Source organism: Actinomadura violacea, assembly GCF_017573465.1.
Classification (GTDB): Bacteria; Actinomycetota; Actinomycetes; order Streptosporangiales; family Streptosporangiaceae; genus Spirillospora; species Spirillospora violacea.
Window position 1 is genome coordinate 1 of record NZ_JAGEPF010000044.1, and the last position, 56752, is coordinate 56752.

At 72.9% G+C, this 56752-nt stretch carries 54 protein-coding genes; 23 read left to right on the forward strand and 31 right to left on the reverse strand.

Annotation, left to right across the window (positions count from 1 at the left end):
- The coding region (locus J4709_RS47625; protein ID WP_208252116.1) for a GlnX family signal transduction membrane protein at nt 1–1294 on the forward strand (1294 nt) is incomplete at its 5' end.
- 17 nt (nt 1295–1311) lie between these two features.
- Nucleotides 1312–2163: a glutamate ABC transporter substrate-binding protein gene (locus J4709_RS47630; RefSeq protein WP_208252117.1), complete on the forward strand. Its 852-nt coding sequence runs from the start codon at nt 1312–1314 to the stop codon at nt 2161–2163.
- 4 nt (nt 2164–2167) lie between these two features.
- Here J4709_RS47630 and J4709_RS47635 read toward each other — a convergent pair whose 3' ends face one another.
- On the reverse strand, nt 2168–2521 hold the full coding sequence (locus J4709_RS47635; RefSeq protein ID WP_208252118.1) for an STAS domain-containing protein: 354 nt from the start codon (nt 2519–2521) through the stop codon (nt 2168–2170).
- A 455-nt stretch (nt 2522–2976) separates the two neighbouring features.
- On the opposite strand from J4709_RS47635, the gene J4709_RS47640 reads away from it, so the two are divergent.
- The gene (locus tag J4709_RS47640) at nt 2977–3654 is read left to right on the forward strand and encodes a lysophospholipid acyltransferase family protein (protein ID WP_307802118.1); all 678 of its coding nucleotides are present in this window, start codon (nt 2977–2979) and stop codon (nt 3652–3654) included.
- 128 nt (nt 3655–3782) lie between these two features.
- Here the strand turns inward: J4709_RS47640 and J4709_RS47645 are convergent, their stop codons facing one another.
- Nucleotides 3783–4355 (reverse strand): hypothetical protein, encoded by a 573-nt coding sequence (locus J4709_RS47645; RefSeq protein WP_208252119.1) that lies wholly within the window; start codon nt 4353–4355, stop codon nt 3783–3785.
- Nucleotides 4356–4513: 158 nt separating this feature from the next.
- Complete coding sequence (locus J4709_RS47650) at nt 4514–5566, reverse strand: DUF4267 domain-containing protein (protein WP_232385163.1); 1053 nt, start codon at nt 5564–5566, stop codon at nt 4514–4516.
- A 126-nt stretch (nt 5567–5692) separates the two neighbouring features.
- Here J4709_RS47650 and J4709_RS47655 point away from each other — a divergent pair, with 126 nt between their 5' ends.
- The 7 genes from J4709_RS47655 (at nt 5693) to hisC (ending at nt 13882) form a co-directional block, all read left to right on the forward strand.
- The gene (locus tag J4709_RS47655) at nt 5693–8917 is read left to right on the forward strand and encodes an ATP-binding protein (RefSeq protein WP_208252120.1); all 3225 of its coding nucleotides are present in this window, start codon (nt 5693–5695) and stop codon (nt 8915–8917) included.
- Between the two features lie 73 nt (nt 8918–8990).
- Nucleotides 8991–9692 (forward strand): hypothetical protein, encoded by a 702-nt coding sequence (locus tag J4709_RS47660; protein ID WP_208252121.1) that lies wholly within the window; start codon nt 8991–8993, stop codon nt 9690–9692.
- A gap of 122 nt (nt 9693–9814) precedes the next feature.
- On the forward strand, nt 9815–9997 hold the full coding sequence (locus J4709_RS47665) for an NfeD C-terminal domain-containing protein (protein ID WP_151599708.1): 183 nt from the start codon (nt 9815–9817) through the stop codon (nt 9995–9997).
- Between the two features lie 170 nt (nt 9998–10167).
- Complete coding sequence (locus J4709_RS47670) at nt 10168–11517, forward strand: SPFH domain-containing protein (RefSeq protein ID WP_232385164.1); 1350 nt, start codon at nt 10168–10170, stop codon at nt 11515–11517.
- 106 nt (nt 11518–11623) lie between these two features.
- Nucleotides 11624–12298 carry an NUDIX hydrolase gene (locus tag J4709_RS47675; protein ID WP_208252122.1) on the forward strand — a complete coding sequence of 225 codons (675 nt, stop codon included), beginning with the start codon at nt 11624–11626 and terminating at the stop codon, nt 12296–12298.
- A 132-nt stretch (nt 12299–12430) separates the two neighbouring features.
- Nucleotides 12431–12718 carry a DUF6401 family natural product biosynthesis protein gene (locus J4709_RS47680; protein WP_173097376.1) on the forward strand — a complete coding sequence of 96 codons (288 nt, stop codon included), beginning with the start codon at nt 12431–12433 and terminating at the stop codon, nt 12716–12718.
- Nucleotides 12719–12802: 84 nt separating this feature from the next.
- Entirely contained in the window at nt 12803–13882 is a 1080-nt protein-coding gene (gene hisC / locus J4709_RS47685) for a histidinol-phosphate transaminase (protein WP_208252123.1), read from the forward strand.
- Between the two features lie 75 nt (nt 13883–13957).
- Here the strand turns inward: hisC and J4709_RS47690 are convergent, their stop codons facing one another.
- Nucleotides 13958–14587 carry a hypothetical protein gene (locus tag J4709_RS47690; RefSeq protein ID WP_208252124.1) on the reverse strand — a complete coding sequence of 210 codons (630 nt, stop codon included), beginning with the start codon at nt 14585–14587 and terminating at the stop codon, nt 13958–13960.
- A gap of 723 nt (nt 14588–15310) precedes the next feature.
- On the opposite strand from J4709_RS47690, the gene J4709_RS47695 reads away from it, so the two are divergent.
- The 4 genes from J4709_RS47695 to J4709_RS47710 all read left to right on the forward strand — a co-directional run bounded on the left by J4709_RS47695 (nt 15311) and on the right by J4709_RS47710 (nt 17915).
- Nucleotides 15311–15793, forward strand: a complete 483-nt coding sequence (locus tag J4709_RS47695) for a MarR family winged helix-turn-helix transcriptional regulator (protein ID WP_208252125.1) — start codon at nt 15311–15313, stop codon at nt 15791–15793.
- A 99-nt stretch (nt 15794–15892) separates the two neighbouring features.
- Nucleotides 15893–16654, forward strand: a complete 762-nt coding sequence (locus J4709_RS47700) for an FAD-dependent oxidoreductase (RefSeq protein WP_208252126.1) — start codon at nt 15893–15895, stop codon at nt 16652–16654.
- A complete protein-coding gene (locus J4709_RS47705) occupies nt 16651–16986 on the forward strand; it encodes a hypothetical protein (protein WP_208252127.1) in 336 nt (111 codons plus the stop codon). The genes J4709_RS47700 and J4709_RS47705 overlap by 4 nt, the downstream gene beginning before the upstream one ends.
- A 20-nt stretch (nt 16987–17006) precedes the next feature.
- Nucleotides 17007–17915, forward strand: a complete 909-nt coding sequence (locus J4709_RS47710) for an LLM class flavin-dependent oxidoreductase (protein ID WP_232385165.1) — start codon at nt 17007–17009, stop codon at nt 17913–17915.
- Nucleotides 17916–17963: 48 nt separating this feature from the next.
- Here J4709_RS47710 and J4709_RS47715 read toward each other — a convergent pair whose 3' ends face one another.
- The 3 genes from J4709_RS47715 to murA form a co-directional block, all read right to left on the reverse strand.
- On the reverse strand, nt 17964–19127 hold the full coding sequence (locus tag J4709_RS47715; protein WP_208252129.1) for a DUF4185 domain-containing protein: 1164 nt from the start codon (nt 19125–19127) through the stop codon (nt 17964–17966).
- A 169-nt stretch (nt 19128–19296) separates the two neighbouring features.
- Entirely contained in the window at nt 19297–20625 is a 1329-nt protein-coding gene (locus J4709_RS47720) for a transcriptional regulator (protein ID WP_192809019.1), read from the reverse strand.
- A 781-nt stretch (nt 20626–21406) separates the two neighbouring features.
- Nucleotides 21407–22693: a UDP-N-acetylglucosamine 1-carboxyvinyltransferase gene (murA, locus tag J4709_RS47725; RefSeq protein ID WP_208252181.1), complete on the reverse strand. Its 1287-nt coding sequence runs from the start codon at nt 22691–22693 to the stop codon at nt 21407–21409.
- A 272-nt stretch (nt 22694–22965) separates the two neighbouring features.
- Here murA and J4709_RS55270 point away from each other — a divergent pair, with 272 nt between their 5' ends.
- Complete coding sequence (locus J4709_RS55270) at nt 22966–24009, forward strand: suppressor of fused domain protein (protein ID WP_269757661.1); 1044 nt, start codon at nt 22966–22968, stop codon at nt 24007–24009.
- Here J4709_RS55270 and J4709_RS47735 read toward each other — a convergent pair.
- From J4709_RS47735 to purD, 3 genes are all read right to left on the reverse strand, one after another.
- A complete protein-coding gene (locus tag J4709_RS47735) occupies nt 24006–24788 on the reverse strand; it encodes an MOSC domain-containing protein (protein WP_208252130.1) in 783 nt (260 codons plus the stop codon). The genes J4709_RS55270 and J4709_RS47735 overlap by 4 nt on opposite strands.
- A gap of 15 nt (nt 24789–24803) precedes the next feature.
- Nucleotides 24804–26114 carry an adenylosuccinate lyase gene (gene purB, locus J4709_RS47740; protein WP_208252131.1) on the reverse strand — a complete coding sequence of 437 codons (1311 nt, stop codon included), beginning with the start codon at nt 26112–26114 and terminating at the stop codon, nt 24804–24806.
- A 353-nt stretch (nt 26115–26467) separates the two neighbouring features.
- Nucleotides 26468–27715, reverse strand: a complete 1248-nt coding sequence (gene purD / locus J4709_RS47745; RefSeq protein WP_208252132.1) for a phosphoribosylamine--glycine ligase — start codon at nt 27713–27715, stop codon at nt 26468–26470.
- Between the two features lie 435 nt (nt 27716–28150).
- Between purD and J4709_RS47750 the strand changes: the two genes are divergently transcribed.
- Nucleotides 28151–29251 (forward strand): magnesium and cobalt transport protein CorA, encoded by a 1101-nt coding sequence (locus J4709_RS47750; protein ID WP_173097364.1) that lies wholly within the window; start codon nt 28151–28153, stop codon nt 29249–29251.
- Nucleotides 29252–29431: 180 nt separating this feature from the next.
- Here J4709_RS47750 and J4709_RS47755 read toward each other — a convergent pair whose 3' ends face one another.
- The 6 genes from J4709_RS47755 to J4709_RS47780 form a co-directional block, all read right to left on the reverse strand.
- Nucleotides 29432–30073, reverse strand: coding sequence for a hypothetical protein (locus J4709_RS47755; RefSeq protein WP_232385166.1), 642 nt, complete (start codon nt 30071–30073; stop codon nt 29432–29434).
- Nucleotides 30074–30336: 263 nt separating this feature from the next.
- Nucleotides 30337–31212, reverse strand: a complete 876-nt coding sequence (locus tag J4709_RS47760) for a glycerophosphodiester phosphodiesterase family protein (protein ID WP_307802115.1) — start codon at nt 31210–31212, stop codon at nt 30337–30339.
- A gap of 74 nt (nt 31213–31286) precedes the next feature.
- A complete protein-coding gene (locus tag J4709_RS47765; RefSeq protein WP_208252133.1) occupies nt 31287–32570 on the reverse strand; it encodes an adenylosuccinate synthase in 1284 nt (427 codons plus the stop codon).
- A 133-nt stretch (nt 32571–32703) separates the two neighbouring features.
- Nucleotides 32704–33123, reverse strand: a complete 420-nt coding sequence (locus J4709_RS47770) for a DUF3151 domain-containing protein (protein WP_208252134.1) — start codon at nt 33121–33123, stop codon at nt 32704–32706.
- 92 nt (nt 33124–33215) lie between these two features.
- Nucleotides 33216–33926: a hypothetical protein gene (locus tag J4709_RS47775; RefSeq protein WP_208252135.1), complete on the reverse strand. Its 711-nt coding sequence runs from the start codon at nt 33924–33926 to the stop codon at nt 33216–33218.
- A 28-nt stretch (nt 33927–33954) separates the two neighbouring features.
- Nucleotides 33955–35154, reverse strand: coding sequence for a trypsin-like serine peptidase (locus tag J4709_RS47780; protein WP_208252136.1), 1200 nt, complete (start codon nt 35152–35154; stop codon nt 33955–33957).
- A gap of 155 nt (nt 35155–35309) precedes the next feature.
- Here J4709_RS47780 and J4709_RS47785 point away from each other — a divergent pair, with 155 nt between their 5' ends.
- On the forward strand, nt 35310–35576 hold the full coding sequence (locus tag J4709_RS47785; RefSeq protein WP_208252137.1) for a helix-hairpin-helix domain-containing protein: 267 nt from the start codon (nt 35310–35312) through the stop codon (nt 35574–35576).
- Nucleotides 35577–35588: 12 nt separating this feature from the next.
- Here J4709_RS47785 and J4709_RS47790 read toward each other — a convergent pair whose 3' ends face one another.
- The 3 genes from J4709_RS47790 to fbaA form a co-directional block, all read right to left on the reverse strand.
- Nucleotides 35589–36125 carry a GNAT family N-acetyltransferase gene (locus J4709_RS47790; RefSeq protein WP_232385167.1) on the reverse strand — a complete coding sequence of 179 codons (537 nt, stop codon included), beginning with the start codon at nt 36123–36125 and terminating at the stop codon, nt 35589–35591.
- Between the two features lie 80 nt (nt 36126–36205).
- On the reverse strand, nt 36206–36655 hold the full coding sequence (locus tag J4709_RS47795; protein ID WP_208252139.1) for a winged helix-turn-helix transcriptional regulator: 450 nt from the start codon (nt 36653–36655) through the stop codon (nt 36206–36208).
- Between the two features lie 228 nt (nt 36656–36883).
- The gene (fbaA, locus tag J4709_RS47800; RefSeq protein WP_208252140.1) at nt 36884–37903 is read right to left on the reverse strand and encodes a class II fructose-bisphosphate aldolase; all 1020 of its coding nucleotides are present in this window, start codon (nt 37901–37903) and stop codon (nt 36884–36886) included.
- Nucleotides 37904–38091: 188 nt separating this feature from the next.
- Between fbaA and J4709_RS47805 the strand changes: the two genes are divergently transcribed.
- A complete protein-coding gene (locus tag J4709_RS47805) occupies nt 38092–38817 on the forward strand; it encodes a DedA family protein (RefSeq protein ID WP_208252141.1) in 726 nt (241 codons plus the stop codon).
- Between the two features lie 105 nt (nt 38818–38922).
- Nucleotides 38923–39291 (forward strand): hypothetical protein, encoded by a 369-nt coding sequence (locus J4709_RS47810; RefSeq protein ID WP_232385168.1) that lies wholly within the window; start codon nt 38923–38925, stop codon nt 39289–39291.
- Between the two features lie 13 nt (nt 39292–39304).
- On the opposite strand, the gene pyrE is transcribed toward J4709_RS47810, so the two are convergent.
- Nucleotides 39305–39841 carry an orotate phosphoribosyltransferase gene (gene pyrE / locus J4709_RS47815; protein WP_208252143.1) on the reverse strand — a complete coding sequence of 179 codons (537 nt, stop codon included), beginning with the start codon at nt 39839–39841 and terminating at the stop codon, nt 39305–39307.
- Nucleotides 39842–39912: 71 nt separating this feature from the next.
- Here pyrE and J4709_RS47820 point away from each other — a divergent pair, with 71 nt between their 5' ends.
- Nucleotides 39913–40431 (forward strand): hypothetical protein, encoded by a 519-nt coding sequence (locus J4709_RS47820; protein WP_208252144.1) that lies wholly within the window; start codon nt 39913–39915, stop codon nt 40429–40431.
- 17 nt (nt 40432–40448) lie between these two features.
- On the opposite strand, the gene J4709_RS47825 is transcribed toward J4709_RS47820, so the two are convergent.
- The 9 genes from J4709_RS47825 to J4709_RS47865 all read right to left on the reverse strand — a co-directional run bounded on the left by J4709_RS47825 (nt 40449) and on the right by J4709_RS47865 (nt 51871).
- On the reverse strand, nt 40449–42026 hold the full coding sequence (locus tag J4709_RS47825; RefSeq protein ID WP_208252145.1) for an MFS transporter: 1578 nt from the start codon (nt 42024–42026) through the stop codon (nt 40449–40451).
- Between the two features lie 17 nt (nt 42027–42043).
- Nucleotides 42044–43411 (reverse strand): alpha/beta fold hydrolase, encoded by a 1368-nt coding sequence (locus J4709_RS47830; RefSeq protein WP_208252146.1) that lies wholly within the window; start codon nt 43409–43411, stop codon nt 42044–42046.
- 123 nt (nt 43412–43534) lie between these two features.
- Complete coding sequence (locus J4709_RS47835) at nt 43535–44374, reverse strand: PaaX family transcriptional regulator (RefSeq protein WP_232385169.1); 840 nt, start codon at nt 44372–44374, stop codon at nt 43535–43537.
- A 41-nt stretch (nt 44375–44415) separates the two neighbouring features.
- Nucleotides 44416–45057, reverse strand: coding sequence for a tetratricopeptide repeat protein (locus J4709_RS47840; RefSeq protein ID WP_307802116.1), 642 nt, complete (start codon nt 45055–45057; stop codon nt 44416–44418).
- Nucleotides 45058–45149: 92 nt separating this feature from the next.
- Nucleotides 45150–46682, reverse strand: a complete 1533-nt coding sequence (locus J4709_RS47845; RefSeq protein ID WP_208252147.1) for an NYN domain-containing protein — start codon at nt 46680–46682, stop codon at nt 45150–45152.
- Nucleotides 46683–46923: 241 nt separating this feature from the next.
- The gene (locus J4709_RS47850) at nt 46924–48306 is read right to left on the reverse strand and encodes a sigma-70 family RNA polymerase sigma factor (protein WP_208252148.1); all 1383 of its coding nucleotides are present in this window, start codon (nt 48304–48306) and stop codon (nt 46924–46926) included.
- A 269-nt stretch (nt 48307–48575) separates the two neighbouring features.
- Entirely contained in the window at nt 48576–50204 is a 1629-nt protein-coding gene (locus tag J4709_RS47855) for an alkaline phosphatase D family protein (RefSeq protein WP_208252149.1), read from the reverse strand.
- 49 nt (nt 50205–50253) lie between these two features.
- Nucleotides 50254–51246, reverse strand: a complete 993-nt coding sequence (locus J4709_RS47860) for an NAD-dependent epimerase/dehydratase family protein (RefSeq protein ID WP_208252150.1) — start codon at nt 51244–51246, stop codon at nt 50254–50256.
- 58 nt (nt 51247–51304) lie between these two features.
- On the reverse strand, nt 51305–51871 hold the full coding sequence (locus J4709_RS47865; RefSeq protein WP_307802117.1) for a TetR/AcrR family transcriptional regulator: 567 nt from the start codon (nt 51869–51871) through the stop codon (nt 51305–51307).
- A 104-nt stretch (nt 51872–51975) separates the two neighbouring features.
- Between J4709_RS47865 and J4709_RS47870 the strand changes: the two genes are divergently transcribed.
- Nucleotides 51976–52761, forward strand: a complete 786-nt coding sequence (locus J4709_RS47870; RefSeq protein ID WP_208252152.1) for an SDR family oxidoreductase — start codon at nt 51976–51978, stop codon at nt 52759–52761.
- Between the two features lie 19 nt (nt 52762–52780).
- Nucleotides 52781–53473, forward strand: coding sequence for a hypothetical protein (locus J4709_RS47875; protein WP_208252153.1), 693 nt, complete (start codon nt 52781–52783; stop codon nt 53471–53473).
- On the opposite strand, the gene J4709_RS47880 is transcribed toward J4709_RS47875, so the two are convergent.
- Entirely contained in the window at nt 53463–54407 is a 945-nt protein-coding gene (locus J4709_RS47880) for a S16 family serine protease (protein WP_208252154.1), read from the reverse strand. The two genes, J4709_RS47875 and J4709_RS47880, sit on opposite strands and share 11 nt — an antisense overlap.
- A 68-nt stretch (nt 54408–54475) precedes the next feature.
- On the reverse strand, nt 54476–55249 hold the full coding sequence (locus tag J4709_RS47885; RefSeq protein ID WP_208252155.1) for a hypothetical protein: 774 nt from the start codon (nt 55247–55249) through the stop codon (nt 54476–54478).
- 430 nt (nt 55250–55679) lie between these two features.
- Between J4709_RS47885 and J4709_RS47890 the strand changes: the two genes are divergently transcribed.
- Nucleotides 55680–56576: a sigma-70 family RNA polymerase sigma factor gene (locus J4709_RS47890; protein WP_208252156.1), complete on the forward strand. Its 897-nt coding sequence runs from the start codon at nt 55680–55682 to the stop codon at nt 56574–56576.
- Nucleotides 56577–56752 lie beyond the last annotated feature (176 nt).

Below are 56752 nucleotides of genomic sequence, written 5' to 3' on the forward strand. Positions count from 1 at the left end.
GCGCGACTCCGTCCAGACGATCGGGCACGACGCGGGCCCGCAGGTCGTCGCGACCAGCTCGCTGTACTTCGCGCTGAGCGACATGGACGCGCAGGTCTCCAACATCCTGCTGATCGGCCGCCAGCACGACCTCGGCAGCGGCTACGACCAGATGGTCGGCGCCTACGAGCAGCGCCGCGCGGACGCCGACGCCGCCGCGGTGCAGGCCGCGCAGCTCGCGGGGCGCGACCCGGCGCTGCGGCAGACCGTCCAGGACGTCCTGGACGGCCTCGGCCGCTACGAGCGGCTCGTCGGGTCGGCGATGCAGCTGAACCAGCAGGCCGACCACCCGGCGGGGGAGCCGCCGAAGGAGGTCGTCGACGCCTACCGGCAGGCGACCGACCTGATGAAGCTGGAGCTGCTGCCGAAGGCGTACAACATCACCCTCGACACCGGCGCGCACGTCCGGCAGGCGTACGAGTCGAAGCGGTCGTCGGTGCTGGCGGGCCGCGACTGGGTCATCGCCGCCGGGGTGGTCGCGCTGCTGCTGCTGGTCGCGACGCAGCTGTACCTGGCGCGGACGTTCCGGCGCCTGCTGAACCCGGCGCTCGTCCTGGCGACGCTCGGGACGATCGCGCTCGCCGCCGCCGGCGCCGGCCTGCTGTCCGCGCAGGCCGGGCACATCAGGAAGGCGAAGGAGGACGGCTTCGACTCCGTCCTGTCGCTGTCGCGGGCGCGGGCGATCAGCCACAGCGCGTTCGCCGACGAGAGCCGCTACCTCCTCGACCCCGGCCGCGCCGACACCTACGAGCAGACCTACCTCGACAAGTCCCTCTCCGTGGTCTATCCGGACATCGGCGACAAGCCGCTGAACCTGGAGAACTACTACGCGGGCCTGGAGCAGAAGGTATCGACGTACAGGCCGGACAAGGGCGCGGTGCCGTTCCTCGGCTTCTTCGCCGACGAGGCCGCCTCGGCGCGGAGCGCGCGCGAGGCCGGCGCCGTCGAGCGGACGCTGCGCGCCTACGTCGTCGTGCAGCGCGACGACCAGCGGATGCGGTCGCTCGCGAACTCCGGCGACCGCACCGGCGCGATCAACCTGCGGATGGGCCGCCGGTCCGGCGCGATCCGCGACTTCGACGCCTACGACGCCGCGCTCGGCTCGCTGATCGGCGCGCACCAGGACGCGTTCACCAAGCAGATCAAGGACGCGGACGGCGGGCTGCGCGCCTGGAAGGCCGTCCCGCCCGCCGCCGCCGTCATCGCCCTGCTGATCATCGCGGGGGTCCGTCCCCGGCTGGCCGAGTTCCGCTGACCGGAGGAGACGAACCGATGCGCGCCACCCGCCCCGTCCGCCCCGCATTCGTGCGCGGCGCCGCGCTGCTCTGCACCGTCCTGTCCGCCGCCGGGACGCTGTCGGCGTGCGGGCTCGGCGGCGCGGACAAGCCGACCATCGCGCACAAGCACTCGCTGACCATCGGGGTGAAGGAGGACCAGCCGAGCCTCGGCGTGAAGGGCAAGGACGGGACGTACCAGGGCTTCGACGTCGACGTCGCCACCTACATCGCGGGCCGGCTCGGCGTGCCGAAGAGCCGGATCCGGTGGCGGACGACGAACTCGTCCGTCCGGGAGAAGGCGCTCGCCGACGGCACCGTCGACATGATCGTCGCGACGTACTCGATCACCGCCACGCGCAAGCGCGTCGTCACGTTCGCGGGCCCCTACTACGTCGCGCACCAGGACACCCTGGTCGCGCCGGGCAACACCACGATCCACAACGTCCGGGACCTGAAGGGCCGCAAGATCTGCGCGGTGACCGGGTCGAACTCGTGGCGGCGGGTGATCGAGGAGCGCAAGATCGCCGCGGTTCCGGTGCAGGCGCCGACCTACGGGGCCTGCATGAGCGATCTCGCGGACGGCAAGCTGGACGCGGTGTCGACCGACGACCTGATCCTCGCCGGCTTCGCCGCCGGCCACCCCGGCAAGATCATCAACGCGCCGTTCACCGACGAGAAGTACGGCGTCGGCCTCAAGAAGGGCGACCTGGAGGGCTGCGAGCAGATCAACCGCGCCATCACCGCCATGTACCAGGACGGCACCGCCGCGCGCCTGCTCCGCAAGTGGTTCGGCACGTCCGGGCTCAAGCTCACCACGAGCGTCCCGCAGTTCGAGGGCTGCAGCTGACCCCTCAGGACGTGGTGGTGGACGGCAGCGCGCCGATCGCCTCCCGCAGCGTGTCGTAGATCGGGACGAACTTGTCGATCCCGGTGATGCGGAAGACGCGCTGCACCCGCGGCGGCAGCGCCACCAGCGCCACCGTGCCGCCGTGCTCCCCGGCGCGCCGGTTCGCCGCGACGATCGCGTTCAGGCCGGTCGAGTCGCAGAACGTGACCTGCCGCATGTCGACGACCATGGGCTCGCCCGCGTCCACCACCTCGAACAGGGCCTCCTCGAAGCGCGCCCGGGACACCACGTCGATGTCGCCCTGCACCCGGACCAGCGTGCAGCGTTCGTCCTTCATCAGGTTGATGTCGAAGTCCATGGCCACCTCTCGCCCCGGCTCCAAGGGGCACCCCGGTCCCACGCACCTGGTGCTCCACCTCAGGTGACTCCTCAGGATTGCGCACCCGTGCCCGCAATCCAAGCACTTCCAGGGATAAGGACCGGGTCGCCCTCCCGCGTCCCGGACCGTAACACCCCTTCGCACCGGGGCCGCGCGGGCCCCGCCCGCGTTCCCCGGCGTGCCGCGCCCGCGTCCGCGAATAACTTACTCCAGAGAAACTTACTGGATGGTAAGAAATGCTTTCACGATTGCCGCACCCTCCCAATGTGACCGAAGTCCCACCCCCGGATCAAGTCCCCCAATAGTCCACCGGCGCCCCCCGTGACCAGCGGTTGAACCATTTCTTACCTGCCGGACGGCGGGAAAAGCGGGTGCTGACCCGAGCACGGATCGGCACAGAGGTTACAGTGGCGGTGCGAATGACAGGAGGCTGGGTGTTCTACACGTTCATGACGCGAGTGGTGCGTCCGATCCTCTGGCTGCTATTCCGCCCGAAGGTGGTCGGAGGGGACAACGTGCCCGCCTACGGGCCGCTCATCGTGGCCAGCAACCACCTGTCGTTCATCGACAGCTTCATCATCCCGCTGGCCGTCCCGCGCCCGGTGACCTACATCGCCAAGGCCGACTACTTCACCGGCGGCGGCCTCAAGCGCGGCTTCGTCCGCTGGTTCCTCACCAACCTCGGCCACGTCCCCGTCAAGCGCGGCGCCCGCCGCGCCGCCATGGGCGCGCTCGAGCAGGCCGGCGACGTCCTCGCCAACAGCGGCGCCTTCGCCATCTACCCCGAGGGCACCCGCTCGCCCGACGGCCGCCTCTACCGCGGCCGCACCGGCGTCGGCTGGCTCGTCCTCGCCTCCGGCGCCCGCGTCCTGCCCGTCGCGCTGGAGGGCACCGAGAAGATCCAGCCGATCGGCGCGTCCAAGCCGCGCATCTTCGGCCCGCGCCCCACCGTCCGCATCGGCCCGCCGATGGACTTCTCCCACTACCGCGACCTGCCCCCGGCCAAGGCCCGCCGCGCCATCACCGACGAGATCGTCGAGACCATCCAGAAGATGTCCGGCCAGGAGTACGCCCCCGAGTACAACGAGCGCGCCAACCAAGAGAACCAGTAGCGCCGCCCTCGCTCCGCTCGGGCGGCGCGGTGCGGCTCGTCGCGCATTGTGCTCGGTGCCTTGCCGCCGCTCGGGCGGCGGGCCCTGGGCCCCGGGCCCGGGGGAGGTGGGCCCGGGGCGGTGGGGCGTCAGCCGCCGAGGTTGGGCGTCTTCTCGGTGATGTTCGTGCCGGCCTGGTTCTTGGCGTCGGACTTCATGCCGTCGACCGCCGAGCCCACCGAGCCGATCTCCGACGGGTCGAGCTGCCCGGACTTGAACTTGCCGGCCAGCGAGCCGAACATCGCCGACACCTTCTCCGCCGGGACCTTCAGCGCCTTGCACAGCTTCGGGTCGGAGCCGATGAGCTTGCGTGCGGCGTTGACCCGGTTGGCGGCGAACAGGCCCGCCGCGGCGGCCTTCGCGAACGCCTTCGTCCGGCCGTTCGCGCCCTGCTTGAAGGAGCCCGCCTGGTACGGGTTCCAGATGTAGCGGTGGAACGCGCCGAACGCGAGGCCGGCGTCGGCGGCGAACCGCGTCTTGGCGAAGTGCTTGGTCGTCGAGGTGGGGCAGGACGACGGCGACGCGGCCGGCGACGACGCCGCCGGGCTCCGGCCCGCGGCGACGCGGGCGCTGCTGTCGTCGGCCTTCTTGCCGCCGCCGCACGCGGACGCGCCGACCAGGGTCACCAGCAGGACCGGCAGCACCAGTACTTTGCGGAACATTCTGTGTTCTTCTCTCTGGTGGGGCTCATGCACCCGTGTCCCGGGCGCCACGCCGTACCCACTACCCCGATGAACGCGGTCGGTCACCAGATGAACGCGGACGGTAGCGACAGGTGGCGGCCCGGTGACCTCGCCGGGTCACCGGGCTCGTCCGCCGGTCAGCGGCGGCGGGCGGCGCGCAGGAGCAGCAGGCCCGACGCGAGGACGGCCGCGGCGGTCGCGCCGTGCACGCCGAACGCGGTCGCCTTGGAGCCGTGGTGGGCGAGGATCGTCAGCATGTCGCCGGCCGGGATCGTCGAGAACGCGAGCATCACCAGGCCGAGCGCCTCCCGCTTGCCGCGGGCCATCAGCGTGAGGACGGTGAGGCCGGTGCCGAGGTCCCGGACGCCCTTGATGTTCAGCCAGGCGGTGGCGTCGCCGGACGGCACGGCCGGCAGCCCGAAGCCCTGCGCGGTGCCGGTCGGGTCGAGGAGGTAGGAGAGCCCGACGTAGCCGATGCCGACGCCGGTGAGCAGGGCGAGGGCGCTGCCGGTGCGGGACGTGCGGACGTCCTCGCGGAGCCGCCGCATGCGGGCGGCGTGGTGGCGCGCGCCGTACAGCCGCCAGAACCCGCGGGCCGGGGCGGGCAGCCCGGCGAGGAACTCGGCGCGCTCGTCCGGCGTCGCGTCCTCCAGGACGACGCCGAGGAGCGTGAGGATCTTCGTCTTGGGGGTGTGCTCGACGAAGTGGTCGCCCTGGGCGTTCCACTCGGCCTCGGTGAGGTGGCGTTCGGCGAGCGGCAGCAGGTTCTCCTCCTCGTCGTCGAGGTGCTCGACGAGGACGGCGTGGTGCTCGCTGAGCGCGGCGGCGAGGGCGTCGCGGCCGGCGGCGTCCGCGGTGCGGGCCCAGGGACCGGCGAGCTCGTGCAGCCGGGCGATGGTGGCGGCGACCTTCTCGTGCTGGGCCTCCATCCGCAGGACGATGTCGGCGTCCAGGTCCACCCGGGACAGCAGCAGCGGCCAGATCAGCTCGTCCTCGCCGTGGTGGTGGTTGTGCAGGCCGGTCAGGTAGTCGTCGAGGTGCGCGGTGAGGGTGCGGGCGCGGCGGCGGTCGCCGGGCCGGGTCGCGGCGATCAGCTCGGCCAGCAGGCGCGACTCGCGGCGCATGCCGCGGTGGATGACGATCATGGAGCGGGTGAAGGTGAGGGCGGTCTGCGCGGTGTCGGTGCTCATGTGGACCAAGGTGCCCGCGGCCTCTTGGAACCGGCTTGGAGCGCCGCTTGGAGCACGGCTTGGAGCACGGCTTGGAAGGCGGCTCCGGGGCACCGGCGCGGGGGCCGGTGGCTACGATCGCCGGTAATGGTGCGGATTCGGGTGCTCGGGGCCTTCGAGGCCGAGGTGTCGGGCGTGCGGGCGGCGCTGGGCGGGCCGCGGCAGCGGGCCGTGCTGGCGCTGCTGGTCGCCGCGCGCGGCGAGGTCGTCCCGGTGGACCGCCTGATCGAGGATCTGTGGCGCGGCGAGCCGCCGGCGCAGGCCGTCACGTCCTTGCAGGCTTACGTCTCGAACCTGCGCAAGCTGCTGGAGCCCGAGCGTCCGCCGCGCGCCCCCGCACGGGTGCTGGTCTCCGCCGCGCCCGGCTACGCGCTGCGGCTGCCGGACGAGGCCGTGGACGCCTGGCACTTCGCGGCGCTCGCCCGCGACCCCGAGCGTCCGGCGGAGGCGCTGAAGCTGTGGCGCGGCCCGGCGTTCGCCGAGTTCGCGGACGAGGAATGGGCGCGGACCGAGACCCGGCACCTGAACGAGCTGCGCCTGGCGGCCCGCGAACGGCACGTCGCGGCGCTGCTGCGGGCGGGCGGCGCCGCCGTCGCCGTGCCGGAGGCGGAGCTCCTCACCCGTGACGAGCCGCTCCGCGAGGAGGGGTGGCGGCTGCTGGCGCTGGCGCTGTGGGGGTCGGGACGGCAGACCGACGCGCTCGCCGCGCTGCGCGAGGTCCGCGAGGTGCTCGCCGGCGAGCTCGGCCTCGACCCGAGCCCCGCGCTGGCCGACCTGGAGACGGCCATCCTGCAGCAGCGCACCGAGGCGTTCGATCTGCCCGTGCCCGAACCCGTCCCGCCGCCCGCACCGGTTCCCGCCCCGGCGCCCGCGTCCGCCGCCGAAGGCCCGGCCTTCCTGGGACGCGGCGACGAGCTGGCCGCCCTGACCGGGCTGGCGGCCGGGGGCGGGCTGCGCGTCGCGCTCGTCACCGGCGAGGCCGGGCTCGGCAAGACCGCGCTGCTGACCCGGCTGGCCGGCGTCCTGGAGCGGGAGGGCCGGCTCGTCGTGACGGGCCGCTGCCCGGAGAGCGAGAGCGCGCCCCCGGCGTGGGCGTGGACGGAGGCGCTCACCGAGCTGGCGCGGCACGTCCCGGCGCCCGCCGAGGCGGAGCCGCTGCTGCGGGACGCGTCCGCCGCCGAGCCCCGCGACACCACCGCCGGCCGCTTCCGCCTCCACCGCGCCGTCTGGTCCTGGCTGGAGGACGCGGCCCGGCGGCGCCCGCTGGCCGTCATGCTCGACGACCTGCACTGGGCCGACGCCGAGACCCTCGCGCTGCTGGCGGCCCTGTCCGGCGACGCGTCGCTGCTCGTGGTGGCGGCGTTCCGCGCCGACGAGGCGGGCGCGCGCCTCACCGAGACCCTGGCCGTCCTCGCCCGCCGGTCCCCGCTGCGGCTGCCGCTGGACGGCCTCCCCGAACCGGCGGTCGCCCGGCTCATCGCCGCCGAGTGCGGCGGCGTGGACGCGGCGACGGTCTCCGCGCTCGCCGAGCGCACCGGCGGCAACCCGTTCTACGTGCGGGAGAGCGCGCGGCTGCTCAGCTCCGAGGGCGCGCTCGTCGCGACCTCGGAGGTCCCCGAGGGCGTCCGGGACGTGCTGCGCCGCCGCCTCGCCCGGCTGCCCGAGCCGGCCGTCGCCGTGCTGCGGCTCGCCGCGCTCGCCGGCCGCGAGGCCGACGTGGACGCGCTCGTCCTCGCCGCCGACGCGGGCGAGGACGCGGTGCTGGACGCGCTGGACGCCGGGCTCGTCGCGGGCCTGCTCACCGAGCGGGCCCCGGGCCGGGTCCGGTTCGCGCACGCGCTCGTCCGGGACACGATGGTCGCCGACCTCAGCGCGCTGCGCCGCACCCGCATGCACGCGCGGCTCGGCGCCGCCCTGGAGCGGCTGGCCCCGGACGACGTGCCCGCGCTGGCGTACCACTTCCACCGCGCGGCGTCCGCCGCGACCGCCGCCAAGGCCGTCGAGTACGCCGTCCGGGCCGCCGACCTCGCGGAACGCCGGTACGCGCACGAGACGGCGGTCGAGCTGCTCACCCAGGCGCTGGAGTCGTTCGAGCGGGTGCCGGGCCGCGACGACGCGGACCGCATCGACCTGCTGGGCCGCCTGCTGCGCGCCCAAGCGCGCGCGGGCGCCGTCCAGGACGCCCGCGCCACCCGCAGCCGCGCCGTCGGCCTCGCCGAGGAGGCCGGGCGCGACGACCTGCTCCTCGCGGCGTTCACCGCGTGGACGGAACCGGCGCCCTGGCAGCTGCGCCCGTACGGGGCCGTCGACGAGCACCTCGTCGGCCTGCTGTCCCGGCTCCTGGACCTCGGCGGCCTCGCGCCGGACGTGCGGTGCCGCCTCCTCGACGCCTACGCCGCCGAGCTGTCGGGCTCCGGGGACCCGCGGGCGCGGGCCGCCGCCGAGGAGGCCGTCGAGATCGCGCGGAGCCTGGGCGACCCGCAGCTGCGCGTGCTGACGCTGTTCACGCTCGGCCGCGAGGTCGACTACCGCGACGCGCGCCGCAAGGCCGCGGACGCCCGCGAGCTGCGCGCCCTGGGCACCGACCACGACATCCCCGCGGCGCTGTGGTCCGGCACGTTCACCCTCGCCGTCATCGCCCTGGGCGAGGAGCGTCCGGACGAGGTGCGCGCCCGCGTCGCCGAGGCCGCCGAGCTGGCGCGCCGCTACCGGATGCCGGAGGCGAGCGTCGTCTGCGAGATCGCCGAGGCCGCGCTCGACCACGCCGACGGACGGCTCGAAGACGCCGAACGCCGCTACGCCGCCGCGGTCCGGGCCATGGCCGCGCAGGGCTCGCTGCACACCGCCGGGTTCGAGCTGGTCGCGCGCGCGACGCTGGCGGTGACGCGCGGCACGCTGGCCGCGTTCGCCGACGACGAGCAGGCCCTCGCGCCCGAGATGCGGCCGCTGGTCGCCGACGTCCTCGCCGCCGCGAACGCCGCCGCCGGCCGGCTCGGGGAGGCGCGCCGCCTGTACGCGTCCGCGCAGCCGATCCAGCCGGACTACTACTTCACGATGTTCTGCACGTTCCGCGGCATGACCGCGATCGCGCTGGGCGACGGGCAGGGCGCGGCGGAGCTGTACGCGGCGCTGCTGCCGTACCGGGACGGGCCGCCGGCCGGGCTGGAGAGCCTGTCGGTCGTCCTGCCGCCGCCCGCCCGCACCCTCGCCGGCCTCGCGCCCCTCGCCGGCGAGGACCCCGCCCCGCACCTGCGGCGCGCCGCCGAGATCGCGGCGCTGTGGAACGTCCCGCAGTGGGCGCCCGCGGGCTGACCGGGACGCCGTCGCCGCCCCCGCAGCGTGTCGCCGGGGCCGCCGGGCGGGCCTTCCGCCTAGGGTCGCGGGCATGGCCCACAGGCTCCTCCCGATCGCGGTACTGGCGGCGGTCGCCGCCGCGTCCGGCTGCGGCGGCTCCGGCGGCGCGTCCGCCGGGCAGGCCCGCGGCCCCGCCCGCGCCGCCCCCGCCGGCACCGGCTACACCTCCGACCAGCTCGGCCAGGCGCTGCTCCAGCAGGTCACCGGCTACCGGCGCGGCGAGCCCGACTCCGGCGAGTACGGCTCGCTGAAGGCGCTGCGGAACGCCGCGCAGGTCCGCGCGGAGGCGCGGCTCGACAAGCCCAAGTGCGCGGAGGCCCAGGCCGGCGGCGGGAAGGTCGCGGCGGACGTGCCGACCGCGCTCGTCACGTTCGCCAAGAGCGACGGCCAGACGGCGACGGAGACGCTGATGGGGGTGGAGGACGCCGACGCCCAGCGGCAGGTCGAGGCGCGTGTCCCGAGCGGCTGCCTGACGTTCCGCACGCAGCTCGGCGGGCAGTCGGCCGAGCACCAGGTCACCGAGACGCGGCCCGGCGACATCGGCGACGGCTCCCGGACGGTCGGCGTCGCCACCACCAGCGGCGACCAGCGCACGAACAGCTGGTACGTGGTGTTCCGGGGCCGCCACTTCCTCGGCACCGTCACCGTCTTCGGGCCGAACGCGTCCCGCGCGGAGGCCGAGTCGCTGGCCCGCGCCTGCGTGACCCAGGCCCGCAAGATCCTCGGCACCTGATCCGCCTTCCCGCGACCCCGCGCGGACCTCTAGTGTCAGGATCGCGGGCGGAGCCGGATCGCGGGCCCGCCGGCGGCGATGACAGCGAGTAGGGGGTGCCCTTGATCGGCAAGGAGGGCCGGGTGACCGGCCGGATCGGCCCCGGTCTGGTCGGCGAGGTCATGATCGCGATCCGCGGCGGCTCGGAGGCGTTCTACGCGCATCCGGTCGATCCGCGCGAGGAGATCGCGGTCGGCTCGATCGTCGTCGTGGTCGAGTACCACCCGCCGCGGACGGTGTACGTGGCGCACGCCCTCGCCTCCTGAGCGCAGCGCCCCGTTCGCGGGCGCCGCGCCCGGCCGGTGAGCGCCGCGCGGGGGTTCGTGAACACTGTCACAAAAGGGGCGAACCAAAGGCGGGTCCGCTGCGTCTACTGGAAAACGCGGACGGGACCCGCCTCCACCGGGCCGGCCGCCCGCCAGAGTGAGGAGGCCGCATGCCCATCATCGCGGTGGCGATCGCAGTGGTCGTCGCCATCATCGTGCTGATCATCCTGTTCAAGATGGTCTGGCGGGTCGCGGAGCCGAACGAGGCGCTGATCATCTCCGGCCTGGGCGCCCGCTCCAAGCCCATCGACGGGGTGGAGAGCCTCGGCTTCAAGATCATCACGGGCAAGGGCACCTCGGTGCTGCCGGGCTTCCAGACGGCCCGCCGGCTCCGGCTGGACAGCCGCGCGGCGAACCTCGAGGTGCACTGCGTGACCCAGCAGGGCATCCCGGTGAAGGTCCGCGGCGTCGTGATCTACAAGGTCGGCGACGACTTCGTGTCGATCGCCAACGCGGCGCGCCGCTTCCTGGAGCAGCAGAAGTCGATGGACGGGGCGATCCACGAGCTGTTCACCGGCCACCTGCGCTCGATCATCGGCAACCTGACCGTCGAGGACCTCATCCTCAACCGCGAGCGGCTCACCTCCGAGACCCGCGGCTCGGCCGCCGACGAGATGAGCAAGCTCGGCCTGGTCGTGGACTCGCTGCAGATCCAGGAGATCGACGACGAGACCGGCTACATCACGAACCTGGGCCGCCCGCACGCCGCGAAGGTCGCCGCGGAGGCGCGCATCGCCGAGGCCGAGCGGGACCAGGAGGCCACCCGCAAGGAGCAGGAGGCCATGCGGGAGAACGCCGCGGTGATCCGGGACACCGAGATGAAGAAGGCGGAGTACGAGGGGCAGGTGCAGCAGGCCGCGCAGCAGGCCCGCCAGGAGGTCATCCTCAAGGAGACCCGCAACGCCGAGCTGGAGGCCGAGCGCACCGAGAAGCGGCTGGAGAGCGAGGTCCGCAAGCCGGCCGACGCGCGCGCGTACGAGCAGGTGAAGCTGGCGGAGGCCGAGCGGGAGGAGCGCATCTCCTACGCGCAGGCCGCCGCGACCGAGGTGCAGCTGAAGGCGCAGCGGGAGGCCGAGGCCACCCGCCTGCTCGGTGAGGCGCAGGCCGACGCGACGCGGCGCAAGGGCCTCGCGGAGGCCGAGGCGATCAAGGCGCGGGCGGACGCGCTGGCGCAGAACACCGACGCGGTGATCGCGCAGCAGCTCGCCGAGAAGTGGCCGGAGATCGTCCAGGCCGGCGCGGGCGTGTTCGGCAACGTCGACAACATGGTCGTGCTGAACGGCGCGGAGGGCATCGAGGACATGCTCGCCAAGGCGCTGACGCTCGGCGGCACCGGGCTCGGCGTGGCCCGGCAGCTGCTGGCCGGCATGAACGGCCAGAACGGTCAGAACGGGAACCCGGCGAACGGTGCGGCCCAGGCCGTCCCGGTCACCCCGGTGGAACTCCCCGAGCAGGACTGACCCGGACGACCGACCGGAACGCGGCCGGTGTCCCGCCCTGGGGGGCGGGGCGCCGGCCGCTTCCGCGCGGAACGCCGTCCCCGCCGGGCCCCAATAGACTCGCCCCATGTCCGTGCCGCGGCTCGCCGTCTCCGTCGATCTGGTCGTGTTAACCGTGCGGGAGCAGCGGCTGTCCGCGCTCCGATGGCGGCGGGACCGGGCGCCCTACGAGGGGGCGTGGTCGCTGCCCGGCGGGTTCATCCAGCTCGACGAGGACCTGCCCGCCGCCGCGTCCCGGCTGATGGCCGAGCGGGCGGGGCTCGCGGACGTCCGGATCCACCTGGAGCAGCTCGCGACCTACGGGTATCCGGACCGGGACCCGCGGCAGCGGGTGGTGAGCGTCGCCTACCTCGGCCTCGCCCCCGACCTGCCCGCCTCCAGCCGCGCGCAGGTGCTGTGGACGGCGGTGGACGACCTGATCGGCAAGGACCGGGCCGCGTTCGACCACCGGCGGATCCTCTGCGACGGGATGGAGCGCGCGCGGGCGAAGCTGGAGTACACCTCGCTCGCCGCGGCGTTCTGCCCGCCCGAGTTCACGGTCGCGGAGCTGCGCCGGGTGTACGAGATCGTCTGGGGGACCGTCCTGGACCCGCGGAACTTCCACCGCAAGGTCACCGGCGCGGACCGGTTCCTGATCCCGACCGACCGGACGACGACCCGCGACGGCGGCCGTCCGGCGCGGCTGTACCGTCGCGGGGACGCCGAGCAGCTGCGCCCGCCGATGCTGCGCCCGCGCGGCTGACCGCGCGGGCGGCCGGGGCGGCCGACCGGGCGGGTGGCCGGGCGGGTGGCCGGGCCCGGCCAGGTAAAAGATCGCCGCGTTGACCTGGGGTGATGTCGCGGGCATCCGGACGGGATTGCTAGCTTGCGACCTATGAACGGTGACTCGTCCGAAGTGCTGGGCCTGCTCGTCAGGGACATCGGGGAGGCCGGCGTCGCGGAGATGGCCGGGTCCCCGGGGCTGGCGGCGGCGGTCGACCAGCACGTGGCGAGCCTGCGCGACGAGCTCGGTGAGCCGGACGAGGACGAGCTGATGGGCTACCTGCGGGAGTTCGCGGAGGAGGCGTTCAACCGCGGCTGGTGGCCGGACAGCACCCGGGACTGGGAGTTCGTCCGGATCGTCGCCGTGTGCTGGCTGATGCGCGAGGCCACCGCCCCCTGACTGCACCATGTCCCGCTTTCGCCCGGGACATGGTGCATTCCGTAGGCTTGACCCCAACACCCCTGTGCAACCTGGAGGACAACGGTGTCCGAGGCAACCACTCCGCGCTTCCGCTCCGTCCTCGACCGCTTCGTGGCCTACAAGCCCGGCAAGGTCGTGGTGTCGCCCGAGGGCCGCTCGTTCAAGCTCTCGTCCAACGAGTCGCCGGAGGGGCCGCTCCCCTCGGTGCTGGACGCGATCGCGGCGGCGGCGCGGAACGTCAACCGCTACCCCGACAACAACGCGACGGCGCTGACCGAGGCGATCGCCGGGTTCTGCGGCGTGCCCGCCGACCACGTCGCGGTGGGCTGCGGGTCGGTCGGGATGACGCAGATGCTGCTGGAGGCGGTCGCCGAGCCGGGCACCGAGGTGGTGTACGCGTGGCGGTCGTTCGAGGCGTACCCGCTGCTGGTGTCGCTGTCGGGCGCGACGGGCGTGCAGGTGGCGCTGAAGGACGAGACGCACGACCTGCCCGCGATGGCCGACGCGATCACCGAGAAGACCCGGCTGGTGTTCCTGTGCAACCCGAACAACCCGACCGGGACGGTGGTGGGGCGCGCGGAGATCGAGGCGTTCCTCGACCGGGTGCCCGAGGACTGCCTGGTCGTGCTGGACGAGGCGTACCGCGAGTACGTCCGTGACGACGAGGTGCCGGACGGCCTGACGCTGGTCGGCGACCGGCCGAACCTGGCGGTGCTGCGGACGTTCTCCAAGGCGTACGGGCTGGCCGGGCTGCGGATCGGGTACCTGGTGGCGCACCCGATCGTGGCGGGCGCGATCCGCAAGACGTTCCTGCCGTTCAGCGTGAACTCGGTGGCGCAGGCCGCCGGGATCGCGTCGCTGGAGGCGACGGACGAGCTGCTGGAGCGGGTCGAGCGGACGGTGAAGGAGCGCGACCGGGTGCACGGGGCGCTGCGCGCGGACGGCTGGACGGTCCCGCCGACGGAGGCGAACTTCGTGTGGCTGCGCCTCGGCGACCGGACGATGGAGTTCTCCGCGGCGTGCGACGCGCAGGGCGTGAGCGTCCGCCCGTTCGAGGGCGAGGGCGCGCGGGTCTCGATCGGCTCGCCGGAGGAGAACGACGCGTTCCTTGAGGTCGCGAAGGCGGTCCCGTACCGGAACTGATGGCCGGGACCGGGCCGTCCCGCCCCGGAGGGACGGAGCGGCCCGGTCATCGGACGTGCTCGTGGCCGGGAGCCGTCAGCTCGTGGCCCAGAGCTGCTGGCCGCCGCTGCCGACGAGCTTGAAGGCGGCGGTCACCGTCGCCGTGCCGGGGCAGAGCGCGGACCCGCTCTTCTTGGTCACGGTGCCGTTGGTGATCTTGGCCTGGGCCTGCGCGACGGAGGTGTCGGGCCGGGTGGGGTTGTTCGGGTTGTAGCCGTTGCCGGTGAGCGTCCCGGTGTAGACGCAGCTGAGCCCGAAGACGGTGGCGCCGACGGTGTAGTGGGCGACGGTGATGGTGCCGTCCCGGCCGCCGGCGACCGGGGCGTAGACGACGGAGCCGCCGGTCCAGGGCAGGCTCTGGGCGGTCACGGTCACGGAGCCGAGGCTGCTGGTGCACCCGCTGAACGACGCCGACGTGACGTTCAGGTTGGTGCCGTCGGAGTTGATCGTGCCGTTCTGGACGGCCGAGGTGCAGGTGGCGTTGCTGAGCGAGGTGACGACCGAGATGTTGCCCAGGTTGGTCGCGACGACGCCGCCGGAGTAGGCGGGGCCGGTGGCGCTGCCGCTGCGGATGGTGGTGCCGGCGGCGGACGCCGGCGCCATCGTCAGCGCGAGGACGGAGACCGAAGCGGCTCCTGCGACTGCGAGCTTGTGAACACGTGACACCTGTGGCTCCCTTCGCGAGGTGTCAAGGGGGTGGTACCGGGATTAAGCGCCTCTCCGCGGGGCGAATTCAAGGCCCTGGCCGGATTGAGACACTTTCCGGTTTCTATTGGACTGAACGGCCAATTAGCGCATTCGGGCAGGCGGAATTGCGCGCTCACAGAATGGCGCGTTCAGGAAGGGAAAATGGCGGGGTCGGCGGCGGCCGGCGAGGGTGGGGGCTCGGTCGGGCGTGGCGCGGAGCGATCACGTACCGGGCGGTTCGCGGCCTCCTGGCAGGCGAACGGCACCGGTCGGGGCGATCGGGCTTGTCGGGTGCACGGCGCGCTCCCATGAATCCGGACATGGCGGGGAACCGGGATGAGGGCACGCGCCCAACGCTGGAGGATCCGGCCGGGGATGCGGCCGGGATCAGCGATGATGCCTCACGTGACCGCCATGATGAACGGCGAAATGTCATCGGTCAAGGCCATTCACGGGATGGCCGATCCGGACGGCCGGAAGCTCGTTTCCGGATGCCCGGCGGTCCGGCGGCCGGGCGCGGCGGCCGCCTGCGGTGCGCGGCGCCGGGATCACGCCGGGCCGGAGCTCGTGTTCGGGGGCCGGTGCACGCTGCGCGCCCGCACCCCCGGGCCGTGCACCGACCGTAGGCCGGCGCGGACGCGGAGTGCTTCAGCGCAGTTCGCTGCACGAATTAAAGATGGCTTCCGGTGTTAGTCTTGCCGTGTGGTCAAAGATGATAACGGCCGGCTCGGAGTCGTGGCCGCCCTGGTGCGGTCCTCGTTCCTGGTGGACGCGGTGTACGCGGCGTCGGCCCGCGAGTACGGGCTGACCCAGCAGCAGGGGCAGCTGCTCTGCGTGCTGATGGGGCGGTCGTACGGCATGGGCGAGCTGGGCGCGACGCTGGGGCTGGCGAAGTCGAGCCTGACCGGACTGGTGGACCGCACCGAGCGCAACGGCCTGGTCCGGCGGGAGCCGGACCCCCGGGACACGCGGGCGGTGCGGGTGGCGCTGACCGCGCGGGGCGCCGAGCTCGTGGACGAGTTCTACACCGAGACGTGCCGCCGGATCGACGAGCTGCCGGCGGGGCTGAGCCCGCGGGAGCGCGAGACGCTCGCCGGCCTGCTGGGCCGCGTGGTGCTGGACAACGAGGTCCCGGCGGTCTTCCAGGAGCCGGACGAGGAGCCCGCGGGCGATCCGGGCCGGTAGCGGGGAATCGCGGTCCTGCGGACGCGGTTGTTGTTCGCAGTACGAACTGATACCGTTCGTACTGCGAACTCTAACCGTTTGTTCTGGGAGCGTGAAATCATGGGCCGTACCGTCGCGGTCATCGGTGGAGGCTACGGAGGCGCCGCGGTCGCCAAGGCGCTGCAGGCCGAGGCCGACGTCGTCCTGATCGACCCTCGGGACGCGTTCGTCAACGCCGCCGCCTCGCTGCGGGCGCTGACCCGCCCCGACTGGGCCGCCAACATGTTCTTCCCGTACGAGACGCTGCTCACCGAAGGCGGGCGGCTGGTCCGGGACCGCGCCGCGTCGGTGGACCCCGGCGGCGTCACCCTGGCGTCCGGCGGGCGCGTCGAGGCGGACCACCTCGTCCTCGCCACCGGCTCCAGCTACTCCTATCCGGCCAAGCCGGGCTCCGACTCGGTCGACGCGGCGCTGGACGACCTCCGCCGGACCCACAAGGAGCTGCGGCAGGCCGCGAGGGTGCTGATCCTCGGCGCCGGGCCCGTCGGGCTGGAGCTGGCCGGGGAGATCAAGGAGGTCTTCCCGGACAAGCACGTCACGGTCGCCGACCCGGCGCCGGAACTGCTGCCCGGCTTCGAACCGGAGGTCGTCGAGGACCTGCACCGCCAGCTCGGCGCGCGCGGCATCGAGCTGCGCCTCGGAACCGCCTTCGCGACGCCCGGCACCGAGCCGGGCCGGGCCGGCGAGTTCACCGTCGCCGCCGCGGACGGCGAGGAGATCACCGCCGACATCTGGTTCCGCGCCTACGGCGTGCGCACCAACAGCGGCTACCTCGCCGACGGCCGGCTGACGTCCCTGACACCGGAGGGCGGGTGCGGGTGAACGAGCGGCTCAACGTCATCGGGCACGACCACGTCTACGCGGTCGGCGACATCACCGACGTCGCGGAGGCGAAGATGGCCGGCTGGGCGATGCGGCACGCCGAGGTGGTCGTCGAGAACATCAAGGCCCGGCTGAACGGCGCGGAACCCACCGCGACCTACGAGCCCACGCCGTTCCCGATGATGCTGCTCCCGCTCGGCACGACCGGCGGCGTCGGCCAGTTGCCGACCCCGGACGGCCCGTCCGTCGCCTCGCCGGCGATGGTCGCCGACTACAAGGGCACCGACCTGTTCACCGGCCGCTTCACCGGCCAGTTCGGCCCGACGGCCTGACGAGGGGGAGAGCAATGTCCATGAACGACGTCGTCTTCGGTTTCGGCGCGCACAGCACCTTCGACGAGCGGCCCGCGCTGATGCGCATGGTCCGGCGGGCCGACCGGGACGGGCTGGACCTGTTCTCGCTGTCCGACCACCCCTACCTCGGCGAGCGCCTGGACGCCTACGCCACGCTCGGGTTCGTCCTCGGCGGGACGGAGCGCATCGCGGGTTTCGCGAACGTCAGCAATCTGCCGACCCGGCCCGCGCCGATGCTGGCGCGGACGGTCACGACCCTGTCGGAGCTGTCCGGCGGGCGCGTCGTGCTCGGCATGGGCGCGGGCGGGCTCTGGGACCGGATCGGCGACATGGGCGTGCCGAAGCTGTCGCCCGGCGAGGCCGTCGACGCCTTCGAGGAGGCGATCGTGCTGGTCAAGAAGCTGTCCGGTGGAGGCGCCCCGGTCACCTTCGAGGGCGAGCACTACCGCGTGCGCAGGATCGCGCCGGCTCCGGCCGCCGCGCCGCCCGTCTGGACCGGGTCGGTCGGCAAGAGGTCGCTGGCGGCGACCGGACGGGTCGCGGACGGCTGGATCCCGGGCCACGCGGCCGACTGGCTGAGCGAGCGGTACCGGGCGTCGCGTCCGGTCGTCGACGAGGCGGCCGCGGAGGCGGGCCGCGACCCGCGCGAGGTCCGCACCGTCTTCAACTTCCCCGGCCGCGTCACCGACCGTCCGCTGCCCGCGACCCGCGACGGCGACGGCCGCTGGGTCGGCGGCTCGGCGGACCAGTGGGCCGAGGAGTTGACCGGCGCGGTGCTGGAGCACGGCGCGTCCGGCTTCATGCTGTTCTCGCCCGAGGGCGGGACGCCGGACGAGGCGACGCTGGGCCGCTGGGCCGGGGAGATCGTCCCGGCCGTGCGGGAGGCGGTCGCGAAGGAGCGCGGCTGACCGCCGCCGGGCGCCGCCCGCTCGGCGGCGCCCGGCGCGGTGCCCGCGTCAGGACAGCATGTACACCCGGTACTGCATGAACCGGTAGTTCGTCGGGTCGTACCACTGGCTGACGATGATGTGGAAGTTGCCGAACGTCGAGCCGGGGACGACGAACCCGCCGTAGGGGGAGGTGACGACGTTCGCCACCTGCGCCTGGGGCGGACCGTTGACGATCATCGTCTGCTCCAGCGTCCGGGTCAGGTCGGAGGTCGGGAGCGGGAAGACCATCGCCCGGATCGTCGCCGTCGGGGCGTCCAGCCAGGTGAGGACGTACTTGCCGTCCATCGCGCGGAAGCAGATCTCGCCGTACCGGCGGTCGGCCATGACCGTGGTCGGGGGCGCGCCCCAGCGCCAGCCGCCGTCGTAGCCCCACGGCTCGTAGGCGCCCGGGTCGCCGAGGGCGTCCTGGCGTACCCGGTGCAGCAGCAGGCCCGAGTCCCGGTCGCGGTTGAAGGCCGAGGACAGGACGTAGCAGTACCCGTCGTCGGCGACGGCGTAGGTCTTCTGCTGGAACTGGCCGCCGTGCATGTCACCGGGCCACTGGCACAGGTACTCCCAGGTCTCGCCGTTGTCGAAGGAGCGCCAGAAGTCGGTGTGGTGGGTGTCGTAGATGACGCCGCGCATGAGGTGCATGTACATGACGCCGTCGACGACGAACGCGTCGGACGGGATCGCCGTGGTGAACTTGCCGTCTCCGACCGGGTTGTGCGGTTCGTCGACGAGGCTGCGGGCGTTGCCGCCGCCGACGCTCCCGTCGATGTGCAGGTTGTTGACGTCGCCGTTGCCGGAGCGCAGGCCAGCGGGCGCGCGCCAGTACGAGGGCTCGCCGGGGCCGGGGACATGGGGGCCGTCGAAGGTGTCGCCGCAGACGAACAGCATGGTGCCGTTCGGGCACCGCACGGGGACGCCGAGGTCGGTCCAGGGGGCGTTGAACGGGCCGGTCTCGGCGGGGCCGCTGAGGTCCTTCACCTTGACCGCGACCGTCGGGCTGGTCGGGTCGCCCGGATTGCCGGCCGGGGCCGCCGCGACGGCCCGCGGGTTCCGGCCGAGGTCGCTCCAGCCCGCGCCGGCGATCCCCGCCCCGACGGCGACGCCCGCGCCGATCCTGAGCAGCCTGCGGCGGGAGTATCCGCCGGTCGCCGGGGTGTTGCCGTCCGATGAGCGTGCCATCGCCGCCGCCTTCCAGATCGGGGTGCCGGGAGCGGTTCCGGCGCCGCGGCCCGGGGGACGGGCGGGGGAGCGAGCGGCGCCAGACCAAAAGAACACCGATGTCTGTTTTACAGCACGCGGACGCCGGACGCCAGAGCGTGACGTCCGGTGGACGGCCTTCGGCCGGGTGTCAGCCGGCCTTCGCCGGGCCGAGCTTCTCGACGATCAGCCGGTAGAGCTGGCGAGGACGGCCCGGCTGCGGCGTGCGGTTCGGCGGGAGCGGCCAGGCCAGCCCCTCCTCGACGAGAGTGCGCAGCAGCCGGCGCGCGGTGCGCGGCGTGACGCCGAGCATCTTGCCGGCGTTCTCGGCGTCCACGATCAGCGGCTGCTCCTGGTCGCCGAGCTTGTCGGCGAGCCGCGCGAGGATCTCCAGGCCCTTCGGCTTGGCCTGCGGCTGGCTGCGCGGCGGGGTGCGCGGCGCCGGGACCAGCGCGCGGCCGTCCCGGTCGAGCGCGAAGCCCTGCGCGCGCTGGGAGCTCTGCGACCGGGCGAGCGCGGCGCGGGCGTGGTTCTCCGCCTCGTGCGCGGTGCGCCCCATCCCGATGCCGACCTCTATGGCGAGCCCCAGCTCCTCGCGGACCCGCTCGACGAATGGCGGCGTCCGGAAGCCCTCGGTGGACGCGGTGACGGACCCGCGCGTCGCGATCACGAGGTAGCTGTGGTCGTCCAGCGGCCACACCGACGCGTTCATCCGGTGCGCCTCCTGGAGCAGGACGCGGTGCAGCGCGAGCTTCAGCTCGTCCCGCCAGTACCGGGGGGTGACGCGGCGCGGCGTCTCGCGCAGCGTCGGGACGTCCACCAGCACGACGACGAGCTGCGACTCCTCCAGCCGGTGGTGGGCGCCGAGGAGCGCGGCGGTCTGCAGGGAGCTGCGGATGGACGCGCCGGTCGGCCGGACCCGGATCGTCGGCACCCCCGCCATCTCCATCCGCTCGGCGGTGGCGTGCACGCAGGTCATCGCGACGGTCGTCGCGCCGCGCCGCCACAGCCGCTCGTGGAAGGCGGCGAGCGTGCCGGGCCCGGCGGCCTCCTCGCGCAGGTGGACCTGCTCGGTGCCGAGGCTGATCTCGGCGTAGGCCTCCTCGACCTCGGCGCGGCCGAGCACGTCGATGCTGACCCGGGACGGGTCGAACCGCTCGTCGAGGGAGGCGCGCAGCAGCGCGCCCTGCAGCGCGGCGCCGTTCAGCGGCACGTACGTCGCGGGCATGGTGAGCACGCCGGCCTTGCGCGCGAAGTCGTAGGGGACGGGGCTGGCGAACAGGCAGACGTCGACCCCCGATCCCAGCCGGACGACCTTGTCGGCCGCCTCCTGCTCGTCGCGGTAGGCGGCGGCCACCAGCCGGCTCGGCACCGGCGTGGGGCCGTGGCCCATCAGCATGACCCGCTCGACCAGGTCGTGGGGGCCGACCACGCCGATGGTGAGGTCAGGCGTGACCGAGCCCGTTCGTGCCGCCGTCATCGATGATCGCTCGCTTCCGGTCCATCCTCTCGGGGGCACGGCCCCGGCCACGCGTTCGCGCACGCTCCGCCCAACGGTCGTCTCATGGCTTGTCGCCCCTGCCTTCTGACCCAGCACCGCAGTTCCCGTGCGATTCGTTCCTCAGTGGGCAGATCGGGTCAGGGCGGCGATGTGTGACGCCCAGACGCGAAATCGAATCAAGAGTGCGGCGAAAAAGTAACCTACGCGACCCCCTGGTCAGTAATTTGTCACCAATCGGTCAGTCTTGATCCTGCATCTTGGGACGTCCGAAGTTGAAAAACAAGACCCGAAAACGCCGCAGGGGCCTCCTCAGGGCACTGACGTGTACTGAGGAGACCCCTGTGGCGTCCGTTCGGTTTACGCGTTGGCGGAAACTTGATCATCCCGGTGGCGGTCGCCCCGCAAAGACGAGCGATCCGGCTGCATGGCCCGCGGCGCCCGTCGCGGTGATTTTCCAACGCCCTCCGGACGGTCCGTATATGGACCGTTCCATGCCCTTTTTTTCGCTGGTCAGCGGCCTGCCCGCTCGTGTTCGCGTAACACCGTGATCCGACTTTGCGTAACCGGCCGGTAACCAGTCGTTCACCACGATTCCCGGCCCGGTGTGACAAGCCCGGTAAGGAACCACTCCCGATTGGGTCAGAGCGAAGGCCACATGCGGCCGATTCGGCCGGACGGAATGACCGCGTAGTCAGCAGACGGCCGGCCCGGCGGGATCATCCCGCCGGGCCGGCCGTAACGGTCCGAGTCGCGGCCCGCCTTAGTCCGCTTCGCGCTCGATGTCGGCGCCGAGCTGGGAGAGGCGCTCGGCGGTGTGGGCGTGGCCGCGGTCCAGGTAGTAGGCCGAGGTGATCGTCGTCTCGCCCTCGGCGGCCAGGCCCGCCAGCACCAGCGCGCTGCCGCAGCGCAGGTCGTGCGCCTCGACCTCGGCGCCGCGCAGCCCGCGCGGCCCGTTCACCTTCGCGCGGTTGCCGTCCACCTCGATGTCGGCGCCCATCTTGCCCAGCTCGTCGGCCAGCTTGAACCGGCCGTCGAAGATCCGCTCGTAGATGTAGGACGGGCCCTCCGCCAGGCAGGACAGCGCCATGATCGGCGACTGCAGGTCGGTGGCGAAGCCCGGGTACTCGTCGGTGATCACGTTGATCGGGCGGAGCGTGCGCTCCCGGCGGACCTGGAGCACCGCGCCCTGCTGGTGGAACTCCACGCCCATCTGCTCGAGCTTGTCGGCCGCGACGCCGAGGTGCTCCAGCGACGCGCCGACGAGGTTCAGGTCGCCGCCGGTGATCGCGGCGGCCATCACGAACACGCCCGCGTCGATCCGGTCCGGCATGACGGTGTGCTCGACGGCGGTCAGCTCGTCCACGCCCTCGACCGTGATGAAGCCGGTGCCGCCGCCGGTGATCTTCGCGCCCATCGCCTGCAGGATGGCGATGTTGTCCAGCACCTCCGGCTCCAGCGCCGCGTTCTTGATCAGCGTGGTGCCGTGCGCCAGCGCCGCCGCCATGATCAGGTTCTCGGTGCCGGTGTGCGACGGCGTGTCGCAGTACAGCGTCCCGCCGCGCAGGTCGCCGGCCTTGATGTGGATGATGCCGTCGCCGTTGTCGGCCACGTGCTCGGTGACCGTGGCGCCCATCCGCTTGAAGCCGTTGTAGTGGAAGTCCAGGTTGCGGCTGCCGAGGTTGCAGCCGCCGACGCCCTCGATGACCGCCTCGCCCAGCCGGTGCAGCAGCGCCGGCACGAACAGGAACGAACCGCGGAAGCGGGAGGCGATCTCGCCGGGCAGCACCGGGCTGCTGAGCGAGGAGGCGTCGATCACGAGGGTGCGCTCGGTCTCGTGCAGCTCGGCCTTGGCGCCGATCGCCCGCGCGAGCTCCACCGCCCGCCGGACGTCCTCGATGATCGGAACGTTCCGCAGCACCGTCCGGCCCCGGGAGGCCATGAGCGAGGCGCCGATCATCGGCAGGACGGCGTTCTTGGCGCCCTGGACGAAGACGGTGCCGTGCAGCTGCCGGCCGCCGCGCACGCGATACCGAACCTCGTGGCCCATGCTCATTCCGCCATATCTCCTTTGAAACGCGGTCAAGGTGCCTGCCCGATGAAGGTGGGACCACGGGGGCCGGGCGCGCCGAAAGGTCCCGCTGCGCCAACGCGCCCCCAGTAAACCACCGGTCCGGGGATGGGGTGTCCGCATGCGCCACCCTTGCGCCAGTCTGCTTGGTGAGATCCCCAGAGCGTCCCAAAGGTTCGCATTCCCGGGGAAAATCCAAGCTGAGGAGTCCGCCGGACGGGTGTCCGCCGGCGGGTCTAAGGTGATCGTCCATGGACGACACGCCCGGCTGGGACGCCATCGACGCCGCACTGCGCCCCCTGTACGGGGACGTCCAGCCGTACCACCTCGGCACCGTCATCAAGTGGGCGCTCGGCGGCCCCGACCCGCTCGACGGCATCAGCGTCTACGCCCGGACGGAGCCCGTCCCGCACTGGCATTTCGTGTCGTACGGGATGTCGGAGCTTTACGGCAAGGAGTCCAGCGACCCGGACGAGTCGGGCTGGGGCTTCGAGTTCACGTTCCGGCTGGTCCGCGACCCGGCGGACGCCGAGCCGCCGCCCTGGGCGGCGAACCTGCTCCAGAACCTCGCCCGGTACGTGTTCAGCTCGGGGAACTGGTTCGAGGCCGGGCACCACATGAACGTGAACGGGCCGATCGCCGCCGACCGCGAGGACTCGCAGATCCGCGCCGTCGCGTTCGTCACCGACCCGGAGCTCGGCGAGATCGCCACGCCGCACGGCCGGGTGGAGTTCCTGCAGGTCGTCGGGCTCGCGGCGGAGGAGTACGAGGCCCTGCGGCAGTGGGACGCCGCGTCGTTCCTGACCGCGATCGCGCCGCACCTGCCGCTGTTCGTCACCGACATCGACCGGCCCTCGCTGCTCGCGGATCCGGAGCTGGCGCGCGCCGTCCGCGAGGGCATCGCGCGCGACGGGTCGAGCAGCGGCGCCCTGTTCGTGAACACGGCGCACTGGGAGCTGGACGGCGCCGCCACGACGCTGCGGATCGGCGCGCTGCAGGCCGAGGCGATCGCGCAGGCGCTCCGGGGACGGCTGCCGTTCGGCCGCACGCTGCTCCTGCAGACCGAGGACACGCGGATGGTGTTCCAGCCCGCGGGCGCGTACGCGGTCGTGGAGACCGAGGACGGTCGGCTCGACGTGAGCCTCCCGCCGGAGGCGCTGGACGACGTCGTCGCCGCGCTCCGCCCGGTCGCCGGCAGCACCCCGGTCGCGGCGCTGCCGGGCCTGACCGTCGAGATCGTCCCGACTCACATGCGGGACCGCTACGGCAACGAGACCGGTGAGGTCGTCGGCTAGCGGGCCTCGATGACCTCGACCGGGTCGCCCACCGTGAGGGTGCCGAGCGCGCGCGGGACGGCGTTCTGGCCGAACCGGATGCCGCGGTCGATCGTCCGGTAGGACGCCAGCGTCCGCAGCGGCTCGCGGCCCCGCTCCCCGGTCTCCTGGTCGGTCGTCGTGATGACGCACCGCGCGCACGCCTTGACCATCTCGATGACGGTCCCGCCGACGCGCAGCAGCCGCACCGAGTCCTCCGCGTACGCGCCGAGCCCCTCGACGACCAGGCTCGGACGGAACCGGTTCATCGGCAGCGGCTCGTCCAGCCGCGCGTTCAGGTCCGCCAGGGACTCGGCGGAGATCACCAGCAGCGGGTAGCCGTCGGCGAACATCACCTCGCCGCCGCCCCGCGACGTCGCCCGGTGCCCCGTGAAACGGACCAGCCGGCAGTCGGCGTCCAGCAGCGCCGAGAACCAGCCGGCCGCCTCGTCGCCCTGGTCGACGCCCCGGGCCTCGTACCGCTGGACGGTCACGTCCAACACCTCCCCGTCGTCCACCGCCTTATGGACGAACCGGGAGGCGCCGGGCGCGTCGACGCTCAGGACCTCGCCGTCGTAGGACGGGCGCAGCAGCGCCATCCCGGCGAGGTCCCGCTGCGACAGGAACCGGCCCGACGGCGTGACGAGCATGAACTCCCGGTCGTACGGGAGGCCCCGCGCCGTCAGTTCGGCGGTGCGCAGCGCGGTGCCGCCGCCGCTCTTGAGCGGGTAGGCGTTCAGCTCGGTCAGGGTGGCCGTCACGGTCGCTCCGGAAGGTCAGGTCAGCGCGGCGAGGCGGTCGAAGACCGGGTCGAGGCGCTGCACGAACCGCTCCGGGCGGCACACCTCGTCCAGCCGCGCCTCGTCCAGCGCCAGCCCCGCTTCGGCGGCGTGCTTGCGGAGGGTCTCGCGGAACGGGACGCCCGTCTCCCACGTCTCCATCGCGGCCTTCTGGACCAGCGGGTACGCCTCGTCGTCGCGGGACATCCCCGCCTCGACCAGCTCCAGCAGCACCGTCGAGGTGTAGATCAGGCCGCCCGTCGACTCCAGGTTCGCCGTCATCCGCGCCTCGTCCACGACGAGCCCGGACATCAGCCGGTTCGTCAGGTTCAGCATGTAGTCGAGCGCGATCGACGCGTCCGGCAGCGCGATCCGCTCCGTCGACGAGTGCGAGATGTCGCGCTCGTGCCACAGCGGGATCCCCTCCAGCACCGGGACGATCTGCGCCCGCACGATCCGCGCCATCCCCGCCAGCCGCTCGGAGATGATCGGGTTCTTCTTGTGCGGCATCGCCGACGAGCCCTTCTGGCCCTTGCCGAACGGCTCCCACAGCTCGCGGACCTCGGTGCGCTGCCCGTGCCGCACCTCCAGCGCGACCGCCTCGCAGACCGTCGCCATGATCGCCAGCGCCGACACCCACTCGGAGATCCCGTCGCGCATCACGACCTGCGTCGACACGTCCGCGCTCTGCAGCCCGAGCCTGCGCGCCACGTGCAGCTCGACCGCCGGGTCGATGTTGGAGTACGTCCCGACCGCGCCGGAGATCGCCATCACGCCGACCGCCTCGCGGGCGCGGCGCAGCCGGTCCCGGGACCGGGCCATCGCGAACGCGAAGTCGGCGACCCGGTGCCCCCACACGTCCGGCTCGCCGTGGATGCCGTGCGTCCGGCCCACCCGCAGCGTCGCCCGGTGCGCCAGCGCGTGGTCGCGCAGCGTCGCGACCAGCGCGTCCGCCTTCGCCAGCAGGATGTCGGTCGCCTCGACGAGCTGCAGCGCGAGCGCCGTGTCCAGCAGGTCGGACGAGGTCATGCCGAAGTGGACGTACCGGGCCGCCTCGCGCGGCTCGGTGTTGTCCGCCCAGGCCGAGAGGAACGCGATCACGTCGTGCTGCGTGACCGCCTCGATCTCGTGCACCGCCTCCGGCGTCGGCGGCGGCGCCTTGCGCACCGGCTCCACCACCTCCGGCGGGATCGTGCCGGCCTCGGCGTGGGCCTCGACCACCAGGGTCTCGACCTGACACCACAGCTCGTATTTGTGCGCGTCGCTCCAGACGCGCCCCATCTCCGGAAGTGTGTACCGCTCGATCACGCTTGCATTCTCCCATTACCCAGGGGGTGCGACCCCCCTGGAACCCCCCGTTACGACGGACGAGGCGTTTCCCGCTCCGCTAGAGCTCCGCGCGAAACGCCCACTTAGCCCAGGGGGCGACCCCCTGGAACCCCCCGTTACGACGGACGAGACGTTTCCCGCTCCGCTGGCGCTCCGCGCGAAACGCCCACTTAGCCCAGAGGGACGACCCCCCTGGAACCCCCCGTTGCGACGGACGAGGCGTTTCCCGCTCCGCTAGAGCTCCGCGCGAAACGCCTCGTCCGTCGTCGGGCAGGCCCGCTCCGCTCGCTGCACTCGCTCCGCGTGCCTGCCCGTGGCCGGGGTGCAGGTGGTCAGGCTTGGGCGGCGGTGCGGGCGATGTCGGTGCGGTGGTGCGAACCCGGAAGGGCGATCTCGGCGGCGGCCGCGTAGGCGGTCGCGCGGGCCGCGGCGAGGTCCGGGCCGGTGCCGACGACGTTCAGGACGCGCCCGCCGCCCGCGACGAGCCGGCCCTCCGCGCCGAGCTTCGTCCCGGCGTGCAGCACGTACGCGCCGTCGACCGCGGCGGCCTCGTCCAGGCCGGTGATCTCCGCGCCCTTCACCGGCGCCGCCGGGTACCCCTCGGCCGCCACGACGACCGTCACCGCGGAGCCGGGCAGCCACTCCAGCTCCACCGCCGGGTCGAGGCCGCCGATCGCGCAGGACTGGAGCAGCACCCCGAGCGGCGTCGCCAGCCGGTCCAGCACGACCTGCGTCTCCGGGTCGCCGAACCGCGCGTTGAACTCGATCACCCGCACGCCCTTCGACGTGATCGCGAGCCCCGCGTACAGCACCCCCACGTACGGCGTCTCACGGCGCCGCAGCTCGTCCACGACGGGCTGGACGACGCTGGACATCACCTCGTCGACCAGGTCGGCCGGAGCCCACGGCAGCGGCGTGTAGGCGCCCATCCCGCCGGTGTTGGGGCCCTCGTCGTCGTCGTAGGCGCGCTTGAAGTCCTGGGCGGGCAGCAGCGGGACGGCGGCCTGGCCGTCGCACAGCGCGAACAGCGACACCTCGGGGCCGTCGAGGTACTCCTCGATCACCACGCGGCCGCAGGCGGCGGCGTGCACGGCGGCGACGTCCCGGTCGCGGGTCACGACGACGCCCTTGCCGGCGGCGAGCCCGTCGTCCTTCACCACGTACGGCGCCCCGAACGCGTCGAGCGCCTCCTCCACCTGCATCGTCGTCTCGCAGACGCGGGAGTCGGCGGTCGGCACCCCGGCCGCCGCCATGATCTCCTTGGCGAACGCCTTGGACGCCTCGATCCGCGCGGCCTCCTTGTCCGGGCCGAAGCACGGGATGCCGGCCTTGCGGACGGCGTCGCCGACGCCCGCGACCAGCACCGCCTCGGGGCCGACGACGACCAGCTCGATGCCGAGCCGCCCGGCCAGCTCCACCACCGCCGTCGGGTCGCACGGGTCGAGCTGGTGGTTGTCCGCGATCTCCGCCGTGCCCGGGTTGCCCGGGGCGCAGTGGAGGGCGGTCACGGCAGGGTCGCGGTGCAGGGCGCGGGCGAGCGCATGCTCGCGGCCCCCCGATCCAAGGACGAGTACTCGCACGTCGAGCGAGCTTACTGGTCCCGGCGCCGCGGTGTGGGAGCCGGTAAGGCGGGCATAAGGCCCGGGCGGTAAGGCGTTATGGGCAGTGCCGGCCGGGCGTCGCGGACGCCGCCGGGCCCCGGTGAGGCGGCCGTCACACTGGTCCCACGTGAACCTCGCCGAAGGGCCCGGCGTCTTAAATGTCGGCTGGTAAGCTGCGACGGGCTTGACGCCCCGTGGCCGAGGTGCGCGAAAGGAGGTGGTCGGGATGAGTCCTGGCGATACTTGCAGTTCGCCGGAGAACCCTCACAGTCCGGGCAGGGCTGTCCATCCGTCCGCCTCCATCTGGCGTCCGGCCATCGCTCCCGCGCGCTCCCCTCGCTGATCCGAGCTCCACCGATCGGTTCCGGGTAGAGCGCGCCCCTGCGTGCGTGGCCGGCGGGTTAGGAGCACCTCATGGCCATGACACGAGTCCGTCCGGCGCGCGCCACCAAGTCGCTGTTCAAGGCCCGCGGGCGAACGCACGGTGCACAGGTACAGGGGCGCGCCCGCGACTCCGCCGTCATCGACTGGGCCGCCTACATCGACGGCCACCGCGCGTCCACCGCCACCGTCGAGGACGCCGTCCGCCTGATCCGCGACGGCCGCCTCACCCCCGACGGCGACAGCGCCGGCTTCGTCTGGGTCGGGCTGCACGAGCCGTCGGCCACCGAGCTGTCGGAGCTGGCCGAGGTGTTCGGCCTGCACCCGCTCGCCGTGGAGGACGCGATCCACGCGCACCAGCGGCCCAAGCTGGAGCGCTACGACGACGTCCACTTCGTCGTGATGAAGACGGTCGGCTACGTCTCCACCGGCCCGGACCAGGCCGAGGTCGTCGAGACCGGCGAGATCATGATCTTCTGCGGCCCGGACTTCGTGGTGACGGTCCGGCACGGCACGCACGGCGAGCTCGGCCCCGTCCGCCGGCAGCTGGAGAAGGACCCGGCGCGCCTCGCGATGGGGCCCGCCGCCGTCCTGCACGCCGTCGCCGACCGCGTCGTGGACGGCTACGTCTGCGTCGCCGACGCCGTCCAGGAGGACATCGACGAGGTCGAGGAGGCCGTGTTCTCGCCGGAGCGCACCGACGAGGCCCGCCGCATCTACCGGCTCAAGCGCGAGGTCATCCAGCTCAAGCGGGCCGTCGGCCCGCTCGCCGGCCCGCTGCGCAACCTGTCCGGCCGGCGCTTCGTGCCCGCCGAGATCAAGGAGTACCTCCGCGACGTCGAGGACCACCTCACGCGCGTCCGCGAGCAGGTCGAGGCCTACGACGAGCTGCTGAACCCGATCCTGCAGGCGCACATGACGCAGGTGACGGTCACCGACAACAAGGACATGCGCAAGATCTCCGCCTGGGGCGCGATCTTCATGGTGCCCACCGCGATCACCGGCGTCTACGGGATGAACTTCGACTTCATGCCCGAGACCCACTGGCACTTCGGCTACCCGATGATCGTCGGCGCCATCGCCTTCATCTGCCTCACCCTGTACCGAGGCTTCCGCCGCAACGGCTGGCTGTGACTATTGCAATCCCGGCCCAAGGGCCTCGCCTAGCGGCTCGGCCCTTGACCGTGCTCGGGCGAGCGCGGCATCGCTTCGCGATCTTCCCGGCGGGGCTCGCCTCCGGCTTCGCCCCGCCGGTCAGGTAACGCGCTCGCGCGGCGGCCGGGGTCTCCGCACGGGGCCCGGGTGGTCGGTGCGTCAGTCGAACAGGTCCTCGACCTTGTCGATCACTGCGGCTCGCCGGATCCACTTCTCGAGCATGCCGGTGTCGGTGCAGCCGGCGATGACCTCGCGGGTGGAGTCGGGGACCTGCAGGCCGCGCGCGTCCAGCATGACCAGCAGGGCCTCGGCTTCCCCCTCGGCGCGCCCCTCGCTCTTCCCGCGGCCGAAGTGCTCGCGGGCGAAGGGGCTGCTGACCAGCCAGGTGGACGAGGCCATGAGTTCCTCCAGAGTGCGACGTGCGGCTCGCGAAGCCATGTCGTATGCGTATTCATAGTACTGCGGTGCGTATTCGTTCGGCATGAGTTGCAAGCCGCGGACGAACGCTTCGGCCACCTTCCGCTCCTGGTGGACCAGCACCGACAGCACGGCCACTTCGGGGTGGGGCGCCACCTCGGCGGCGTCGCTGATCGCCGGGACGTCGTCCGGGCCCAGCACCACCACCTGGGCCACGTAGCCCGGCAGGTCGGTGGGGATCGGCTTGGCGAAGAACGCCGCGGTCGTCACGTCGGGGCAGATGCAGAGCAGTGTCACCGGACAGTCCAGCATCAGCCACAGCGATGCCGCGTACCTCGGGAGTTGCCGGCGTTTGGCCTCGCTCGACTCCTGCTGGACTTCCACGATGAGGCCGTGGAACGGCTGCTGTGGCGGTCCGGCCGAGATGACGTGTCCGGAGTGAAGTCCTTGGACGGCCGGTCGTTGAAGGCGTTGCTCTCTACGCGGACCAGTGGTGTGTGCGGTATGGCGACGCCCTTGAGGTCGCGGAGCATCTCGAGTGCCGACTGGGGACGGTCGCGGATCATCTGGTTGATCGCGTCATGCAGGGGGGACGGCATGAGCGCTAAGTTATCAGGTCATCGCGTTCTGTGACGGATTTTCCGGTCTCAAGCCCGTGTGGCGGTGGTCGGACGGGGGGCGGGGAAGCGGTCGGGGTAGTCGGTTACGAGGGCGTCTACGCCGTATTTGATGAGGCGGGTCATGTCCTCGGGGGCGTTGACGGTCCAGACGACGACCGGGAGGGCGAGGGTGTGGGCGTCCTCGACGAGGCCGGGAGTGGTGATGGCGTGCTCGGGGGACAGGGCGGTCGCGCCGACCGCGGCGGCGGCCGCCACCGGGTCGTCCGGCGGTAGGCCGGCAAGCCAGCGGGTGCCGGGGACGAGCGTCTTGCGTTCGATGAGCGCGGTGCGGCGGAGCGCGGGATGGTTGCGGTGGGCCTCCACCAGGACGCGCCAGTCGAACGCGAGGAGCCGGCTGCGGCCGGTCATCCCGGCCTTGGCCAGGACGTCGGCGACGGCGGCGGTGAAGAGGCCGATCTCCTCGTCCGTCCAGTCGGGGTCGGTCTTCAGCTCGACGGCGAGGCCTACGCTGGTCGGCGCGAGGAGCGCGCACGCCTCCGCCAGCGTGGGGATCGGCGTGCCGGGTAGCGGGCGCTGGGTGCGCGCGAACGCGTCGTCGCGCTGCCGGACGCCCGCGTCGACGGTCTTGAGCTGCGCGAGCGTCAGCTCCCTGACGGGCTTGCCGACGTAGGGGAACGCGGGGTCGTCCGGCCAGGCGGGCGCGGTGTCGGCGAGGTTCGCCGGCGACAGCACCTGGTCGTGGCCGAGGACGACGGCGCCGTCCGCGGACAGGCCGACGTCCAGCTCGATGACGTCCACGCCCAGGTCGGCGGCGTGCGCGAAGCCCGGCAGCGTGTTCTCCGGGCGCAGCCCGCGCGCCCCCCGATGACCGTGCAGTTCGACGGTCCCCCCGATGGTGATCACCGGGGGAACGGTACCGGCCGCCGCCGAACCCCGGGTGGAGGTCCGGTGAGGGCCGGGGGAACGGGGGGTCAGGCTCAGACCAGGGACCGCAGGGACAGGGTCTGGTCGCGGCCCGGGCCGACGCCGATCGCGGAGATCTGCGCGCCGGACATCTCCTCCAGCGCCCGGACGTAGGCCTGCGCGTTCTTCGGCAGGTCGTCGAAGGTCTTCGCGCCGGTGATGTCCTCCTGCCAGCCGTCCAGGTACTCCAGGATCGGCTTGGCGTGGTGGAAGTCGGTCTGGGTGGCGGGCAGCTCGTCGACGCGCTCGCCGTCCACGTCGTAGGCGACGCAGACCGGGACGCGCTCCAGGCCGGACAGGACGTCCAGCTTGGTGAGGAAGAAGTCGGTGATGCCGTTGACGCGGGTCGCGTAGCGGGCGATGACCGCGTCGAACCAGCCGCAGCGGCGGTCGCGGCCGGTGGTGACGCCGTACTCGCCGCCGGTCTTGCGCAGGAACTCGCCCCACTCGTCCAGCAGCTCGGTGGGGAACGGTCCAGAGCCGACGCGGGTGGTGTAGGCCTTGAGGATGCCGATCACGCGGGTGATCTTCGTGGGGCCGACGCCGGAGCCCGCGCACGCGCCGCCCGCGGTGGGGCTGGACGAGGTGACGAACGGGTAGGTGCCGTGGTCGATGTCCAGCAGCGTGCCCTGCGCGCCCTCCAGCAGGACGACCTTGTCGTCGTCGAGGGCCTTGTTCAGCACGAGCGTGGTGTCGGCGACGAACGGCCGGATGCGCTCCCCGTAGGCGAGGTACTCCTGGACGATCGGGCCCGTCTCGATGCGGCGCCGGTTGTAGACCTTGGTGAGGACCTGGTTCTTCTCGCGCAGCGACAGGTCGAGCTTCTGGGTGAGGATGTTCGGGTCGAACAGGTCCTGCACCCGGATGCCCATCCGGTTGATCTTGTCGGCGTAGGCCGGGCCGATGCCGCGGCCGGTGGTGCCGATCCGCGCCTTGCCGAGGTACCGCTCGGTGACCTTGTCGAGGGCCCGGTGGTGCGGCATGATCAGGTGCGCGTCGGCCGAGATCAGCAGCCGCTCGCAGCCGATCCCGCGCTCCCGCAGCCCGTCGATCTCCTGCAGCAGGACGGCCGGGTCGATCACCACGCCGTTGCCGATCACGGGCACGACGTCGGGCGACAGCACCCCGGACGGCAGCAGGTGCAGCGCGTAGCTCTTGTCCCCGATGACGACCGTGTGGCCGGCGTTGTTGCCGCCCTGGTAGCGGACGACGTAGTCGACGTCGCCCCCGAGCAGGTCTGTTGCCTTGCCCTTGCCCTCATCTCCCCACTGGGCACCGACAAGAACGATGGCAGGCATGCCACTTTTCCTTCCCACGACGAAGGCCCCGGTCGCCGCAAGCGCGAAGGGGCCTCTTGCGATCAAAGCGTACCCGTACCCGGCCGGTAAAGAAACCGCACCTCACCGCCCGGGTACGGGTGCGACGCGTGGGTCAGCCGGCGAGCGCGTCCGCCGCGGTGGCGCTGCTGTCGCGCAGGAAGGCGCGGCAGCGCTCGGCCTCGTCCTCCTCGCCGATGGCCGCGGCGGCCCGGGCCAGGGCGTGCAGGGCGCGCAGGAAGCCGCGGTTGGCCTCGTGCTCCCAGGGGATCGGGCCGTGGCCCTTCCAGCCGGCGCGGCGCAGCATGTCGAGGCCGCGGTGGTAGCCGGTGCGGGCGAAGGCGTAGGAGTCGATCACGCTGCCCTTGGCGAAGGCGCGGTCGGCCAGTTCGGCCCAGGCGCCCGGGTAGTCGGGGTGGCGCGCGGCGACCTCGAACGGGTCGACGCCGCCGTCCAGCGCCTCGCGGGCCTCGGTGTTGTCCGGCAGTTCCGTGGGTGGCGGGCCGCCGAGCAGGTTCTGGGTCATGCGGGTCATCGTAAGTCGACGCGCCGGGTCCGCATCAACCCGGGTCACGGCCGTGTCCCCGGCGGGCCCTCAAGCCGTCACCGCCGGCACCGGCGCGGTCTTCAGGCGGGGGCGGGCTCGCGCTTGTGCCTGGTGTACCAGATCGCGATGCCGCTGCTCACGACGGCGACGGGGAGCCACACCGCCGCGACGCCGACCAGGTCCTCGCCGCCGATCACCGGGGAGACGAGCCCGGCGCAGAACAGCACGAGACCGAGCCCGAGCGTGGCGGTCATGCCGGTCGTCGGGGCGGAGCGCACCAGCCGCCACGCGCCCGCGACGGCCGTCAGCAGCCCGGCGGGCACGACGATCAGCGCCAGGATCAGGACCCGCGCGCGCATGTCGGCGGGCGCGTCCTGCGTCCGCTGCGAGGCGCCGCCCCGGGCGATCTCCGTCAGCAGCCCGCGCCAGACCGTGCCGGTGACCCGGTCGCCCTTCTCCAGGTCACCGATCAGCGGCTTCCGGTTGGCGTACTCGGTCTTCCACCGGGTGCCGTCCGCGCTCGTCAGGTAGGCCCGGTCGGAATCGTTTCTGCCGCTGGTCAGGTGGATGCCGGCCACGGTGAACGGCTCCGTCCACCGGCACTCGGCGGGCTTGGCCGGCGCCGCGGCGCAGCGCGGTGCCGCCTCGTACGCATGCAGATCGCGCACGCCGTCGGGCGCGATCCGCACGCTCATGAGGACGCCGATCAGCACCAGGCCCGTCCCGCTCAGCAGCACGATGGCGGCACCGATCCGGCGACTCAGCATCCCCCGAAGGGACAGATTGCCCATGTCCCCATTATTCGCCCAGGTGATCGTGTTACGGCGTCGCCGCCTGGGCGAGGTCGTAGACGGCCTTGCTCTGCGCCCCGAATCCCTGCCCGACCGACCAGGGGCCCAGCGCCCAGGAGAGCGGCCCGAAGAGGTTGACGGCCGGAGCGTCGCCCGTCGAGTTGGTGAAGCGCGACGTCACGGCGACCTGCGTGCCCGTGCCGGTGGCGGGGTCGAAGCCGGTGAGCCACGGCCCGCCGCTGGACCCGGGCGACATGGCCGACGGCATGTCGTGGCCCATGTCGCCGAGCTGGGCGTCGTCGATGGACGTGCCGCTGTGGGCGTACATCAGGGTGCGCCCGTCGTAGCCGCGCCGCTGGGCCGCCGGAACTCCGAGGCTCTGGTTGGTGCCATCGTTGTTCTTGCCCCAGTACCAGTTGCGGATGTTGTCGGTCGGATAGCCGAATTGGTAGAGCTGCTTCGGGTTGCCGCTGACGTCGAACGCGATGTTCTGCGCGCCGACCATCTGGCCGATCGGCCGCGACTCGCCCGGCTTGGCGACGACGCCCATCCCGACGTCGGCGCCGAGGGTCCAGTTGGAGTGGACCTGCCACTGGTAGGCGACCCACGCCTGGGTGACGCCCCACACCCCGTACGGAGCGACGTCCGGGCCGGGCAGCGTCGTACCGGGCGTGCCGCCGGGCACGTGGCGGGCGAGGCCCGCCCCGTTGAAGCCGGGGATGAAGACCGCGTTGTCGGCCTCGTACGTCCCGGTCGCGCCGTAGTTGGAGTCGACGCGGAAGCAGTGCCCTGCCGCGGTGATGACGCTCTTGTTCGCGCTGGTGACAACGTTGGCCGAGCACGAGTTGTACCGCGTGTCGGAACTGTTGCTCGTGTTGTGCATGTGGACGAGGAGCTTGCCGGCGGTCCGGGAGATCAGCCCGCCGGAGCTCCAGGGTGCGCTGAGGTCGTCCCAGCCGCCGGTGGGCGCGTACGCGTCGGTGCCCTGCCCGTTCTCGTTGCCGTTGTCGTCGTTGAATCCCGCCTGCGCGATGCGGTCGATCGTCCAGTAGTTCACCTCGGCGGCGAGGTTCTGGTCGTGGTTCGTGCCCGCCGCGACCAGCGGCGGAAGCGCGTACGGGGGCGTGTCGCCGGCCTGCGCCGGCGCCGCGGTCAGCGCCAGTGCGGCGACGGTGCCGGCGACCGCGCCGCCCACCGTGCGGCCTCGTCGAGCGATCTTGCTGTGCATGGGACGGCCTCGTTCCCCTCGGACGGCGGCGGGAGGCGCCCCGATCATACAGACACACTTGTTCGTATGGAATCGACGTCCGATTCCTGCAAGCCGCAGAGGGCCTCACATGCCTACGCTGACCAGCAAGAAGACCCGAGACGCAGGGGGACCCCGTGACCGATTCGGACCTCACCGGCCTGGTCAACGTGGGCCGGGCCGTGGCCCGCTACTTCGAGCGCATCGGCATCACCCGTGTCGAGCAGCTCGCGGGCCAGGACCCGGTCGAGCTGTACGAACGGATGTCGGCCGCGTACGGGGAGCGGCTCGACCCGTGCCTGCTCGACACCGTCATGTCCGCCGTCGATCAGGCCGACGGCCGCCCCGGCCGCCCCTGGTGGCACTACACCCCGGAACGCCGCCGCCTGCTCGAGAAGCCCTAGCCGCCGCGGGCGTCAGGAGCGCGCTGCGGGCCTCGGTGGTGGGAGGGGCAGGTGGAAGTGGGCGGCGCCCTCCTCGGTGCGCGAGCGGGCGGCGGGCCAGCCGTGGCGGACGAACAGGAGCGCGTCCCGGTTGCCGAGGATGACGTCCGCGCCGAACTCGGTGATGCCGCGCCGCGCGGCGAGCTGCGTCAGGTAGCCGACCAGTCGGCTGCCGAGGCCGCGGCGCTGCCACGGGTCGGCGACGAGCACCGCGAGCTCCGCCCGGCACGGCACGCGGACGTCCCGGACGTACTCCGCGATCCCCACCATCTCCCCATCGGCCAGCGCGACCAGGGCCTCGCGGTCCCAGTGGTCGAGGCGGTCCATGGTGGCGACGTAGTAGTCGGGGATGCGCGGCGTGCCGGAGAAGAAGCGCGTGTAGAGGCTGGCGCCGGAGAGCCGGCCGGACATCCGGACGAGCCGCTCGCGGTCAGTCACCCCGTACGGCCGTATCCGCACGTCCTCCGGCGCGGCAATGTGAGCGACGCTGCGCACATTGAGTTGCTTCATGAAACCCATTGGACCGCAGCAGGTTGCGTCAAGCAACCCATATCTCGACGAACGGCCGGCCGATTCTTCGTCGGGATCCGCTACGCGCCCGGCCCGGGCCGCGGGTCGACGTCCCCGGGACCGAGGACGGCACCACAGGAGTCGCAGGTGAAGCCGGCGGTAAGCGAACCGGGGCAGCCCCGATGGCCGACGATCATCGGCGGCCCGTCCGGCGCGTAATGGCGGTCGCCCCACATGAGCAGCGTCATCATCGCCGGCCACAGCTCGACGCCCTTGCGGGTGAGGCGGTACTCGTGGCGCTCGGGCCGCTCCTGGTACGGGACGCGGCGCATGATCCCCTCGTCGCACAGCCGGGTCAGCCGGTCGGTGAGGACGTTGCGGGCGACGCCGAGCGCGTCCTGGAAGTCGTCGAAGCGGCGGACGCCCTCGAACGCGCTGCGGATGACCAGCAGCGTCCAGCGGTCGCCGACGATCTCCAGCGCGCGGGCGATCGAGCAGTTCTGCGATTCGTAGGTGCGGGGCAGCGCCACACACCCGAGACTACCGAAGTTTCATCACAAAACGCGCGAAGAGCCGGCTGCACCCCGGCCCGGAAGGCGGGAGCCCAGCCACCACCACGGGCGGGCACGCGGAGCGAGTGCAGCGAGCGCAGCGGGCCCGCCCGACGACGGACAACGCGTTTCGCGCGGAGCGCTAGCGGAGCGGGAAACGCGTTGTCCGTCGTGACGGGGGTTCCAGGGGGTCGCCCCCCTGGGAAACTACAACTTCTTGCCCGCCGACTGCAGGTTCTCTGCGGCCTCGACGATCCGGGCGGCCATCGCGGTCTCGGCGGCCTTGCCCCACGAGCGCGGGTCGTACTGCTTCTTGTTGCCGACCTCGCCGTCGACCTTCAGGACGCCGTCGTAGTTGCGGAGCATGTGGTCGGCGACGGGGCGGGTGAAGGCGTACTGGGTGTCGGTGTCGATGTTCATCTTCACCACGCCGTACGACACGGCCTCGCGGATCTCTTCGAGGCTGGAGCCGGAGCCGCCGTGGAAGACCAGGTCGAACGGCTTGTCCTTGCCGTACTTGGCGCCGACCGCGTCCTGGATGTCCTTGAGGACCTCGGGGCGCAGCTTCACCGAGCCGGGCTTGTACACGCCGTGCACGTTGCCGAAGGTGGCGGCGAGGATGTAGCGGCCCTTCTCGCCGACGCCGACGGCCTCGGCGGTCGCGATCGCGTCGCCGGGGGTGGTGTAGAGCTTCTCGTTGATCTCGTTGGCGACGCCGTCCTCCTCGCCGCCGACGACGCCGATCTCCATCTCCATGATGATGCGGGCCTTGGCGCACTGCTCCAGGAGCTCGGCGGCGATGTCGAGGTTCTCGTGCAGCTCGACGGCGGACCCGTCCCACATGTGCGACTGGAACAGCGGCTCCTCGCCGCGCGCGACCCGCTCCTGCGAGATCTTGATGAGCGGCCGCATGAAGCCGTCCAGCTTGTCCTTCGGGCAGTGGTCGGTGTGCAGCGCGATGTTCACCGGGTACTTGGCGGCGACGACCCGTGCGTACTCGGCGAGGGCGCTGGCGCCGACGACCATGTCCTTGACGGTGGACCCGGACAGGTACTCGGCGCCCCCGGTGGAGACCTGCACGATGCCGTCGCTCTCCGCCTCGGCGAAGCCGCGCAGCGCCGCGTTCAGCGTCTGGCTCGACGTCACGTTGATGGCGGGGAAGGCGAAGCCGTCGCGCTTGGCCTTGTCGAGCATCTCCGCGTAGACCTCGGGCGTTGCGATGGGCATTGTCAGCGTCCTTTCATACGCAGGGTGCCGCCGGGCATCCGGCCGGGCGGTAGCACCACGAACGACCGTCTACCCAGGTGAGGGGCCCGGGTCACACGGTCTCCGGTCTGGCATGCCGTCCGCCTCCAGTATCCCGTCGGGGCCCGCGTTCCACCTAATCGCGACGGGCGTGAAGGTACGCTCGCGGTGTGGATCTCACGACGATTCCCCTCGACATCACCGAGTGGCTGCATCCGACCGCGTGGCTGCAGCTGTTCGGGACGTTCGCGACGATCGGCGTGCTCGCCATCATCTTCGCGGAGACCGGCCTGCTGGTCGGCTGCATCCTGCCGGGCGACTCGCTGCTGTTCACGGCGGGGATCCTCACGGCCGTCAGCGAGGTCAACGGCCAGGAGTTCCAGTCCTTGTCGCTGCCGTGGCTGCTGGTGGGCGGCCCGATCGCGGCGATCGCGGGCGCGCAGCTCGGGCACTTCCTCGGGGCGCGCTACGGGCGCCGGCTGTTCGACCGGCCCGACTCCAAGCTGTTCCGGCGGGAGTGGGTGGACAAGGCGGAGTACTACTTCAACCGGTTCGGCCCGGCGCGCGCGGTGGTGCTGGCCCGGTTCATCCCGATCGTCCGGACGTTCCTGAACCCGCTCGCCGGGATGCTGGGCATGGACGGCCGCAAGTTCTTCATCTGGAACGTGGTCGGTGGCGTGGCCTGGACGGACGCGCTGTTCCTGCTCGGCCACTTCCTCGGTTCCGAGGTCCCGGACATCGAGAAGTACATCCTGCCGGGGGTCGTCGTCATCCTCGTGCTGTCGCTGATCCCGATCGTCCGGGAGATCATGAAGGGGCGCGGCGGTGGCAACGGTCCGAATAAGAATGACCGTGAAGAGTCACGTCCGTCGCTCAGGAGTGACAGTTATCGCTAACCTCCCCATGTGGGACGTCATCGGTCGGACCCTATAGGTCTTGCGCGCATCGTGATCGCGGCCATCGCCGTGGTCTTCGCCTTAGCGCTTCTCGTGGTGGGCGGCATGGCTCTGGTCAACGCCGTGACAAGCTCGCCGGACAAGCAGGGCCCCTCGTCGGCGGCCTCATCCCCGAGCGGGCAGAGCACGTCCTCCCCGACGGCGTCCCCCACCGCGCAGGCCCCCTCGGCGAGCGTCCCTCTGCTGATCAAGGTCACCGGCCCGGCGACCACGGTGATCGTCCGCGTGCCCGACACCGGGCGGGTGCTGACGCAGGGCGTCCACAACACCGGGGAGGTGCTCCAGTTCAAGGAGAACACCCTGGACGTGGTCGCGACGAACGGCGGCTCGCTCCAGGTGGCCATCTACGGCAAGCTGCAGCCGGCCAAGCCGGCGAACCAGCGGGCCACCTGGTACGTGCGCCCGAAGGGCTGAGCGGCCCGGAGGGCTAGGACAGGCCGAGGTCCTCGACCGCGTACGGGTGCCGGTACACCAGGCCCTCCTCGGCGATCCGGGGGGCCGCGCCGCGCTCCAGGATCGTCGCGACGGCGACGACCTCGGCGCCGGCCTCGCGCAGCGCCTCGACGGCGGTGAGGACGGACCCGCCGGTGGTGGAGGTGTCCTCGACGGCGAGGACGCGGCGTCCGGCGACGTCGGGGCCCTCGATGCGGCGCTGGAGGCCGTGCGCCTTGCCGGCCTTGCGCACGACGAACGCGTCGAGGTGCTGCCCGCGCGCGGCGGCGGCGTGCAGCATGGCGGTGGCGACGGGGTCGGCGCCGAGGGTGAGGCCGCCGACGGCGTCGTAGCCGAGGTCGTCGGTCTCGTCCAGCATCACCCGCCCGACGAGGGGGGCGACGGCGCCGTCCAGGGTGACCCGGCGCAGGTCGACGTACCAGGACGCCTTCTTGCCCGAGGACAGGGTGAAGTCCCCGTGCACGACGGCCTTGTCCTTGATCTCTCGCAGCAGCTCTTCACGATCGCTCACAGGAGGAACCCTATTCATCCGGCGCCGGCCGCCGGCAGCCGACATGTACGGTTGCCGCGGGAAGGGGAGCCATGACGCCGGGATCCGTGGTGCTGCTGCACGCGCCGGGCGCCGCCGCGGCGTCCTGGGGCGACATGCCGGAGATGCTGCGCTCGTACGGGATGGACGTGATCGCGCCGGACGTGCCGGAGGGGGCGGGCACCCGGTACGTGGCCCGCGTCTCGCTGATCGTCTCGGCGGCGGGGCCGTCGGTGCCGCTGGTGCTGGCGGCGCTCGGGGCGGCGGGTCCGCTGGTGCCGGCGATCGCGCTGGCGCAGCGCGCGGCGCACCGCCCGGTGGGCGGGTACGTGTTCGTGGACGCCGAGCTGCCGCGTCCGCCGGGTGCGGTGCACGACCACGATTCCCTGCCGGGGCCGCCGGACTGGCCCGAGGCGCCGTGCGGCTACCTGCGCACCCATGCAGACCAGGCGGCCTTCCCCGATCGTGACGGGACGGTCAGGGAGGCCCGGCTGCGCGGCTGGGCCGTCGTCGAGCACGAGCCTCCCGCCGCCGCGGCCCAGGCGTTCAGCGAGCTGATAGCGACGCTCTAGGCCGCGGCGGTGCGCCGTCAGGGCGCGTCGACCTCGGGGGCGGAACGGTTCGAGCCGCGCAGTGTCAGCAGGGTGAGCAGCGCGGACGCGAGGGCGGCGGCGCCGCAGACGACGAACCCGATCGAGTAGCCGTGGCCGACGGCGTCCAGGGCCATGGAGTGGACGGGCTTGAGCGGCGGCGCGGCGGCGGACGCGCTGTTGATGCCGAGCGGCCCGCCTTCGTTCAGCACCTCCATGGCGGCGTGCTTGAGCCCGGCGGGCAGCGGCGAGGCGTCGAGCTTGTCGGTGAAGCCGGAGCCGGCGCGGCTGAGGGCGACGGCGCCGATGACGGCGGGGCCGAGGGTGAAGCCGAAGTCGCGCAGCAGGTTGGTGGTCGCGCTGGCCATGCCCTCCAGGTGGTGCGGGACGGTGTTGACGGCGGTCGCGGTGATCGAGGAGACGGTGACGGCGAAGCCGATGCCGACCAGGCCGAGCGGCAGGATCAGCGAGGTCATGGCGCGGTCGCCGATCGGCAGCGTCGCGGTCCAAAAGTCGCCGGCGGCGATGAGGATCAGCCCGCCGCCGGTGAGCAGGCCGGGCGCGACGCGGTGCAGGAGCCGTTCGGTGACCGGCAGGAGGACGAGCGCGAGGCCGTTGAGCAGCAGGAACGCCATCGCGGTGTGCATGGGCGGCTGGTCCTGCGCGGGGCCGAGCCGGATGCTGACCGAGTAGGCGGTGCCGAGGAAGCTGAACATGCCGACGACGGCGACGATCGAGGCGACCGCGAAGGACCGGTTGGCGAACAGGTCGAGCCGCAGCAGCGGCGAGCGGACGCGCAGCTCGGCGGCGACGAACGCGGCGAGGAACAGCGCGGCGAGCACGAACCCGGCGACGACGGGCGTGGAGCCCCAGCCGTCCTCGGGGCCCTGGATGATGGCGTAGAGCAGCGCGAACAGGCCGAGGCCGATGGTGATCTGGCCGGCCGGGTCGAGGGAGCGGCCTTCGGGGGCGCGGGAGTCGCGCGCGAGCAGGGTGCTGACGGCCGCGCTGATCGCGGCGAGGACGGTGACCACGATGAACGACCAGCGCCACGACCCGTAGGTGGCGGTGATGCCGCCGAGCAGCGGGGCGAGGAAGCCGCCGGTGGACAGGCACGCGGCCCACAGTGCGATGACCCGGGCGCGCTGGGTGCCGCCGCTGGTCCCGGCGGCGAGCATGGCGAGCGAGGTGGGGAACAGCGCGGCGGCGCCGAGGCCCGCGAGGGCCTGCCCGGCCCACAGCTGGTGGACGCCGGAGCTGGTGGTGCTGACCAGCTCGCCGACCGCCATCAGGGCGGCGCCGCCGATGAGCAGCCGCTTGCGTCCGAACAGGTCGCCGAGCACGCCGAACGTCAGTTCCAGGACGGCGACGGGCAGCAGGAACGCGTCGGAGATCCAGGTGAGCTGGGACCCGACGGGGTGCAGGTCCTTCTGGAACAGGCCGTTGAGGGTGGCCGGGATCGCGATGCCGATCTGCGCGAGGCAGACCGCGACGCAACCCGCGATCAGCGTGCCGCGCGCGAGGGACGCGCCGGACGCCGGCGTGGAGCGGGACGGGGTCTCCGCGGTGGTGGACACGTGGACTCCTTCGGGGTTCAGCGGCGCACGCCGACGAGGACGCCGGGCCGGTAGGGGACGAACGCGGCGCCGTCGAGGCCGAGCGCGAGCGCGCTGCGCTGCAGCTGGGCGGCGCCGGTGCCGCTCCAGCGTCCGGTGGTGATCCGGTGCTGGACGGCGTGGACGGCGGCGACGGTCTCGGCGGTGGTGAAGTTGCAGTGGCTCTGCCGGGCGACGTACGCCTGCCGCAGCAGGGCGGAGCGTCCGGCGGCCCGGACCCGTCCGGCGAACGCGTTCTCCTGCTCGACGGGGACGAGCTGGTCGGACGTGGTGTGCACGTCGAGCAGGGGGACGGCGAGGCCCTGGCCCGCGGTGGAGGTGCGGGTCAGGGACCGGGCGGCGGCGGGGTCGGCGGTGACGTCCGCGCCCTTGGTGAGGCGGGTGAGGTCGGCGTTGAGGTCGAGCCCGGCCGTCCGGTACAGCGCGCGTACCTGCGCGGCGTGTGAGGACCGCCGCAAGAGCGCGGTGTAGTCGACGCCCTTGTTCCACGAGGTGTTGCCCCCTGCGGACAGCTCGACCTGGTACCGCGCGGTGGTCAGGAACGACAGCAGGCCCTGCGAGTACCACGCGTACTGCTGCTTCTCCTGGCCCGTGTAGTCGTGCTTGGCGGGCGGCTGCTGGTTCGGCGCCCAGTCTGCGAGGTTGAGGTAGGCGGACGCGAGGGCGATCCGGGCGCGCCCTTGCGGGGTGGCCTGCGCCTTGGTGACGGCGTCGGTGAGCTCGGTGCCGAGCGCGGCGGCCTCGGCCGCGCCGGAGAAGCCGACGAGCCGGGTCCCGCTACCGGGGCCGAGGAGCGCGGTGATCGCGTACTCGGCGTCGAGTTGGTAGTTGTCGAGGTCGACGCCTCCGGCGACGAGGCCGCAGAGGCCGAGCGCGCCGTCGACGCGCCCGGCGCCGTCCCGGGCGATCTGCGCGTTGATCAGCCCGCCCATGGACTGGCCGACGGAGATGACGTGCCGGGGCCGTCCGGCGGCGCCGCGGAACGCGTCGATCGTGGCGAACTGGTCGCGCTCGGCGGACTTCAGGGCCCACATCGAGCCGTTCGGGTCGTAGGACGAGCCGGCGAGCGCGTAGCCCTCGGCGAGCAGCGCGGTCCGCGCGCCGGGGCTGGGCGCGTCCTGCGCGACGAGGGGGCCGAAACCGTGGCTGAGCAGCAGCAGCGTGCCGTTCCAGCGGGCGGGCACTTCGGCGGTCCAGGCGGCGCCGTCGGCGAGCTTCCCGGAGTAGGCGGACGGTGCGGCGGAGTAGGCGGGGGTGGCGGCGGCGGACGGGACGGCCGGGGCGAGCGCGAGCGCGGCGCCGGCGGCGAGTCCGCCCAGATGGCGGGCGTGGCGGGGGAGGGACATGGGGGGCTCCTGATCGGGGAGCGTGCCGGAAGGTCGCCGCGAATGTACGGCTGATTCTTGACGGCTGTCAATAATGTGACGAATATCGGACCATGCGCCGCCGCACCCCGATGATCAGCGGTTTCAGCTCAGCGGAAGGGTGTCCAGGATCCGGGCGGCCTCCACCGCCGCGGGCCGCTCCCACCGCCCCGCGAGATCGCGGAACACCGCCTCCGCGCGCATCGCGGGCCAGCCCTCCGGCAGATGCTCGGCCGGCAGGTGCGGGTCGCGGCGCACCAGCTCCAGCCAGTCGCTGTGCAGGACGAGCTGCCGCGCGAGATCGTCCGGCAGGCCCTCCGCCGCGGCCGGGCGGCCACCGGCGCCGCCGGTATCCCAGCGGTCGAGGAACGCCTGGTAGCGGGACGCCATCGCCGGCACGTCGAACGCGGTCTCCAGCACGTCCCGCACCTGCGTCGGCGGCAGCACGCTCCCGCCGAACACCCGGATGTGGGACTCCAGCCCGAGGCCCGCCAGCGCCGCCGCGACGTCGACCATGCCGGGCGCCGCCCACAGGCCGTTCTGCAGCGGCCCGAACCCCGCCCAGACCAGCCGGGACCGCAGGTCGTGCCGCTCGCGCCGCCAGTCCTCCGGCAGCGAGAACCCGACGAGCGTCCACCGGCCGTCCCAGTCGCGGTTGACGACGCCCGCCCGCCAGATCCGCTCCCGGCCGTCCTCCAGGACCCCTGCGGCGTGCGCGGACAGCGCGAAGTACATCTTGCGGCCCTGCCGGTGCCGCTCCAGCAGCCCGCGCTTGACCATCCGGTTCAGCGACGTCCGGACCGCGTGCTCGCCGATCCCCACCCGGCCGAGCACCTCGATGACGCTGCCCGCCGACACCGCGACGGGCCGCCCGAGCACGTGCGCCCCGAAGAACGTCAGCATCAGCGGGCGCGTGCGCGCCTCGGCGGCACCGGAGTCAGGCATCCCCACAGCGTAAGGGGACCCGCGCGGCCGGCCGGCGCCCGCTAGTTCTTGAGCAGGTCGTCCAGGAGCGCGTCGTAGTCGTCCTCGCTGCGGCCGAGGTCGATGCGCGCCCGGTAGCGCAGCCGCAGCAGCGCCTCGAGGCTGTCCTCGGCGAGCGCGACGTCGTCGGGCCCCGGCGTGAGGGACTCGTCGTCGGCGACCGGCGGCTCGTCGGGGTCGCCGATCCCGGTGCCGACGGCCCGGTCGCGCAGCGCGAGCACCACGTCGGCGCCGCTGGTGGCCCAGTCGTGCGCGCCGGACGCGTCGCCCTGCGCGTAGAGCACCTCGGCGACGGTGCGGTACACCTCGGGGTCGCGCGGCTTGTCGGCGCGGATCTGGTCGACGAGCGTGCGCGCCTCGTCGGCCCGGTCCAGTTCGAACAGCGCGTCGGCCAGGTAGGCGCGCGGGTCGCCGTACACCTCGCCGCCGTCCTCCAGGGCCTTGCGGTACAGCTCGGCGGCCCGGCCGTGGTCGCCGGCGTGCTGCCACTGCTCGCCGGCGCGCAGCAGGACGTTGGCGCGCGACACGCCGCCCGTCACCGACTCGGCCAGCTCGGACAGCCGCTCGGCCGCCGAGATGTGATCGCCGGTGCGCAGGGTGTCGAACTCCAGGTCGTCGAGATCGTCTTCCGTCACATGCGTCACGGTTCAACGCTACCCGCCGGCGGCCGGCCGAAGCGGGCGAATCACTGATGATCGTGCATTACCCGCCCGTAAGTGTCCGGGGCGTACCGCCGTCACCTGCGGGAACGTTCGAGGGCGTCCCAGAATCCGCGGCGCAGCGCGTGCCGCACCTCGTCGTGGAGCAGGAAGTCGATGGGCAGCGACGAGCCCTGCAGCAGGCGCGCCTCCAGGTCGGAGGGCATGCGGGGCTTGCGGGCGAGGACGGCCTCGAGCCACAGCGCGGGCGCGTCCCGGGCGACGGACTCGCCGAAGTCCTGGCCCTCCTGGTGCGCGGCCTTCACGGCGTCGGCGAGGGTCGGGGTGTTCTGCTGCGCGGGGACGGGCGCGATCTGCTGCGGCCCGGTGTAGGGGCCGTGCGGCCGGCTCTCCGGCAGCGGCGAGGCGCCGGACGAGTGGGGCGGCAGGTTCTGCGGGGGCAGCGTCTGCGGCGGGGGCGGCGGCGAGGGGGACGGCACCGGCGACGGCGAGCCGTACTGCGGGCCGCTGAGCGGCGGCCGGCTCGGCGCCGGAGCGGGGGACGACGCGGGCGGGGCCTGGAGCGGCGAGGACGGCAGGGGCAGCCCGCCGGAGCCCAGCGAGGACGACGAGCCCAGCGACGACGACGACCCGAGGCCGCCGCTGCCGGGCAGGGGCAGCGGTCCGGTGGGGACACCGACGCCGCTGCTGCCGCCGAGGCCGGGCGTACCGGACGGCCCGGACGACGCCGACGGCGACGATCCGATGCCCGACGAGCCCATCCCCGACGAGCCCATCCCCGAGGAGCTCATGCCGGGCGAGTTCATCCCGGACGAACCCATCCCTGACGAACCCATGCCGGAGGAGCCCATCCCCGACGAGCCGATCCCGGACGAGCCGAGGCCCGACGCGGCGGGGCTCAGCGGCGGCTGCCCGCCGATCGGCGACGACGGCGGCGGGCCGTTGTGCGCGGTGGTCTGGAGCGGGCCGAGCGGCGCGCCGGCGCCGCCGGGGCCGTGCCCGTTGGAGCCGTGCCCGTTGGACAGCGGGCCGGCGCCGAGCGCGGGCGGCCCGGCGCCGGCCCCGGAGTCGATGCCGCTGAGCAGGTTGACGTAGGGGCGCAGGTGCCCGGCGCCGATCTCGATGAGGTCGTCGCACTCCTGGCGCAGCACCCGGGAGATCGTCCAGTTGCCGTCGACGGCGACGTGCACGACGGTGACGCGCAGGCCGAGGTCCTGGGCGTCGGAGACGACCTGGGCGAGGTCCTCGTCGCCGCTGACCACGACGGCGTCGGCGAGCGCGCCGTTGCGGGCGAGGGTCATCAGGTCGCGGTGGATCTCGGTGTCGACGCCCTCGCGGCGGCCCGGGCGGATGCGGCCGAGGCGGAGCTTGAGGCCGGGCAGGTCGGCGAGCGCGTCGTGCTCGGGGGCGCGGCGGCCCTCGACGGTCGCCTCGTACCAGTAGCAGCGCAGCAGCGGCATGCCGGTGCGCTCGCGCGCGAGGTTGCCGAGCAGTTGCAGCAGCCCGCCGAAGTCCCACGAGACGGTCTCGCGATGGCGGGTGCCGTGCACCGCCATGGCGCCGTCGGCCAGCAGGTAGCCGGCGTCTACGAACAGCGCGCAGCGATCCATGCGACACCGCCCTTCCTCTAACGGGAGCTCACAGGCCGGCGTAGTGACCTCGGGCGCCTAATAGCGTAGTGAAGCCCGTCAGCCCCGTAGGCCAATACGGCGATTCGCACTCTTTCATGGCATACCGCCGGTTCGCGACTCCCCAGTAACAACAAACCGGGAACCGCGGCGGACGCTACCAGCCGATGCCCTCCCGCCCCGCCCTTCCCCATGATCTTTACGGGAAGAGCAGGTGGCCGGTTCACCCGTAGGGCCCCCGCGACCGTGCCTTCAACCGCCCATGGAACCGGCCGTCGGCGAGGACGGGCGCCATGACCTGCCGCGGAACCCCGGCGGGCGGCCCCGCGCCGGTGTCGACGCGCACCGCGCCGCCCACCTTGACGTGCACGCCGCCGCCGACCTTGACGTCCACCAGGTCGTGCCCGCCCGTGCGGACGGTGACGCGGACGAACAGCCCGTGCGGCGGCCGGTGGACGGGCGGCCGCGGCTTGGGTCGCGGCGGCCGCTTGTGCAGGTGCTGCCGCGGCGGCTTGGCGGCCGGCGGCGCCTTGACGTGCGGTTTCGGATGCGGCGCGGGCCGCTGCGCCACCGGCTCGACCACGGGCGCCGCCGGACGCGGAGGCGCCGGACGCGGCGCGGGCGGCTTCGGGGCGGGCGGGCGCGGCGCGGCCTGCGCGATGGCGGGCGGGTCGTGCGCGGGCTCGATCGGCTCCTTGTCGGACACGAGCATCATCGCGGCGGCCACCGCGGCCGCCACCGCCACCGCGCCGCCGCCCGCGAGCGCCTGCTGCTGCCGTTTCGGCAGGTACCGCAGCCAGCTGAACAGCCCGGCCTTGGACGCCAGCGCCACGCCCGACGCGGTGCCGAGCACCAGCGGGCCGAGCCCCTCGCGCAGCGCCGTGTTCAGGGCGGCGAGCTCGGTGTACAGCGTCTTGCAGTGCGCGCAGCCGTCCAGGTGCCGCTGGATGCGGCGGCTCTCGCGGCCCGCCAGCGCGCCCCGCACGAACGACCCGAGCCGCTCCATCGTCGACCGGCACTCGCGGGGCGTCACGTCCCGGCTCTCGATGTGCATCTGCAGGTACGCCTGCCGCAGCCCCTCGCGGGCCCGGTAGGCGAGCGCCGCCGCGCCGTTGGCGGTGAGGCCGAGCAGCGGCGCGACCTCCGCCGGCTTCGCGCCCTCGACCTCGGTGTGCCAGAGCACCTCCTGCCAGCGGTCGGGCAGCGACCGGTACGCCCGGACGATCAGCGAGCGCTCCAGCTCGGCGAGCGCCGGGTCCTCGAAGGGGACGCCCTCGTCGAACTCCTCGATCTGGTCGGTGCGGTGGACACGGCGGTCGGCGCGCCGCCGGTCGTACACCGAGCGGCGCACGGCGGTGAGCAGGTACGGGCGGAACCCGGTGTCGGGCCCGGCGCCGCGCCGCAGCACGCCGAGGACCTTGGCGAACGCGTCCTGCACGGCGTCCTCGGCGGCGGCCTGGTCGGAGCCGCCGGTCAGGTGCCGGGCGAGGCCGCGGGCCGCCGCGACGTGCCGCTCGTACAGCGTCGCGTACGCCGACACGTCGCCGTCGCGGACCCGGGAGATGAGCGCCGCGTCCCCGGTCCCGGTCGTGGCGGGCTCCTCCACGTGGCCTCCCTCACGGACGCGCCGTCCTTGGCGGGCTCTTCGCCACCCCGATGCTAGCTCGTTGTGACGCCTTGACCACACATTGTCGCTCACGCCGGGGGTCGCCATGTTCGATTTCGCAGAACCGCGTCATGGACGGTTCCCTCGCGCGTTGGAGGGGCGTGGACGGTTCCCCAGGCCGTCCGCCCGGGGTGCGCCCGTTCCGGCGAGGGGGCTGAACGGGTGCACCCCGCTCCGTCCGTCGTGCCTGGTGGGCACGCGGAGCGGCGTCAGCCGCCGATGGCGGCGCGGCCCAGTTCGGTGAGGGCGGTCTCCGTGCGCGGCGTCTCCCACCGGACGGTGCACTGTCGGCCGGTCAGTTCGACGGTGGCGATCGCGTTGTCGAACCACGGGCCGTCGGTCATCCGCCACCGCAGCGGCGGTGCGGGCACCTTCGCGAGCTTGGCCAGCGCGCGGAACGCCCCGCTCACGCCGCGCATGGACGCGAAGCGGTTGGCGCGCTGGATCGTCCCGTTCAGCGGGTTGCGCAGCGGCGAGCAGATGATCTGCGAGATGGCGGACGCGGTGCCGGGCGCGGTGACCCGGGACAGGCACGAGTAGTGGATGTCACCGGAGAGAAAGGAGATGCTGGCCGGGGCGGCACCCCGTTCTCCCTTACCGACGGCGATCACGTCCTCGGCGACCTCGCGGAAGGAGCGCTCGAACGCCGCCCAGTGCTCCAGGTCGGCGGCCTGCCGGACCTTCTCGCCGACGGCGGCGGCGCGCCGTCCCCATGCGCCGCCCGCGACGGCCTCGTTCCACGACTCGGCGTGGTGGATGGTGCGGGGCAGCAGGTAGGGCAGCGAGCTGGCGATGAGCAGGTGGTCCATGCCGCCCTGGCACTGCTCGTCCAGCCAGCGGAACTCCTCGTCGTCCAGCATCCCGCGGCGGTCGGGGGTGAGCAGCCGGGAGCAGCGGCTGTCGACGACGACGAGCCGGGTGCCGCCCCAGTCGTGCGCGTAGCTCCACCGCATCGTGTCGGGCTGCTTGTCGGCGCGCTCGGCGAACTCGTCCAGCACCGCGCCGGCGTCGCCGCCGGCCTCCGACACGACGCGCACTTGCGCGAGGAGGGGGTCGGCCGCCCGGTCCTCCGGCGACATGTTCCCGAGGTGCTGGTAGATCCAGTAGGAGCCGATGCCGCCGGTGATCCGGGCCCGCCACCACGGCTGCGCCCACATCTGCTGCCGCCACGCGTACGAGGTGTTCCAGTCGTCGCGGATGTCGTGGTCGTCGAAGATGGTGAAGGTCGGGACGGTCGACAGCAGCCACCGGACGGCCCGGTCGTCGTGCCAGGCCAGCTTGTACAGGTGGGTGTAGTCCTCGAAGTCGGCGGCCTCGTCGACGGGCGGTTCGTCCGCGGCGCGCCGGCCCCGGATGAACTCCTTCATCTCCTCGCTCAGCTCGTCGGCATAGACCTGGTCGCCGACCATCAGCAGGACGTCGGGCCAGGCCGCGTCGTCGCCGCCGTCCTTGAGGCGGTGCGCGAACGCGGCGAGCGCGTCGTGCCCGAACTTCTCGGGGGTGCCGGGGGAGCGGCGGCACGACCCGAACGAGATGCGCAGCGTCCCGGCCGGGTCGAGGGTCCTGATCTGGCTGGCGGGGTAGGCGGAGCCGGGTTCCGGCCAGACCGTCTCGCCGTCGAGGAGCACCTGGTAGGGGACGCGGGCGCCGGGGTCGAGGCCGTCGACCTCCACGACCGCGTAGTGGTGGCCGTGCGCGGTGAACGTGCGGGCGGCCGCGTCGACGCCGTGCTCGGCGGCGACCACGCGGACCTCGCACGGGCGGTCGGTCTCCACCCAGATCGTCGCGGTATGGGCGCTGACATGGCGGAGGTGGGGGCCGAGTGCCAAAGCGGTCATAGAAGGTCTCTCTAGCGGAACCCGGCGCTTCGCGTCCACCCCGTTGCGGTCAGTGTGCGCCGCTATCCAGGAACGCGGCTTCGGTATCCGGGGGTAGCCCTACGGTGGGACGGTCCGGGCGTTGCGGTGCCTGCCCGCCGATGGTCTGCAGCCAGTTCCAGGTGTCCTGCACGGTCTCCTCTATGGGGCGGCAGTGCAGTCCCGTGGCGAGCGCCTTGGAGACGTTGCCCTGGTGCATCGAGTCGTGCTCCTCGCCGGGCGGCAGCCAGATGGGGAGCTGGATCCACGGCTCGATACCGGCCTTGAGGATCGCCTCCGGGGACGCCCATACGAACTCGGCGTCGGAGCCCGTCGTGCGGGCGCACGCGGCGAGGAGGTCGCCCATCGTCGTGTGCCCGGGCGGGCTCACCAGGTTGTAGGGGCCGCCTAGCCGCTGCTCTATGGCGTCCAGCGTCCAGGCGGCCAGGTCGCGCACGTCGATGTACTGGAGCGCCATGTCGCGCGGGCCCGGAGCCAGGACCCGCCCCGCGCGCGCGATGCGAGTGAGCCACCACGGCAGGCGTCCGATGTTCTCGTAGGGGCCGAGTATCAGGCCCGCACGGACGAGCAGGGCGTTGTCGCCGAACGCGTCGATCGCCGCCAGTTCGCCGCCGCGCTTGGCCTCCGCATAGGCGACGTCACCGTCGTCCATGGAGCCTTCTACTACGGCGGCGCTCTCGTCGAGCCCGGCGCCGGTCGGGTACGCGTAGACGGAGCGGCTGGAGATGTAGACGTACTGGCCGACGCGTCCCCTGAGGAAGCGGGCGGCGTCGCGGACGACGGACGGTGCGGCCGACCAGGTGTCGATGACCGCGTCCCACTCCCCGCCGGCGAGGACGTCGAGACCGTCGCGCGTGGTCCGGTCGCCGTGCAGGGCGGTCACGCCGTCCGGGGGTTCGTGGCGGCCGCGGTGGAAGACGGTGACGTCCCAGCCGCGCGCCAGCGCCGCGTCGGTCATGGCGCGCCCGACGAACTCGGTACCGCCCAGCATCAGAAGTCTCATGCGGCGAACTGTACGGTCCGTACGTTGCGTACGGAAGCGTTGCACGCTCCCAGCGGAATCACATCCGCTGCGCCGCGATGCCCCGGAGCAGCGTGTCCACCACGAGCGTCGCGAGCGCGCCCGGGTTCTCGGTGTCGCGTCCCGTGCTCGCCTCATAGAGCAGCGCGTAGTAGACGCGCCGCGCCCACACCACGTCGACGTCGTCGCGCACGAGGCCGGCCTCCTGCGCGCGCAGGAAGAGCTCGTCGCACTTGGCCGCGATCTCGGCCTGCACGCGGACGACCTCGGGGATCGTCGACCTCCCGGCCCGGGTCATCGCGAAGCCCCAGCCGATCTTGACCTCCAGGACGTTCGCGGTGACCTGGTACAGCGTGACGAGCGGCGGCGCGCTCGCGTCCGGCGCCGCGTCCACGGCCTCCGCGAGCCGCCGGACGGCCCATTCGGTGAGCGCGTCGATCAGCGCGTCGCGGGTCGCGAACCGCCGGTGCACGGTCGTCCGCGCGACGCCGGCGGCCTCGGCGATCTGCTCCATCGTGGCCGCCGGGTCGGCGGACAGGACCCGTTCGGCCGCTTCCAGGATCGTCCGGACGGTCCGCTCGGCGTCCGCGCGCAATGGTCTGCTCACCCTTGAAACAGTACAACAGCGTCTCAGTTGGAATGCTACTTGCAACATAAGTGTTGCAAGTATTAGCTTGAATGCATCACCAGTGACGCACGAAGGAGGATCCCATGGACCTGCGACTCACCGGCAAGACCGCCGTGGTGACCGGCGCCAGCAAGGGCATCGGCCTCGCCACCGTCGAGGCCCTGACCGCCGAGGGGATGCGCGTCGTCGCCGCCTCCCGCACCATCACGCCCGCCCTGAAGGAGACGGGCGCGACCACCATCGCCGCCGACCTGTCCGCGCCCGGCGCACCGGCCCGCCTGATCGAGACCGCCCTCGCCGAACTGGGCGGCATCGACGTGCTGGTCAACAACGTCGGCGGCGGAGACGGCGACGGGACCGCGGGCGGGTTCCTGGCGTTCGACGACGCCGCCTGGCAGACGATGTACGAGCTGAACCTCTTCGCCGCCGTCCGCACCACGCGCGCCGCGCTGCCGAGCCTGCTGGAGCGCGCGGGCGCGGTCGTGAACGTCTCGTCCAACGCCGCCCGCGTCCCGCACGCCGGCCCCGTGCCCTACACGACCGCCAAGGCCGCGCTCACCGCGTTCGGCAAGGCCCTCGCGGAGGAGTTCGGGCCGCAGGGCGTCCGCGTCAACACCGTGTCGCCCGGCGCCACCCGCACCGCCCTGTGGGAGGACCCGGACGGCTACGGAGCCGGCCTCGCCGCGTCCCTCGGGGTGACGCAGGAGCAGCTGCTGGCCGGGCTTCCCGGCGCGACCGGCATGGTCACCGGACGGCTCGTCGAGCCCGCCGAGGTCGCCGCGCTCATCGCCTACCTCGCCTCCCCGCTCGCCGCGAGCACCACCGGCACCGACCACCTGATCGACGGGGGTGCGGTCAAAACCGCCTGAAGAGGGATACCGTCGAAGTGTGGGCTTCGACATCGTCCGCGACCTGCCGCCGGCACTCCACGACCGGGCCGCCGCCTGGACCTTCATCAGGGAGTTCGCCGGAAGCTGGGGCCTGTCCCTCGGCAGGGAGGACGGCACGCCGGACGGGGAGCTGGCGGAGGCCGAGGAACGCCTCGGCCTCCGGCTGCCCGCCGCCGTCCGCGAGGCGTACGCGCTGTTCGGACGCCGCCCCGACCTGCACAGCAACCTCGACACCCTGCTGAGCCCCGGCGAGCTGGCGGTCGAGCACGGCGCCCTGGTCTTCCGCGAGGAGAACCAGGGCGCGGCGCGCTGGGGTGTCCTGCGGGACGACCTCGCCGCCGCCGACCCGCCCGTCCACGTCCGCCAGGACCTGGCCGACAGGTACGCCGAGCTGTGGGAACCGTGGACCGACCGGTTCTCCGCGGCCGTCCTGGAGATCGTCATGGCGGAGTCCACGCAGGGGCCCGAGGAGCTGTGCGACGGCCGTGACCTCGGCCCGGGCGAGGACGACGAGCTGGCCCGCCGCTTCACGCTCGTCCCGTTCCCGGCGGAGAGCGGCCAGAACTTCTACACCGCGCCGGGCCTGCTCATGTCGGACGGCGGGGGCGCGTGGCTCTCCGTCCGCGCCCGCGACCCCGAGACCCTCGACCGTTTCCGGCGCACCTTCCCCGGCGAATGGGTCAACGCTTGAGCGGCCGGCAGGTCGGCGCGTGACCGCCGTTGCCGCACAGCCAATGGACGGCGTCCGATACCGAGCGGACCGGGACCACCCGTAGCGGCGTGCCCCGAGCGGCGCTCACCGCCTCGGCCTCCTGCAGGGCGGGAACGAAGAACACCTCGACGTGCGCCGCGACGGCGGAGTGCACCTTCTCGGCGACCTCGCCGACGCCCGCCACCGTGCCGTCGAAGCCGATCGCGCCCGTTCCGGCGATGTGCCGCCCGCCCGTGAGGTCGCCCGGTGCGAGGTCGTCGATGCGGGCCAGCGCGAGGAGCAGACCCGCGGACGGGCCCTCCACGTCGCCCATGGGGTAGGCGCGGGCGGAGACGTCGGGTCCGGCGGGGATCGCGACGAGGCGTTCGGCGGCCGTCCGGCGCACCGCGGCGGCGCCCCACGCCTCATCGGAGGTCTCGGGCGCGACCAGCAGCCGGACGGTGCCGCCGCGGGCGGCGGCCTGCTCCAGGTCCGCGGGCGCGCGCAGCGGCGCCATGCGGTCCCGCCGGCCGGCGGCCAGCAGGACGTCCCCGGCCCGCAGCCCCGCGGCGCGCGCGGCCCCGGTGTCCGCCGTCACCTGCAGGCCGGCGCCGCCGACCGGCGCCCGGCCCGCGGCGAGCTGCGCGGCGACCAGTGCCGCGGCGGTCTGCGACCCGGCCATCGCAGCGGCCATCGCCTCGTCGGACGTGCCGCCCGGCGTGCCCTCCGGATGTTCCGCGCCCGCAGGACGGGCACGGAACGTCCGGCCGCCGGAGGCCTCCGCGCGCACCCACTGCCACCACGTCGCACGGCGGACCCGGACCGTCGCCACCGACCAGGACCCGCGCTCCGGCCGGCCCACCCGGACCAGCGGGCCGCCGTCCACCCGCAGGTACGGCGAGTCGGTCGCGCCGAACACGGCCGACAGGAGCACGGCGGCGAGCAGGGAGACCGCCGCCCGCCGGCGGAGGCCGCGGGCGGAGGAGGCGCGGAGCGGGTACCTCAGTGCTCGTCCGCGGCCTGGGCGTCGGACGAGACCCGGTCCATGAACTCGTTCAGGTCGGTGCCCGCCTTCACGACGCGCACGTAGAGCCCGGTGAGCCGCCCGGCCAGCTCGGCGTTCAGCCCGCCCTCGCCGATGCCGCCGGACATCTGGTGCTCCTCGACCGCCACGACCGCGTTGTTCCGCCTGACCAGGACGTCGGTGACCTGCACCGGGTTCATCGCGTTGACGAGGTACCTCGTCCGGTCGCCGGAGTACTCGATGATCTCCAGCCGCTCCCGGCCGGAGCCGCGGTTCAGCAGGGCCGCCGCGGCCTTGAGCCGGCTCGCGCCGCGGCCGATGCAGGCGCCGCGCGCGTCCACGCCGGGGGTCGTGGGCGCCACCGCGATCTTGGCCTTGCTGCCGGCGACCCGCGCGACGCCCTTGATGACGACGCGGCCGGTGAGGATCTCGTCGACGAACCCCGCCAGGACCCGCTCGACCAGTTCGGGCGCCGTCGTCGACAGGACGAGCCGCTCACCGCCGTCCGGCCCGTCGACGACGTCGACGACGAGCGCGACGACGGTGTCGCCCGCGGTGAGACGCGGCGGCGGGGCGCCCTCCGGCAGGGCGTAGGCGTTGGAGCGGGGCAGCAGCGCGTCCCGGCCCTGGCCGGTGGCGACGTCGTACACGGTGCAGCGGAAGCCGTCCGGCCCGCTGGAGCTGATGTGCGCGGTCACCGTCGTGCCGACGAGCGGGGACTCCAGACCGAGATCGCTCAGGATCGTTTGCACCGTTGTGTTCCTCTCGTTTACACCTGCGGGCCGACGCTGCCCGATCCGGCCCGCTCCGAGGCATGGAGCTCTCGCTTCTAACGTCCGCCGGCCCGCCGATCGGCAAGCCCTGGACGGCGTTTCGCTTGAATTTTCACCGAAAAGCGCACCGCCGGCGCACCGCACGGGCACCGGTAGTTCAACACCGCTTCCGCGAGGGATCAATTCCTTATCAACGAGCAGCGGCGCCGCCGGTTCGCCGAATCGGCGCCGCCGCGCCGGCGCATGCCACTGACCTGCTCCTTCCAGGGGATGGCTGCGGCGGGGAGGGCGGCACCGTGCCCCTCCCGGGGAGGGACGGTGCCGAGAGGATGTCAACAAAAGCCTCCCCATTGGACCGTTTTCGGCCATCGTCGCATCGAAGTCCGTGCAACGAGTTTGAAGGAGACAGATGGACATCGTGCAGCCGGCCGGCGACGGGTGCTCTGCCGCCGACGAGTTCCGGACCCGCAACAACGCCCTGTTCGCCCGCCGCAAGGAGCTGCTGGAGCGGATCGGTGCGTTGCGCGCCCGCATCGACGCGAACGCCGCCGACATGCTCTGCGAACTCGCCCTCCGGCGGGCCGAACGGGACCTGGAGAACCTCACTCACGAGATCGTGGTCGCCAACTACGGGCTGGTCCGCCGTTACGTGGCGATGTTCACGGCCCGCTCCACCGAGCACAACGAGGACTTCGAGAGTGCCGGGAAGGTGGGGCTGCTGTGGGCGATCTCCTCCTATGATCCGGCGCGCGGGCCGTTCGCGAGCTGGGCGTTCAAGCCGATCCAGCGTGAGGTGCTGCGCGCCGTCCGCGACGCCGACCACCCCAACCTCAACCTCGGCGACTTCGAGAAACGCCCCGCCATCCTGGCGGCCGAGCAGGCGTTCCTGGAGGACAGCCAGCCCGATGCCCGGCTGGATTACACCGACATCGCGCGGCGGGCGGGGGTGACCGAGGCGCAGGTGCGGCGCGTCCTGGACGCCCCGCGGCTCGACAGCCTCCAGGCGCCGGCCGGGACCCAGGACGGTGACACCGTCCCGTGGGAGGACCGGTTGGCCGACCCGTCTTTGAGTCTGGAGGAGGAGGTGCTGCTGCGGTTCCATCTGGGCACGGTCGTCGCCGAAGGGTTGCCGACCCTGGACCCCCGCGAACGGTACGTGCTGACGCGCCGGTTCGGGCTGGACGGCGAGCCGGAGCAGTCGCTGCGCGCCATCGGCGAACAGCTCGGCCTGTCCCGCGAAGGAGTACGGCAGATCCAGCAGAAGGCACTGGCCAAACTCAACGAACCCATCGCCGACGCGGTCTGAGCGGCCGGGTGAGCCGAAGGGCGGACATGATGAACGACGGGCGGCGGCCGGGAGACCGGCAGGACCCCGATCCCGGGGACTCGATCGCGTGGGACTCGGGCTCGTGGGTCATCATCGATGACATCGACGGTGCCCCCGAGCCCGGGCCCGGTGCGCCGCAGCGGCCGGCACCGGCC

Coding starts and splice junctions, on each gene's coding strand:
- J4709_RS47810 (WP_232385168.1), top strand. CDS start 38,923: ATGGCTCTGGTCAACGCCGTGACAAGCTCGCCGGACAAGCAGGGCCCC.
- J4709_RS47780 (WP_208252136.1), bottom strand. CDS start 35,154: ATGCACAGCAAGATCGCTCGACGAGGCCGCACGGTGGGCGGCGCGGTC.
- J4709_RS47710 (WP_232385165.1), top strand. CDS start 17,007: ATGAACGACGTCGTCTTCGGTTTCGGCGCGCACAGCACCTTCGACGAG.
- J4709_RS47855 (WP_208252149.1), bottom strand. CDS start 50,204: ATGACCGCTTTGGCACTCGGCCCCCACCTCCGCCATGTCAGCGCCCAT.
- J4709_RS55270 (WP_269757661.1), top strand. CDS start 22,966: ATGGACGACACGCCCGGCTGGGACGCCATCGACGCCGCACTGCGCCCC.
- J4709_RS47830 (WP_208252146.1), bottom strand. CDS start 43,411: ATGTCCCTCCCCCGCCACGCCCGCCATCTGGGCGGACTCGCCGCCGGC.
- J4709_RS47655 (WP_208252120.1), top strand. CDS start 5,693: ATGGTGCGGATTCGGGTGCTCGGGGCCTTCGAGGCCGAGGTGTCGGGC.
- J4709_RS47635 (WP_208252118.1), bottom strand. CDS start 2,521: ATGGACTTCGACATCAACCTGATGAAGGACGAACGCTGCACGCTGGTC.
- J4709_RS47835 (WP_232385169.1), bottom strand. CDS start 44,374: ATGCCTGACTCCGGTGCCGCCGAGGCGCGCACGCGCCCGCTGATGCTG.
- murA (WP_208252181.1), bottom strand. CDS start 22,693: ATGGGCCACGAGGTTCGGTATCGCGTGCGCGGCGGCCGGCAGCTGCAC.
- J4709_RS47680 (WP_173097376.1), top strand. CDS start 12,431: ATGAACGGTGACTCGTCCGAAGTGCTGGGCCTGCTCGTCAGGGACATC.
- J4709_RS47660 (WP_208252121.1), top strand. CDS start 8,991: ATGGCCCACAGGCTCCTCCCGATCGCGGTACTGGCGGCGGTCGCCGCC.
- J4709_RS47860 (WP_208252150.1), bottom strand. CDS start 51,246: ATGAGACTTCTGATGCTGGGCGGTACCGAGTTCGTCGGGCGCGCCATG.
- J4709_RS47765 (WP_208252133.1), bottom strand. CDS start 32,570: ATGCCTGCCATCGTTCTTGTCGGTGCCCAGTGGGGAGATGAGGGCAAG.
- J4709_RS47870 (WP_208252152.1), top strand. CDS start 51,976: ATGGACCTGCGACTCACCGGCAAGACCGCCGTGGTGACCGGCGCCAGC.
- J4709_RS47700 (WP_208252126.1), top strand. CDS start 15,893: ATGGGCCGTACCGTCGCGGTCATCGGTGGAGGCTACGGAGGCGCCGCG.
- J4709_RS47670 (WP_232385164.1), top strand. CDS start 10,168: ATGCCCATCATCGCGGTGGCGATCGCAGTGGTCGTCGCCATCATCGTG.
- J4709_RS47790 (WP_232385167.1), bottom strand. CDS start 36,125: ATGAAGCAACTCAATGTGCGCAGCGTCGCTCACATTGCCGCGCCGGAG.
- J4709_RS47770 (WP_208252134.1), bottom strand. CDS start 33,123: ATGACCCGCATGACCCAGAACCTGCTCGGCGGCCCGCCACCCACGGAA.
- J4709_RS47650 (WP_232385163.1), bottom strand. CDS start 5,566: ATGAGCACCGACACCGCGCAGACCGCCCTCACCTTCACCCGCTCCATG.
- J4709_RS47630 (WP_208252117.1), top strand. CDS start 1,312: ATGCGCGCCACCCGCCCCGTCCGCCCCGCATTCGTGCGCGGCGCCGCG.
- J4709_RS47715 (WP_208252129.1), bottom strand. CDS start 19,127: ATGGCACGCTCATCGGACGGCAACACCCCGGCGACCGGCGGATACTCC.
- J4709_RS47775 (WP_208252135.1), bottom strand. CDS start 33,926: ATGGGCAATCTGTCCCTTCGGGGGATGCTGAGTCGCCGGATCGGTGCC.
- J4709_RS47720 (WP_192809019.1), bottom strand. CDS start 20,625: ATGACGGCGGCACGAACGGGCTCGGTCACGCCTGACCTCACCATCGGC.
- J4709_RS47890 (WP_208252156.1), top strand. CDS start 55,680: ATGGACATCGTGCAGCCGGCCGGCGACGGGTGCTCTGCCGCCGACGAG.
- J4709_RS47845 (WP_208252147.1), bottom strand. CDS start 46,682: ATGGATCGCTGCGCGCTGTTCGTAGACGCCGGCTACCTGCTGGCCGAC.
- J4709_RS47645 (WP_208252119.1), bottom strand. CDS start 4,355: ATGTTCCGCAAAGTACTGGTGCTGCCGGTCCTGCTGGTGACCCTGGTC.
- fbaA (WP_208252140.1), bottom strand. CDS start 37,903: ATGCCCATCGCAACGCCCGAGGTCTACGCGGAGATGCTCGACAAGGCC.
- J4709_RS47820 (WP_208252144.1), top strand. CDS start 39,913: ATGACGCCGGGATCCGTGGTGCTGCTGCACGCGCCGGGCGCCGCCGCG.
- J4709_RS47750 (WP_173097364.1), top strand. CDS start 28,151: ATGGCCATGACACGAGTCCGTCCGGCGCGCGCCACCAAGTCGCTGTTC.
- J4709_RS47675 (WP_208252122.1), top strand. CDS start 11,624: ATGTCCGTGCCGCGGCTCGCCGTCTCCGTCGATCTGGTCGTGTTAACC.